The organism is Pseudomonas jinjuensis (assembly GCF_900103845.1).
GTDB lineage: Bacteria > Pseudomonadota > Gammaproteobacteria > Pseudomonadales > Pseudomonadaceae > Pseudomonas > Pseudomonas jinjuensis.
Genome location: NZ_FNIJ01000001.1, coordinates 175,327 through 230,403, shown reverse-complemented (window position 1 = coordinate 230,403; position 55,077 = coordinate 175,327). Strand labels below are relative to the sequence as shown.

Here is a 55,077-nt window from a genome sequence, read left to right as displayed (position 1 = left end):
ATGAGCCGGCAGCAGAAGCTCATCCAGGTTGCCGAGCAGGTCATCGCCATGCACGAAATGCTCGGAAACTGAAGACACCGTTCGTCGGCGTACGACGCCGATCAGGCAGCCCATTGACGCCATTTTCAGCGAAACCAGGAAACTTCCCGGCGAACTGGCTGAAACCGCCGTCCGGCAAGGTTTGCTTGGTTTTTCATGGACTTGGAGCTGCCCTGCCGGAGCTGCCGTCCGTCGGGCATTTTGCTCGATTTTTGAACAATCCAGCCAGCCGGCACTCAGATTGATGCCTGCGCTGATCTACCCACTACCCAGCCCTGATCAGCCACGCACATAACTATTCGAAATCTGGAGCTGCACATCCTGATGTGCACCGGGGGCCTCTTTTTCCCTGAAAAAAGAGGTTGGCGTTTGAACATATGAGGAACGATTCACATGAAGCAGCGTGAACCCAGTCTGAACTAGAAAAACTATCAAGCGAAAAAATTACATTAATTGGTGCCCACTGCATCGCACACCAACTTATTTGTAAAACAAGAGGTAACCCCCATGGAGCTGCATCACCTAATGACTTCGCTGCTCAAGCAGGAAGCAACCATGGAACTGATTCGCATGGGCATCGTTTATGCCCACCTGATCGCCTGCTGCGTGGCGATCGGCCTGGTCCTGACCAGCGACCTGGCAATGATCAAGCAACTTGTCCGTGGCGATAACAACTCCCATGACGACAAGAACCATCTCGATTCCCTGAAGAAAACGGTATTGCTCGCCCTTGCGGTGCTCTGGGCTACCGGCATCGGCATCATCTCGCTGGATTATCTGGTCAAGGGTTCCGAATATTTCCTCAACCCGAAGCTTCAGGCAAAGATCCTCATCGTGGTGTTGCTGACCATCAACGGCTTCCTGCTGCACAGCCTCGTCATGCCCGCCATGAGCAAGGCCGGCTCGCTGCTGAAGCTGGAGGTCAATACCCGGACCCTTACGGTATTCTCGGGCGTGGTTTCGGGAGTGTCCTGGTTCTACGCGGCCATGCTGGGCATCGCCCGCCCGCTGAACTGGAAGTATTCGCTCGGCGAGATCATGTTCGCCTATCCGCTCATCATCGCCCTTGGCTTCGTCACGATGACGCTGCTGGTGAAGTGGGCAAGCCAGAAAGCGGAAAACCAGATGGCAGGCGCGCAACTGGCCGCATGCTGAATAATGACCGGGCAGGGACGCCCGGCTACCCCACTCATATATAAGATCCGCATGCTGGTTATCCGATAGTTACATCGAACCGCAAGATCGAATATCTATCCTGCATCTAGATGCAATATAAGAACCCCACCGGAAATACTTCGGATAATCCTTAAAAAAGCATCCATCCGAAATACAGTCCATTCGGATGATCCTCTCCCCCGCCATTACCCACTAGAATCCAGGTCACACCCAGACACCCTCGCCGAGGAACATCGTGGCCCGCCTGACCCTGGAATTTCCCGAACATCTGTACTGCTATCACACCGTGCTGACCGTCCGCACCACCGACATCAACGGCGGCGGCCATCTCGGCAACGACGCCATGATCTCGATGATTTCCGAAGCCCGGGCGCGCTTCCTCTACGAGTGCCACATCACCGAAGGCGTCGACGCCAACGGCATCGGCTACGTAGCCACCGACCTGGCCACCACCTACCGCGCCGAAGCCTTCGCCCGCGACAAGCTGCGCTTCGACATGGGCATGATGGATCTCAACAAGTACGGCGGCGACATCGTCTTCCGCGTCACCCGCATCGAGGATGGCAAGCTCATCGCCATGGCCAAGACCGGTTTCGTGTTCTTCGACTACCGGGCAAGGAAAGTCGTGCCCATTCCCGAGGAAGTCCGCAAGGCCATTCCTGCGCAGGCCAACTGGCTGGCCTGAGCCATGCCCCACGCGGGCGCGCCGGAGCCACCCCGCGCCCCGTAATGGCCCAGGCCGCATCCCTCATCCCTAGCGAAACCCGCAGAATCACCGGCAACGGCGAAACTGGCCCGGCAATTGCTGGTCACCCTGCGTGGTAATCAACGGCGGTTACCCAAGCTCAACGACAAAGGCGTCGCTTCCATCCCCGTTCCGGCGGGAGTGGAGCGGCGCCTTTTCGTTTCGGCCCCGGTGCTGGGGCCCGGACGCGCCCTGGCAGCCGTCCAGCGGGAAATCAGGAGCCCGCAGCCCCGCTGCATGCAGCGAGGGCAGCGACGCGGGCATGCAACCGTTGCTGATGAGGTGTTCGATGAATACAAGCTTCTGGAAAGCCGGCCACACGCCGACTCTGTTCGCCGCCTTCCTCTATTTCGACCTGAGCTTCATGGTCTGGTACGTGCTCGGCCCGCTGGCCGTGCAGATAGCCGCCGACCTGCAACTGACCACCCAGGAACGCGCCCTGATGGTCGCCACTCCGATCCTTTCCGGAGCGGTGCTGCGCTTCCTGATGGGGCTGCTGGCGGACCGCTGGTCGCCGAAAAGCGCCGGATTGCTCGGCCAGGTGATCGTCATCGCCTCCCTGTTCGGCGCCTGGCAGCTGGGCATCCACAGCCTCGAACAGGCGCTCCTGCTCGGCGTGCTGCTGGGCGTGGCCGGCGCCTCCTTCGCCGTCGCCCTGCCATTGGCGTCGCAGTGGTATCCGCCGCAGCACCAGGGCAAGGCCATGGGCATCGCCGGCGCGGGGAATTCCGGCACCGTGCTCGCCGCGCTGTTCGCCCCGGCCATCGCAGCTGCATTCGGCTGGCAGAACGTGTTCGGCTTCGCCCTGGTTCCGCTGGTGCTCGCCCTGGCGGTCTTCGCCCTCTGCGCACGCAATGCCCCCGAACGCGCGCCGGCGAAGTCGCTGCGTGACTACCTGAAGGCGCTGGGCGATCTCGACAGCTGGTGGTTCATGTTCTTCTACAGCGTGACCTTCGGCGGCTTCCTCGGGCTGGCCAGTACCCTGCCCGGCTACTTCCACGACCAGTACGGCCTCGACCCGGTGAAGGCCGGCTACTACACCGCCGCCTGCGTCTTTGCCGGCAGCCTGATGCGCCCGCTCGGCGGCGCCCTGGCCGACCGCATCGGCGGCATCCGCAGCCTGCTGGCGATGTACACGGTCGCGTCGGTATGCATCGCCGCCGTCGGCTTCAACCTGCCCAGCTCCTTCGTCGCCCTCGCCCTGTTCGTGGTCGCCATGCTCAGCCTGGGGGCGGGCAACGGCGCGGTGTTCCAGCTCGTGCCGCAGCGTTTCCGCCAGACCATCGGAGTGATGACCGGGCTGATCGGCATGGCCGGCGGCATCGGCGGCTTCTGCCTCACCGCCGGACTCGGCGCGATCAAGCAGGCCACCGGCGACTATCAGCTCGGCCTCTGGCTGTTCGCCAGCCTCGGCGTGGTGGCCTGGTTCGGCCTGCAGGGCGTGAAGCAGCGCTGGCGCACCACCTGGGGCTCCGCCGCGGTCACCGCCGCGCGCGTATGAACCAGCCAGCCATGATCGACCAGGCGCAGGGCCCGAACGTCCTGCGCCTGGAGTTCGCCCAGGCGAGCGCCTGCGGGCCGCGCGCGGAGAACCAGGACGCCGTGCGCGTGGTCACCCCGCCTGCCGACCTGGCGGCGAGCAAGGGACACCTTTTCGCCATCGCCGACGGCGTCAGCCAGTGCGCCGACGGCGGCCTGGCCGCCCGCGTGACCCTGCAGGCACTGGCCCAGGACTACTACGCCACCCCGGAGACCTGGGCGGTCGCCCAGTCGCTGGATCGCCTGCTGCTATCGCACAACCGCTGGCTGCAGGCCAACGGCGGCGGCCAGCCGCTCCTCACTACGCTGACCGCGCTGATCCTGCGCGGCCGGCGTTTCACCCTCGCCCATGTCGGCGACTGCCGGCTCTATCGCTGGCAGGACGGGCAGCTGGAATGCCTGACCCGGGACCACGTATGGGAACAACCGGGCATGGAGCATGTGCTGAAACGGGCCCTGGGCCTCGACCAGCATCTGGTGGTGGACTATCGCGACGGCGAGCTGGAGTCCGGGCAGTCGTTCCTGCTGGTCAGCGACGGCGTCTGGGCGACTCTCGGCGACAACCGTATCCGCCAGATCGTCGGCGACGCCCAGGGCCTGCAGGGCTGCGTGGACGCGCTGGTCAATGCCGCCCATCTCGCCGGCAGCCAGGACAATGCCAGCGCGCTGCTGGTACGCATCGACGCCCTGCCCCAGGCGGCCCTCGGCGACACCCTGGCCCAGCTCGCCCACTGGCCCGCCCCGCCAGCGCTGCGCAACGGCCAGAGCTTCGAAGGCTGGGATGTGGACGGTCGTGCCGGACAATCGCGGCAGTCGCTGATCTACCGGGTTCGCGATCCGCAGGAACGCAGCTGGCTGCTGAAGACCCTTCCGGCGGAACTGCTCGACGATCCCGCCGCCGCCCAGGCGCTGCTGCTGGAGGAGTGGTTCCTGCGCCGCGTGCAGAGCCGCCATTTCCCGGAACTGCACAGCCTGCCGCAACGACAGCATCTCTATTACGTGATGCGCGACTACCCCGGCCGGACGCTGGCCAGGCAGTTGCTGCTGGACGGCCCGCTGCAGCTCAGCGACTGGCTGGACCTCGCCCCGCGCCTGCTGCGCGCGCTCGGCCAGCTGCATCGGCGCAATATCATCCACCGCGACATCAAGCCGGAGAACCTGCATCGCGGCGACGACGGCGAACTGCGCCTGCTCGACTTCGGCCTCGCCTATTGTCCCGGACTGTCCGAAGACGAAGCCCACAGCCTGCCCGGTACCCCGAGCTATCTCGCCCCGGAAGCCTTCGCCGGCGCCGCGCCGGATGCCCGGCAGGATCTCTACGCCAGCGGGGTGACGCTCTACCTGCTGCTGACCGGACAGTATCCCTACGGCGAGATCGAGGCGTTCCAGCATCCAAGATTCGGCGCCCCGACCCCGGCCAGCCGCTATCGCCCGGACCTGCCAGGCTGGCTCGATGACTGGCTGCTGAAGGCGGTGGCGAGCGAGCCGGCACAACGTTTCGAAACCGCCGAGGAAGCCCTGCTGGCCCTCGAACACGGCGAGCGTCAGCCTGCCCCGCGACCTCGCCCGCTGCTGGAGCGCGAGCCACTGAAAGTCTGGCGCTCGGTCGCGCTGGGCTCGCTGTTGCTCAACCTCGTCCTGCTGTTCTGGCTGCTCAAGGGCTGACGCCCCCGGCTGGAACGCTGGCGCACCATGGCAGTGCAGGCGTGCGTGGAGATTCGCGAAAACAGGCGATTTCGGGGCTGCACCGGTTGGCACGCTGCCTGCAATGAACAATTCGACAATTCACTAAAGCGCGTTCCTCAACGCAGAGGCCGCACTTCCCGAGCGATCGGGACACTGGACAAAGGCGTCCTTGCCGGGCAACCGGCGGGACGCCTTTTTTGTTTCTCACGATCGGAGAATGATATGAACGGCAAAGTCTGGCTCATCGGCGCCGGCCCCGGCGACCCGGAACTGCTGACCCTCAAGGCGGTGCGCGCGCTGCGCCAGGCCGAAGTGGTGCTGATCGACGACCTGGTGAATCCCGCAGTACTGGAACACTGCTCCGCCGCACGGGTGATCCGCGTCGGCAAGCGCGGCGGCTGCCGCTCCACTCCCCAGGCGTTCATCCACCGGTTGATGCTGCGCTACGCCCGCCAGGGGAAATGCGTGGCCCGGCTCAAGGGCGGTGACCCGTGCATCTTCGGACGAGGCGGCGAGGAAGCCGAATGGCTGTCCGCGCGGGGCGTCGACTGCGAACTGGTCAACGGCATCACCGCCGGACTGGCTGGCGCCACCCAATGCGGCATTCCCTTGACGCTGCGCGGAATCAGCCGCGGCGTGACTTTGGTCACTGCCCACACCCAGGACGACAGCGCGCCCAACTGGAGCGCCCTCGCCCAGGGCGGCACCACGCTGGTGGTGTACATGGGCGTGGCCCGGCTGCAGGAAATCCGCGATGGCCTGCTGAGCGGAGGAATGTCGCCAGGCATGCCGGTGGCGATGATCGAGAATGCCTCGCTTCCCTGGCAACGCGAGCAGCGCGGCCAACTGGGCACGCTGCTGGAGGACGCGGCGAGCTTCCAGCTGAAAAGCCCGGCGATCCTGGTGATCGGCGAGGTTGCGGCTGTCGCGGCGGAACAGGCCGTTGCCCGCAGCGCCTGAGCACGAATCCCGGACAAAGAAAAACCCGGCCTGGGCCGGGTTTTTCTCGGGAGCCAGGAGCAGGATTACTGCTTGGCCTGGGCTTCCACTTCGGCTTCTACGCGACGGTTGACCGCGCGGCCTTCAGCGGTGGCGTTGTCGGCAACCGGACGGCTCTCGCCGTAGCCGACTGCGTCCACGCGACCACCTTCCACACCGTACTCGTTGACCAGCACGTCACGAACGGCGTTGGCACGACGCTCGGACAGCTTCTGGTTGTAGGCGTCGGTGCCGACGGAGTCGGTGTGGCCTTCAACGGTGGTGTTGGTGGACGGGTACTGCTTCATGAAGTCAGCCAGGTTCTTGATGTCCGCGTAGCTGTTTTCCTTCACTTTCGACTTGTCGAAATCGAATTTCACGTCCAGCTGGACGCGAACGACTTCAGCCACGGCCGGGCAGCCGTTGGCATCGACGGTGACGTTGGCCGGGGTGTTCGGGCACTGGTCGACGTTGTCGCAGACGCCGTCGTTGTCGGAGTCGGCGCAGACTTCAGCGACCGGTTCCGGAGCCGGAGCCGGAGCGGCACCGCCACCGAAGTTCATGCCGACGCCCAGGCCGGCCATCCACTCGCCCTGGTGACCGTTGTCACGCTTCTCCAGGCCGTACTGACCATCGAGGCTGGCCTTGGCGAAGAAGTTCTCGGTGAAGTAGTACTTCAGACCGGTACCGACGTTGGCCATGGTCAGGTTCTGACGGCTGCCGTTGGCGTCGTGGATGTTGGTGATGCTCTGATGGCCCAGACCAGCCGAGACGTACGGACGCAGGGCGCCGGCGCCCGGGGTGCCGAAGTGGTAGATCGCATCCAGCGAGGTCAGGTTGCCGTGCACCTTCTTGTTGCCGGTTTCGTAGGTGCCACGCATGTCGTGGTATTCACCGTAGGAAAGCGCCAACTCGACGTCATCGGTCAGGAAGTAGCCAATCGAGCCACCGTACAGATTGCCGTTCTTCATGTCACGAACGCTGTCGGTGAAGTAGCGCTTGCCGAAGGCTTCCACCTCGACCGAGTTCTGGCCTTGGGCGAACGCGTTCACAGCGGAGGCGGCGATCAAGGAGCCAATAACGACGCCTAAGGTGTTCTTCAGTTTCATCCGTTAAATCCCCATCTTGGTGGTCAGTAAGTTGCCGAACTATAGGCCGCACAACTTGGGTTGCAAGTTTATCAGAACTCGCCAAATAGAGTGACAATATTTCCAGGGCTATGTTTCGGCTTCGCCGGAAAACTTTTCGCGCAGGCGATCGAGTGCCCGCTTGTAGCGCATCTTCGTCGCGCTCAGGCCCATGTGCATGATGTCCGCGATCTCCTGGAACTCCAGTTCCGCAACAAAACGCAGCACCAGAATTTCCCGATCGATGGGATTGACATGAACTAGCCAGCGGTCCAGCCCCCCCTTTTCCTCGACCTTGGGCGCCTTCTCTTCCGACGCTTCTTCCACTGGATCGAGGCTCAGGGCGTCAAGCAATCGACGTTTGCGTCGTTCCTTGCGGTACTGGGTAATGCACTCGTTGTAAGTGATGCTGTATAGCCAAGTTTTGAACTTCGATTTACCTTCGAAGTTCTTCAGACCATACAAAACCTTCAGCATCACTTCTTGACATACATCATCGGCGTCCCGGTCATTGCCCAGGTAACGCGCGCAGACGTTGAACAAAGTGCGCTGATAACGGCGCATCAGCTCTTCATAGGCCCGCGTCACATGGAAGAGTTCCTCGTGAGCGCGTTGAACCAGCTCCTCGTCGGTGAGCTGGCGCGGGTCGTAGCGCAAGGGCAATGAGTGCGGCTTGTTCAAGTCAGGTCTGGCCGGATCGTGTCGGAAACCGATGCGGCTCTCGGCGAGCGCATCGGCGCGGAATCATCTCAGCGACTGGTCACACGCTGATCGAGCAGGCTGCGGTTGGCGATGGAAACCAACTCCCCCTCCTCCGTCAGCAGGATAGTCTTGATGGTGCCAATTTCCTCGATGATGCCTTCGACATCAGCCACTTTCACTTCTTGCCCGACCTGATAGAGCTCCCGCACATAGATGCCGGCGATGATCTGGCCGGCGATTTCCCGGCTTCCCAACCCCAGCGCCAGGGCCGCCGCCAAACCGACGGATATCAGCACGATGGCGATGATGTTGTTCAGCAGGTCGGTCTTGACCTCCAGCTGGCCGATGGCCACCGAGATGCTGATGATGATCACCAGCCACTGGGCGACGCGCCCCAGGCCATTGGCATACTCCAGCCCCACCCCGTCGGCGGCGCCGCGGACCAGGCCGTTGGCGAGCTGCGCCAGCAGGACGCCGACGATCAGCACCAGCGCCGCGCCGAACACCTTCGGCAGGTAGAGCGCGAGCATGTCCAGGGTCGCCGACACGCGCTGCAGGCCAAGGGATTCGGCGGCCGAAACCAGGAAGATCAGCAGCACGAACCAGTAGATGATCTTGCCCACCAGCGTGGAGACGGGCACCTGGATGCCGGCGCGCAGCAGCAGCTTGGTGAGGCCGGTGCCGGCCATCAGCCGATCGAGGCCGAGCTTGGCGAGCAGCTTGGACAGCAGGGTATCGAGCAGCTTGGCGACGATGAAGCCCAGCAGCACGACGACCAGGGCGCCGAGCAGGTTGGGAATGAAGCCGGCCAGCTTGCCCCACAGGGTGTTCATGGCTGTGAGCAGGCTTTGCGTCCAGATGTCGAATTGCATGTTCAGTCGGCCTTGTCAGCGGAAGGTGCGGGATTCTGCGATTGACGCGATACGGGGGCAAGATGCGCAGCGCCCTTGCTGACGCCGATCACCAGCGCTTCCAGCCAGTGCCCCATGAGACTGAATAGATCTCCGGCGCCGACCTGCCGGTTGGCGGTCTTCAGCACGCGCCCCAGGCGCTTCTCGTCGTCGGGCCGCTCCGGCGGCATCCGCAACAGGTCGCGCAGGGATTCTTCGAATGGATCGTGCATGCACACCTCGCCTCTGTGTGGTGCTTGACGCAGCCCCGGTTTCACAAGTCACATCAGAGCCAGCGTAGCCGGCGGAACACCCACCACTCGAACGCCCCGATGCCGGCGACGATGACGCATGCCACGGCGAAGCCGTGTGGAGCGTCCGAGCCGGGAATACCGCCCAAATTGATACCCAGGAGCCCGGTCACGAAGCTCAGCGGCAGGAAGAAACCGGTAATGATACCAAGGAGATACATGGTGCGGTTCATTCGTTCGGTGATTCTGCGATGTTCCGCCTCCTGGATCAGGCTGATCCTCTCGCGGATGAGCTCCAGCTCCTCCAGATTTCGCGTCAGCCGGTTGCACAGCTCGTTCCAGTAATCGGCATCGTCCTCGACAGTCCACGACAGCTTGAGGCGAACCAGTTGCAGGTAGATGTCACGCTGCGGCGCCAGGTAGCGGCGCAGGCCGGCCGCGCGGCGGCGCAGGACGCGCAGCTGGTGCTGGTCGGGAATGTTGCGCTCGTCGTCCTCGATCGCTTCCTCCATGCCGTCGAGCTTGTCGGCGAGGCCGCCGACCAGGGTGTCCACGCGATCGGTCAGGTAATGCGCAAGGGCCAGCAGCAGCTCCGAGCTGGTCTTCGGACCCTTCCCCGCATCCAGGTCGGCGCACACCTCGGCGACCGCCTTGAGCGGGCGCATGCGCAGGGAAATCAGGCGCTGCGACTCGGCGAACACGCGCAGGGAGACCATGTCTTCCGGCGCTGCGCCAGGATTGAGGTTGACCCCGCGGAGAAACGCCAGCAGGCGCTCCGCCCCCAGGTCGAGGATGCGTGGGCGCGTCGCTTCCTCCAGAAGCAGATCGCAGGCGAACTCGTTCAGCCCGCTGGATTCGCGCAACCAGACCTGGGCCTCCGGAACCCCGCGGTCCCAGTGCAGCCAGAGGGTTTCCTCGGGCCTGAGGTCCAGCAGCGGCAGTTCGTTGCGCGCCACCTGCCGGCCGCCACCGCGCCCGTCGAGGACGTAGCCGTAGATCAACCCGCGCTCGGTGGCGCTTTCGTATTGCTGCATGCCTTCATCCCATGAATGGCAGGAAACCCGCCGGAACAGCCGCGGGCTTCCCCGAAACGGCAGCGGAAATCATTGCGAGACAATGACTTCCGGCCCAGCTCGGACAGCGCCGGGGGCGCCGGGTTCACTCAGGCATCTTCAGCGCCTGCGGCGAAACGATGATGCCGTTGTTGTCGGCGTAGACGAACTCGCCCGGGCGGAAGGTGATGCCGCCGAAGGTCACCGGCACATTGAGGTCGCCGATGCCGCGCTTGTCGGTCTTCATCGGATGGCTGGCCAGGGCCTGCACGCCGAGCTCGGTCTGGGCGATCACGTCGACGTCACGGATGCAGCCGTACACCACGATGCCTTCCCAGCCGTTCTTCGCCGCCTTCTCCGCCAGCATGTCGCCAAGCAGCGCGCGACGCAGCGAACCGCCGCCGTCGACCACCAGCACCTTGCCCTTGCCGTCCTTCTCCACCTGCTCCTTGACCAGCGAGTTGTCCTCGAAGCACTTGATGGTGACGATTTCGCCGCCGAAGGAATCGCGTCCGCCGAAATTGCTGAACATCGGCTCGACGACCTGCACCAGGTCAGGATAGGCATCGCACAGGTCGGGGGTTACGTAATGCATGAGAAGCTCCTCCAATGAACACCGCTATCGAATGAATACGCCCGCTCGCCAGGCACGAAGATCTTTCAGGCGTTCCAGTCTAGCGACTGCCACGCCCGCACGAAACGCTGGAAAATCGCAGCGATGCCGCCACGTTTCAGACCGATGCCGGCGCGTCCGCACGCTTCGGCAATGCGCCATGCTCCAGCCAGTGCCGCACCAGAGGCCAGACCTCGCCCCGGGCGTTCCTGCCGATCAGCATGTCGACGTGGCCGTAATCCTCGGCGAATCCCTGGCGACGCCCCAGGCGGAGGTACTCGCGGACGTCGGAACCGAACTGTTCCAGCAGGGTTCGACAGGCCCAGGGCGGGTCCTGATGGTCGCCATCGGCCGCGACCGCCAGGACCGGCACGCGCACGGCCTCCAGGCCCTGCCACCAGTCCCGCTCGCCATCGCCGAAGCGGCCGAACAGGCCGTACCAGCGCAGCGCCTCCAGCGCCAGGCCGATCGGCTCGTCCTCCGGGCCACGGCGAAGCCTGGGGCCTGATAGCCGGCCGAAACGCCTGAGCAGGAAACGCCCGCTCCACTCCACCGGCGGCAGCTTGAGCGGCCAGTAGGTTCGACTGACCTGGCTGCCGAACAGCGCCACGCTGGCCGCCTCCGGCTCGCCCAGATATCCCCCGCCGAACGCCGCGGCCAGCGTGATGCCGCCCAGCGAATGGCCGATCCAGTGCGGAATGCCGCCGTTCTGCTCGATGACGAAGCGGGCGATGGCCGGCAGGTCGTAGCGCGCATAGTCGGCCACCCGGTTGCGCGAGTAATCGAGATTGCGCTGCGACAGGCCGTGCCCGCGCATCTCCGGAATCCACACATCGAAACCGGCGCGCGCCAGGTACGGCCCCAGCCCTACGCACTTCGGCGAATACCAGAAGCGGCGATTGGAGAAACTGCCGTGCAGGAGGATGACCGGGACGCCCCGCGCCTCCTCTTTCCCCGGCATACCCAGGCGAGTCAGCGCCAGTTCGACGCTGGGATCCTGACTGTTGCCGGGCTTCAGGCGGTAGACGTCTTCGGTCAGGTCGCCGCGCAATTCGGCGCTCAACAGCGCGACGGGAAACAGCTCACTACTGCTTTGCATGATTTCGGCTGGCACAAAAAAGGGCGGTTATGCACCGCCCTTTTCAGTTGATCGAAGGGTCGTCAGACCTGCTCTTCCGCGAGGAAGAACCAGGTGTCGAGAACCGAGTCCGGGTTCAGCGAGACGCTTTCGATGCCCTGCTCCATCAGCCACTTGGCCAGGTCCGGGTGGTCCGACGGGCCCTGACCGCAGATGCCGATGTACTTGCCGGCCTTGTTGCAGGCGGCGATGGCATTGGCGAGCAGCTTCTTGACCGCCGGGTTACGCTCGTCGAACAGGTGGGCGACGATGCCGGAGTCGCGATCCAGGCCCAGGGTCAGCTGAGTCAGGTCGTTGGAGCCGATGGAGAAGCCGTCGAAGTACTCGAGGAACTCGTCAGCCAGCAGGGCGTTGGACGGCAGTTCGCACATCATGATGACGCGCAGGCCGTTCTCGCCACGCTTCAGGCCATTGCTCGCCAGCAGGTCGACGACCTGGGAGGCTTCGCCCAGGGTGCGGACGAACGGAACCATCAGCTCGACGTTGGTCAGGCCCATCTCGTTGCGGACCTTCTTCATCGCCCGGCATTCGAGCTCGAAGCAGTCGCGGAACGATTCGCTGATGTAGCGCGAGGCGCCGCGGAAGCCGAGCATCGGGTTCTCTTCTTCCGGCTCGTACAGCTTGCCGCCGATCAGGTTGGCGTATTCGTTGGACTTGAAGTCCGACAGGCGCACGATGACCTTCTTCGGCCAGAAGGCCGCGGCCAGGGTGCTGACGCCTTCCACCAGCTTCTCGACGTAGAAGCCGACCGGATCGTCGTAGCCGGCGATGCGCTTCTCGACGCTTTCCTTGACGTCGGCCGGCAGGCTGGCGAAGTTCAGCAGCGCCTTCGGGTGCACGCCGATCATGCGGTTGATGATGAATTCCAGACGGGCCAGGCCCACGCCTTCGTTCGGCAGCTGGGCGAAGTCGAAGGCGCGGTCCGGGTTGCCGACGTTCATCATGATCTTGAACGGCAGCTGCGGCATGGCGTCGACCGAGTTCTGACGCACGTCGAAGCCCAGTTCGCCTTCGTAGATCAGGCCGGTGTCGCCTTCGGCGCAGGAAACGGTCACGCGCTGGCCGTCTTCCAGCAGCGCAGTGGCGTTGCCGCAGCCGACCACGGCCGGAATGCCCAGCTCACGGGCGATGATCGCCGCGTGGCAGGTACGGCCGCCGCGGTTGGTGACGATGGCGCTGGCGCGCTTCATCACCGGTTCCCAGTCCGGGTCGGTCATGTCGGAGACCAGCACGTCGCCCGGCTGGACCTTGTCCATCTCGGAAACGTCGTGGATCACCTTGACCGGACCGGCGCCGATGCGCTGGCCGATGGCGCGGCCTTCGACCAGGACCTTGCCCTTCTCCTTCAGCAGGTAGCGCTCCATGACGTTGGCGCTGCTGCGGCTCTTCACGGTTTCCGGACGGGCCTGAACGATGTACAGCTTGCCGTCGTCACCGTCCTTCGCCCACTCGATGTCCATCGGACGCTCGTAGTGTTTCTCGATGATCAGCGCCTGCTTGGCCAGTTCGGTGACCTCGGCGTCGGTCAGGGCGAAGCGGGCACGATCGGCCTTCTCCACGTCGACCACCTTGACCGACTTGCCGGCCTTGGCTTCGTCGCCGTAGACCATCTTGATCGCCTTGCTGCCCAGGTTGCGACGCAGGATGGCCGGGCGGCCGGCTTCCAGGGTCGGCTTGTGCACGTAGAATTCGTCGGGGTTCACCGCGCCCTGCACCACGGTCTCGCCGAGGCCGTAGGCGCCGGTGATGAACACCACGTCACGGAAGCCGGATTCGGTATCCAGGGTGAACATCACGCCGGCGGTGCCGGTTTCCGAGCGGACCATGCGCTGCACGCCGGCGGACAGGGCGACCAGCTTGTGGTCGAAGCCCTGGTGCACGCGGTAGGCGATGGCGCGGTCGTTGAACAGGGAAGCGAATACTTCCTTGGCGGCGCGGATCACGTTGTCCACGCCACGGATGTTCAGGAAGGTTTCCTGCTGGCCGGCGAAGGAGGCGTCCGGCAGGTCTTCGGCGGTGGCGGAGGAGCGTACGGCCACGGCCATGTTGTCGTTGCCGCCGGCCATTTCGGCGAAGGCCTTGCGGATGTCGGCATCCAGCTGGGCGGGGAACTCGGCGTCCATCACCCACTGGCGGATCTGCGCGCCGGTCTTGGCCAGGGCATTCACGTCATCGACATCAAGGGCGTCCAGCGCCGCATGGATTTGATCATTCAGGCCGCTCTGCTCGAGGAAATCCCGGTAGGCCTGAGCGGTGGTGGCGAAACCACCCGGAACCGAAACGCCGGCGCCGGCGAGGTTGCTGATCATTTCGCCCAGGGATGCGTTCTTGCCCCCCACACGTTCGACATCGTGGACGCCGAGCTTATCGAGGGAAACTACGTACTCTACCAAGGTGATCTCTCCACTAAATGTTTGAAAAGCTCAAACAGGGCTGGGGCTGCGCCGCCGTTTCCTGGCCTGGGCCTGAAAAATAAGTGACAATGCCCGGCAATCGGCCTGGCAAAAAGCGCGGCCTATCATAACCAAGAATCGTTCCTACCTTAAGGCCCGCAGCGCAAATGAAACGTACGGCATTTTTTATCTCCGACGGCACCGGCATCACGGCCGAAACCCTCGGGCAAAGCCTCCTTGCGCAGTTCGAGAACATCAACTTCGTCAAACTGACGCGGCCCTACATCGATACCGAAGAAAAAGCGCGCGCAATGGTACAGCAAATCAACGCCGCTGCCGAGCAGGACGGGCTGCGTCCGATCATCTTCGACACCATCGTGAACCGCGAGATCCGTGCCGTGCTGGCTCAGTCGAACGGCTTCATGATTGACATCTTCTCGACCTTTTTGTCCCCTCTGGAGCAGGAATTATCTTCAGATTCATCCTACTCGGTCGGCAAGTCGCACAGCATCAGCCACAACACCAACTACATGGACCGCATCGATGCGGTGAACTTCGCCCTCGACAACGACGACGGCGCCCGCACCCATTACTACAACAAGGCCGACCTGATCCTGGTCGGCGTCTCGCGCTGCGGCAAGACGCCCACCTGCCTGTACATGGCCCTGCAGTACGGCATCCGCGCCGCCAACTACCCGCTCACCGAAGAAGACATGGAGCGCCTGCAACTGCCCAATGCGCTCAAGCAGCACAAGCACAAGCTGTTCGGCCTGACCATCGATCCCGATCGCCTCACCGCCATCCGCAACGAGCGCAAGCCCAACAGCCGCTACGCCAGCTTCGCCCAGTGCGAGTTCGAAGTGCGCGAGGTGGAGAACCTGTTCCGCCGCGAGAACATCAACTACATCAACTCCACGCATTTCTCGGTGGAGGAAATATCGGCGAAGATTCTTGTCGAAAAGGGCGTCGAACGGCGTCTCAAGTAAAGCTCAAGCTATTGAATGCAAAAGAAAAGCCGGCCAAGAGCCGGCTTTTCTCTGGGCCACAGGCACCACTCTCCGACCAACGGGCCGCGACATGGCACAAATGCCCCGCAGGATGGCCAATCGACTGTCGCCGGCGAAAAACCGCATGGTAGAATGCCGCCCGCTTTTGTCCGCCGCAGCGACCGCAAAGCCCCGCCGGACAAGGGCTTGACCACAACCCGAGGCATTTGCCGGACCAATTCATTCCCCAGGGCCTCGCGGCCGTCCCACGCACCAGGACCTATGAGACTCAAGCCCACCGCCCTGCTCTTCCTGCTTGCCTTCCTTGTCTCCGGCGCCGCCCATTCCGCCGGAAAGACGGTTTACGGCCTGAACGAATACGCCCGCATCGACGCCCTCGGCGTGGAACTCGCGGCCAAGCTCGACACCGGCGCCAAGACCGCATCGCTGAGCGCGCGGGATATCCAGCGCTTCAAGCGCGACGGCGAGACCTGGGTGCGCTTCCACCTGGCCACCGACGACGCCGACAGCCAGGCGATCGAGCGCCCGCTGGCACGTATCAGCAAGATCAAGCGCCGCCACGGCGACTTCGACCCCGATGAAGAAAAGACCTACACCGCCCGCCCGGTCATCGAACTGGATGTCTGCATGGGCAAGGTGCGCCGCGCCATCGAGGTGAACCTCACCGACCGCAGCGCCTTCCAGTACCCGCTGCTGATCGGCTCCGACGCGCTCAAGCGCTTCGGCGCGCTGGTCGACCCGAGTCTCAAGTACGCCGCCGGCAAGCCCGGCTGCGAACCCGTTGCCAAACCTGCCGAGTAATCCGCATGCGCTCTCTTACCCTGCATCTGAAGGTCCTGATCGCCGCCCTGGTGACATTGGGCATCGCGATCACCGCCTACCAGATCTTCGTCCTGGGCATCCCGATGACCGAGGCCGAGACCGATGACCTGTGGAACATCGACGCCAAGGTCGAGTTCGTCGCCACGCCGAAGACGCCGGTCAAGCTGCAGATGTTCGTGCCCCCGCTGACCCAGGACTACGTCAGCCTCAACGAGAGCTTCGTCTCCAACAACTACGGCGTGAGCATCAACCGCGCCGACGGCAACCGCAAGGTGACCTGGTCCTCGCGCCGCGCCAACGGCAAGCAGACCCTCTACTACCGCCTGGTGCTGACCAAGCGCTTCAGCGGCGAGAAGGTCAAGGAAAAGGGCCCGATCTTCCGCGACAGCCCGCCCCTGGAAGGCCCGGACAAGATCGCCGCCGAAGCCCTGCTCGCCCCCATCCGCCAGCACTCGGCGGACGTCGAGACCTTCGTCAGCGAAACCATCAAGCGCGCCAACAACCTGGGCGACGACAACGTCAAGCTGCTGCTCGCCGGCGACACCAGCCTGGAGAAGCGTTCGCACGTCGTCGAAACCCTGCTGGCCATCGCCCACGTGCCGATGGAGCGGGTGCACACCCTGCGCCTGCTGGCCAACCAGCAGCAATCGCCGGAACTCTGGCTGCGCAGCTACAACGGCAAGGACTGGCTGTACTTCAACCCGGAAACCGGCGAACAGGGCCTGCCCTCCGACCGCCTGATCTGGTGGCTGGGCGATGAGAGCCTGGTGACCGTCGAAGGCGGCAAGCGGCCGCAGGTCAGCTTCAGCCTGAACAGCAGCGAGATGAACGCCATCCGCCTGGCCAAGCTGTCCGACGAGACTTCCGACGCGGACTTCCTCGAGTACTCCCTGTACGGCCTGCCGCTGTCCACCCAGCAGACCTTCCAGATCATGATCATGATCCCGTTCGGCGTGCTGGTGATCCTGGTCCTGCGCAACCTGATCGGCATCCAGACCCTCGGCACCTTCACCCCGGTGCTGATCGCCCTGGCCTTCCGCGAAACCGGCCTGCAGTGGGGCATCGCCCTGTTCACCATCGTCACCGCGCTGGGCCTGTCGCTACGCTCCTACCTGGAACACCTGAAGCTGCAGATGCTGCCGCGCCTGTCGGTGGTGCTGACCTTCGTGGTGGTGATGATCGCGGTGATCAGCCTGTTCAGCCACAAGCTCGGCTTCGAAAGCGGCCTGTCGATCGCCCTCTTCCCGATGGTGATCCTGACCATGAGCATCGAACGCCTGTCGATCACCTGGGAAGAGCGCGGCGCCGCCCACGCCATGAAGGCCGCCATCGGCACGCTGTTCGCCGCCTCGCTGGCGCACATCCTGATGCGCGTTCCGGAGCTGGTGTACTTCGTGTTCACCTTCCCGGCGGTGCTGCTGATCCTGGTCGGATTCATGCTCGCCATGGGCCGTTACCGCGGCTACCGGCTGACCGAGCTGTTCCGCTTCAAAGCCTTCCTGAAGGACTGAGCCATGTTCGGCCTGATCAAACGCTGGAAAGCCCTTGAAGCCAAGGGGATCATGGGCATCAACCGACGCAATGCGGACTACGTGCTGAAGTACAACAAGCGGCACCTGTACCCCATCGTCGACGACAAGATCATCACCAAGCTGCGCGCCATCGAGGCCGGCATCCATGTCCCGGAGATGTACGGGATCATCGAGACCGAGAAGGAAATCGACAAGCTGCGCGGCATCATCGGCGAGCGCAGCGACTTCGTGATCAAGCCGGCGCAGGGCGCCGGCGGCGATGGCATCCTGGTCATCGCCGACCGCTTCGAGGACCGCTACAAGACGGTCTCCGGGCGGATCATCAGCCACGAGGAAATCGAGCACCAGATTTCCAGCATCCTCACCGGCCTCTACTCCCTCGGCGGCCACCGCGACCGCGCGCTGATCGAGTACCGCGTCACGCCCGACCAGATCTTCAAGAGCATCAGCTACGAGGGCGTGCCGGACATCCGCATCATCGTGCTGATGGGCTACCCGGTGATGGCCATGCTGCGCCTGCCGACCCGCCAGTCCAACGGCAAGGCCAACCTGCACCAGGGCGCCATCGGCGTCGGCGTGGACCTGGCCACCGGCGTGACGCTCAAGGGCACCTGGCTGAACAACAAGATCAGCAAGCACCCGGATACCGCCAACGCGGTGGATGGCGTGCAACTGCCGAACTGGGACGGCTTCATGAAGCTCGCCGCCGGCTGCTACGAACTGTGCGGCCTGGGCTACATCGGCGTGGACATGGTGCTGGACCAGGACAAGGGTCCGCTGATCCTGGAACTCAACGCCCGCCCCGGCCTGAACATCCAGATCGCCAACGACTGCGGCCTGACCCTGCGCACCCATGCCGTCGAGGCGCGCCTGGAAGAGCTGCGCGCCAAGGGCGTGAAGGAGCCCCCCGAGGAGCGCGTGCGCTTCTCCCAGGGGCTGTTCGGGCATGTGCGGCCGAAGGAAGTCTGAGCGAGCTTCGGTGCAGGCTGCATCGTTCCCGGACGCCCCCGCTCCCACACGGGATCGCGGGCAAGCTCGCTCCTACATGTCAACGCTGCACCCGTAGGAGCGAGCCTGCTCGCGAACAAAATGCGCTGAAATACCAGGACAGTCGCTCCTACAGGAGGCTCGGCGCTGGGCTCAATTGCCAAAAGGCGACCCGACCATGAGCCCGCGCGACCGTCTGCCGCACGGACTCTAGGATCGACGTCCGCGGCAGTCTAGAATCCGCCCTCACCTCCTGCTCGCCTCGCCTTCATGCCCCACTGCCCCGTACACCCGATTCCCTACCACGAATCGCCCGCCGCCCGTTTCGCCGCGATCAGCGAAGCGCCGGGCGCCGTGCTGCTCGACGCCGGCCGGCCGGGCGCCGAGCGCAGCCGCTTCGATCTGTTCAGCGCCTGGCCGGTGGAGGAACTGGCGCCTGGCGAAGGCGAATCGGCCGAAGACTTCTTCATCCGTCTTCGTGCCACATTGGCGGGCATCGGCGAGGCCGAAGCGCCGGACGGCCTGGAACTGCCCTTCACCGGCGGGCTGATCGGCTACCTGAGCTACGACTTCGGCCGCCGCATCGAGCGCCAGCCCAGCCGGAGTCGCGACGACCTCGCCCTGCCGGACGCGCGCCTCGGCCTGTACCTGTGGGCCCTGGTCAGCGACCATCAGCTGCGCACCAGCCAACTGGTGTTCCATCCGCGCCTGGAGACATCCGAGCGCCGGCGCCTGACCGAGCTGTTCGCCGGCGAGGCGACCACGCCCCAGTTACCACCGTTCAGCCTGCAGGCCGGCTTCCGCGCCGACCTGGAAAAGGCGCAGTACCAGGCAGCCCTGCAGCGCGTGCAGGACTACATCCTCGCCGGCGACTGCTACCAGGTGAACTACACCCAGCGCTTCCGCGCCCCCTGCAGCGGCTCGCCGTGGCTGGCCTACCAGGCGCTGCGCAGGGCCTGTCCGACGCCCTTCGCCGGTTACCTGAATCTTCCGCAGGGCGCCATTCTCAGCCTGTCGCCGGAGCGTTTCATCCAGTTGCACCGGCGCCAGGTGGAAACCCGCCCGATCAAGGGCACCCGCCCGCGCGGCCGCACGCCGGCGGAGGACGCCGCCAACGCCGCGGAACTGCTGGCCAGCGAAAAGGACCGTGCGGAAAACCTGATGATCGTCGACCTGCTGCGCAACGACCTCGGCCGCAGCTGCCGGCCGGGCTCGGTGCGGGTGCCGGAGCTGTTCGCGCTGGAGAGCTATCCCAACGTGCACCACATGGTCAGCAGCGTCACCGGCGAACTGGCGCCCGGCAAGGACGCCTTCGACCTGCTGCTCGGCAGTTTCCCCGGCGGCTCGATCACCGGCGCGCCGAAGATCCGCGCCATGCAGATCATCGAGGAACTGGAGCCGACCCGCCGCGGCATCTACTGCGGCAGCCTGCTCTACATCGACGTGCGCGGGGAGATGGACAGCTCCATCGCCATCCGCACGCTACTGGTGAAGGACGGCCAGGCGAGCTGCTGGGGCGGCGGCGGCATCGTCGCCGACTCGGACTGGCAGGCGGAGTACGACGAGTCGCTGACCAAGGTCGGCGTGCTGCTGCGCACCCTGGAAAGCATGTAGGCGCAACTGTCTTTCATGGTTCCCATGCTCCCGCGTGGGAACGATAAGGGCCGGCAACATTGCAGGCGGGCCATGCCCGCAATCGCGAGCATGGCGCGCTCCTGCAAACGAATCGCCAGACATGAAAAAGCCCCGAAATCTCGGGGCTTTTTCGTCACAGCCAGCCTTACAGGCTCAGCTGGCGGTTCGACGCCTTGAGGAATTCCTGCTTCAGGTCCTCGTAGGTGTGCACCGCCGGGAATTGCGGGAACTCGCGGATCACGTTCTCCGGCGCATGGAACAGGATGCCGGCGTGGGCTTCGGAGAGCATGGTGGTGTCGTTGTACGAGTCGCCGGCGGCGATCACGCGGTAGTACAGGCTCTTGAAGGCGATGACCGACTGGCGCTTGGGGTCCTTCTGGCGCAGCTGGTAGCCGACCACGCGGTCGGTCTCGTCGGTGATCAGCTTGTGGCACAGCAGGGTCGGGAAGCCGAGCTGGCGCATCAGCGGCTGGGAGAACTCGTAGAAGGTGTCGGAGAGGATCACCACCTGGAAGCGCTCGCGCAGCCAGTCGACGAATTCCACCGCGCCTTCCAGCGGCTTCAGGGTGGCGATCACTTCCTGGATGTCGGACAGCTTCAGGCCATGCTCGTCGAGGATACGCAGGCGCTGCTTCATCAGCACGTCGTAGTCCGGGATGTCGCGGGTGGTCGCCTTGAGCGCTTCGATTCCAGTTTTTTCAGCGAAGGCGATCCAGATTTCCGGAACCAGTACCCCTTCCAGGTCGAGACAGGCGATTTCCACGAACGATTCCCCGCATGGTTTTTGACAGAAGGCGGCACTCTATCCGCTCCCTGCAGCCGGCGCAACGCGGGGCTTATAGCCGAACACCACAGTCCTCCTTCCCGATGGTTATTTAGGGGCATAACCGCCTATTTGTTACCATTCCGGCCACATAGCGCCTCGCGTGCATACAACTAGGAAATTTCGCCTGATGAGCCATCCGTTCGACGTCGCGGAAACCGCCGCGACCTATGCCAAGAAATCCCCGCAGGACGTCCTCAAGTTCGCCTTCGAGCATTTCGGCGATGATCTCTGGATTTCCTTCAGCGGCGCCGAGGACGTGGTGCTGGTGGACATGGCCTGGAAGCTGAACAAGAACGTCAGGGTGTTCAGCCTGGATACCGGCCGCCTGCACCCGGAGACCTACCGCTTCATCGAGCAGGTGCGCACGCACTATTCGATCGATATCGAGGTGCTCTCCCCCGATCCGCGCCTGCTGGAACCCCTGGTCAGGGAAAAGGGCCTGTTCAGCTTCTACAAGGACGGCCATGGCGAATGCTGCGGCATCCGCAAGATCGAGCCGCTGAAGCGCAAGCTGTCGACCGTGCGCGCCTGGGCCACCGGCCAGCGCCGCGACCAGAGCCCGGGCACCCGCAGCCAGGTGGCGGTGGTCGAGGTGGACGGCGCCTTCTCCACGCCGGAGCGCCCCTTGTACAAGTTCAACCCGCTGGCGAACATGACCAGCGAGGAAGTCTGGGCTTACATCCGCATGCTCGAACTTCCTTACAACAGCCTGCATGAGCGTGGTTTCATCAGCATCGGCTGCGAGCCCTGCACCCGCCCGGTGCTGCCCAACCAGCACGAGCGCGAAGGCCGCTGGTGGTGGGAAGAAGCCACCCAGAAGGAATGCGGCCTGCATGCCGGCAACCTGATTACCAAGGCCTGATCCACGGGTTGGGCCACCGCAAGGAGAAGCCCGATGCGCATCACCATGGTGAAGAAGGTCCTGGCCGACGGCCAGGACTGCCGCAAATGCCGCGAAGTACAGGAGCGCCTGGAGAAAGGCGGCTATCTGGGGCGCATCGACCGCACCCTGGTGGCCGACGAACGCAATCCGGCCGGCACCGGCTGGATGATCGCCGCGCAGTACGGCGTGGACAGCGCGCCCTTCTTCGTGGTCCGTCACGATGACGGCCGCGAGGAGGTCTACACCGTGTTCCTGAAATTCCTCCACGAAGTGCTGGAGAGCCGCGAGGAAACTCCACTCGACTCGCCGGAAGCGCTGGCCGAACTGGCCCGCCGCGACGATCTCGACTTTCTCTGACCTTGCCAGGGCGGTGTCGGCGGGTTTCACCCGCCCTACGCGGAACACAGGGGGTCAGCGAAACGTGGATGGCGCTCTTCCATCCACCATTGCGGGACCGCATGCGCGGCCATGGTGGATCGATGGAGCATGATCCACCCTACGTACTGACGCAGCAGGGCGGGTGCAACCCGCCGGCGAAGCGCCCCAACGAAAAAGGCCCGGCAGCAAGCCGGGCCTTTTCGTTCGCGCCGCGCTCAGTAGACCGGCAGCTCAATCCCTTCGAACAGTTCGTCCAGCTCCGCCTTGTTGTGGCACTGCACGGCCTTGGCCAGCAGGTCGCGGGTCAGGTGCGGGGCGAACTTCTCGATGAAGTCGCACATGAAGCCGCGCAGGAAGGTGCCGCGGCGGAAGCCGATCTTGGTGATGCTGGATTCGAACAGATGGCTGGCGTCGAGCATCACCAGGTCGCTGTCCAGCTTCGGATCGACCGCCATGTGCGCCACGATGCCCACGCCCAGCCCGAGTCGCACGTAGGTCTTGATGACGTCGGCGTCGGCGGCGGTGAACACCACCTTGGGCACCAGGCCACGCTGGTTGAAGGCCTCGTCCAGCTTGGAACGGCCGGTGAAGCCGAAGACGTAGGTGACCAGCGGCTGCTCGGCGAGCACTTCCAGGGTCAGCTTCGGCAGCTTGGTCAGCGGATGGCCCTGGGGCACGATCACGCAGCGGTTCCAGCGGTAGCAGGGCATCATGATCAGGTCGCCGAACAGCTCCAGCGCCTCGGTGGCGATGGCGAAATCGACGGTGCCGTCGGCAGCCATCTCGGCGATCTGCATCGGCGTGCCCTGATGCATGTGCAGGGAGACGTCCGGGTACTGCTTGATGAAGTTGCTGATCACGCCCGGCAGCGCATAGCGGGCCTGGGTGTGGGTGGTGGCGATGGACAGCGTGCCCTTCTTCTCGTTGGAGAACTCCTGGGCGATCTGCTTGATGCTTTCCACCTTGCGCAGGATTTCGCCGGCGGTGTTGATGATGCGTTCGCCCGCCGGGGTCACGCGGGTCAGGTGCTTGCCGCTGCGGGCGAAGACTTCGACGCCCAGCTCGTCTTCGAGCAGGCGGATCTGTTTGCTGATGCCGGGCTGCGAGGTGTAGAGGCTTTGTGCGGTGGCAGAAACGTTCAGGTCATGGTGCGCGACTTCCCAGATATAGCGCAGTTGCTGAAGCTTCATGGAGATTCCTCGAAATGGATGTCGCGGCCCGCGATGAGGGGCTTATGTTTTATAACCATATTAATGGTTTAAGGAATAAAGTTAGACGCTTTTTTCGCCCCTGCATACCATTCGTCTAAAGCCGGCGCGCGACCCGCCGACCGGTTCCCGTCACATATCCCTGCCGCGATGCTGCAGCATCGGCACCAGGTACACCGGAACTTCCGCCAGTTGCACCAGGCGTCCCGCGGTACGCCCGAGCGGCGTGTTCATCCCCGCGCCGTAGCTGTGGCTGCCGGCCACGATCAGGTCGACCGACAGCCGGTTCGCCTCGTCGAGGATCACCAGCGGCGGATCGCCCTGGATCACGCGCACGGAACGGATCAGCTCGGCATCCTGGCGCGGCTCCCCCAGTTCATCGCGGAAGCCTTCCATCACGCGCTTCTCGATGCTGTCCATGACATTGCCCAGCCCGCTGGCGCGCAGCTCGGCCAGGGTCTTCTCGTCCAGATAGGTTTTCAGTACCGACTCGGCGAACAGCCCGAGCGGTTCAACGGCATGCACCACATACAACTCGGCGTTATAGGCGCGAGCCAGGGACAGAGCATGCTGGAGAACGTACGGGGCATAGAGGCCAAGGTCGGTGGCGTAAAGAATCGAATGGATCATGCGGCCTCCTGAACGGCCCACGCGACAGACCTTAGAGCAGAGTAGCAGGTGGGCTTGCGCAGCGACGCGGCTAGCCCGCGACCTCGCGCTCGTTGGTCACGCCGTGGGGAACGTGGCCGGTGGCGACCAGCTCGCGGGCCTTCTCGCAATGTCCCGGCTGATCGTCGAAGAACACGTCGGCGGCGAAGGCTTCGAGGAAGGCGCCCTTGTCCAGGCCGCCGAGGAACAGCGACTCGTCGAGGCGGATATCCCATTCGCGCAGGGTGCGGATGACCCGCTCGTGGGCCGGCGCCGAACGGGCGGTGACCAGCGCCGTGCGGATCGGGCAGCTTTCCTGGGGGAAGGCCTGCTGCACGCGGTTCAGCGCCGCCAGGAAGGGCTTGAACGGGCCGCCACGCAGCGGTTCGCGGGCGGCCTCGCGCTCGCTGGTCTGGAAGGCTTCCAGGCCGCCCTGCTGGTAGATCCGCTCGGCCTCGTCGGAAAACAGCACCGCATCGCCATCGAAGGCGATGCGCAACTCGCCGCTGGCTTCCCGCCGCGCGCCGCCGGAGAGGATGGTCGCCGCGGCGAATCCCGCATCCAGCGCATTGCGCACGTCGTCCGCGTGGGTCGAGAGGAACAGGTGGCAGCCGAACGCCGCGAGGTAGGGATAGGGACTGCGCCCGCCGACGAAGGCGGCGCGGGAAATGTCCAGGCTGTGATGCTGGATCGAGTTGAACACCCGCAGTCCGGTATCGGCGCTGTTGCGCGACACCAGGATCACCTCGACCTGGGCCCGCTCGCCGGCGGCGTTGAGGGCAAGCAGCTTCTGCACCAGGGCGAAGGCATCGCCAGGCTGCAGGACTTCGTCCTCGTGGGCGATCTGGTATTGGCGGTAGGCTTCGACGCCTTCGTTTTCGTAGACCTGATGGCTCTCCTGCAGGTCGAACAGCGCCCGCGAGGAAATCGCCACCACCAGCTTGTCGTCCAGTCCCCTGCTCATCTCATTCCCCCAATGTGAAAGCCGGTCCCGCCGCTCAGGGCAGTTCCTCGGGCGGACGCGAAAGCGCCGAGCCCACGGCATCGGCCAGCGGCCCGGCGCGCAACGGAGCGCTCAGTTCGCCATGGAAGTGCCCGTCGCGGATCAGGAACAGCGCCGGCAGGTGGAAGACTTCGTAGCGCTCGACCAGCCCGCCATTGCGCCCCGCGTCCACCCAGCACAGGCGGTCCACCGGCAGTTCGAAGCCGGGCAGCGTGGTCCGCGCCCAGCGGCAGGAGGCGCAGCCGTCGCTGGTGAACACCAGCAGGGAAACGCCGGGCATGGACAGCAAACGGCGATCGGCGTCGAGGTCGGTCAGTTCCAGGGCGGGCACTATACTCAAGCCTGAATAAAGATAACGAGGCAGTCGGAGCATTCCGTCATGCGTCAATTCCTGAGTCACCCGTGCGACCTGCCCGTGGAACTCCTGATTCGCCGGGAGACGGTCTTTCCCCGCCAGCGCTTGCACAATAGCAGCCTCGGCGGCGTCGCGTGCAACTCGCCGCGCGGCTTTCGCCGTGGCACCCAGGTGGAAGTCCACATACCGCTGCTCGGCGACGCCGCGCGCTACGAGGGTGTGATCGCCTGGAGCCGCAAACAGGCCAGCGACTATCTGGTCGGGATCGCCTTCCTCGACGAGGAATCCATGTTCCGCGCGCGGATGGTCGAGCAGATCTGCCATATCGAGCATTACCGGCGCAAACAGGAGCGCGAGCTCGGCGCCCCGTTGCCGGCCGAACGCACCGCGCTGGAGTGGATCGCCCAGCACGCCGCCAATTTCCCGTTGTACTGCGCGGTGTGAAACCGGCGAGCCGGCGGTTTTCGCCGGAACAAAGGCGCCTTCCCCATTGTCGAGGCGGCGCCTGACACGTTAAGGTTCAGCTTCCCCTTAGCGACATATCCGCCTGCGCCCCATCGCATGGGGGTTTCCGGTGGCCGGCACCCGTGACCTGACCTGAGTACCACGATGGCTGATTTACAGATCGACGACCTTAACGTTGCCTCCAACGAGACCCTGATCACACCGGAGCAGCTCAAGCGCGAAATTCCCCTCACCGAAGCCGCCCGCCAGACAGTGGCCCATGGCCGCCAGGTGATCCGCGACATTCTCGACGGCAAGGACCACCGCCTGTTCGTGGTGATCGGCCCCTGCTCGATCCATGACGTCAAGGCCGCCCACGAATACGCCGAGCGCCTGAAGGTGCTGGCCGCCGAGGTCTCCGACACCCTGTTCCTGGTGATGCGCGTGTACTTCGAGAAGCCGCGCACCACCGTCGGCTGGAAAGGCCTGATCAACGACCCCTACCTGGACGACTCCTTCAAGATCCAGGACGGCCTGCACATCGGCCGCCAGCTGCTGCTCGACCTGGCCGAGATGGGCCTGCCCACCGCCACCGAGGCGCTCGATCCTATTTCCCCGCAGTACCTGCAGGACCTGATCAGCTGGTCCGCCATCGGCGCGCGCACCACCGAATCCCAGACCCACCGCGAAATGGCCTCCGGCCTGTCCTCCGCGGTCGGCTTCAAGAACGGCACCGACGGCAGCCTGACCGTGGCGATCAACGCGCTGCAGTCGGTTTCCAGCCCGCACCGTTTCCTCGGCATCAACCAGGAAGGCGGCGTGTCCATCGTCACCACCAAGGGCAACCCTTACGGCCACGTGGTGCTGCGCGGCGGCAACGGCAAACCGAACTACGACTCGGTGAGCGTGGCGCTGTGCGAACAGGACCTGCGCAAGGCGGGCATCCCGCTGAACGTCATGGTCGACTGCAGCCACGCCAACTCCAACAAGGACCCGGCGCTGCAGCCGCTGGTGATGGACAACGTCAGCAACCAGATCGTCGAGGGCAACGACTCGATCGTCGGCCTGATGGTGGAAAGCCACCTGGGCTGGGGCAACCAGCCGATTCCGAAGGACCTCTGCCAGCTGCAGTACGGCGTCTCCATCACCGACGCCTGCATCGACTGGGACGCCACCGAGAAGAGCATCCGCAGCATGCACGCCAAGCTCAAGGACGTGCTGCCGAAGCGTCAGCGCGGCTGATCCGCAGCCTGAAACGCAAAACGCCGGGTCTCGACCCGGCGTTTTCGTGTGTGGCCCGTGAGCCTCAGCCCGCGCGTTCGGTCTGGCGCTGGCGCCTCTCCAGATAGCGCTCGACGTAGGAACAGGACGGGATGACGCTGTAGCCCCTGCGCTCGGCGTACTGCAGAGCATGCTCGGTCAGCGCCGCGGCGATTCCCCGGCCGCGCAGGTTGTCCGGCACGAATGTCCGATAGATATCCAGCGTCTGCTTGCCCAGATCCATGTAGGCCAGATAGGCGCGATGGCCGTCAACAGTCGTCACGAACTGGTGGCTGGACTCATCATGATGGATGGACAACGACTCACTCACTTGCTCTCTCCTTTCCGGGCCCCACGACACGACCCGCAGCTGAATTGATGTTCGGACGGAGCATGCCTCCGTCGACTCACTCCCGAGTTGGACAGCCATCTGAAACTGCCCGTTCTCCCTGATCCTCGTGCGGCGTGCCCGAAGGAAGGCACCCATCGAACGACAAGTCCCGAACGGCAGGCTGTCAACATTGATCGAGTCATATTGCTGCCTTCTTCCCGCCGACTCAACCGTTTATTCAGCCAAATCCGCTATTTCTCGACGCGATCGGCTTATCGCGACTATGAACGACCTTAGGCAAATGATGGCGATTTATCCAGTCCGGCGCCCGCCCGCGTGACCCGCCGGTCGGTCTGCGTCCTTCACGGTCGGGATGGTCGCCAGTATGTTCAGGTCTCTTTCCTGTCAGGACCTTCTCACCATGAGTGCGCCGATCTCCTATCAACTCGAAGACGGAATTGCCCTTCTCACCCTCGACAACGGCAAGGTGAACGCCATTTCCCCTGCCGTCATCGAAGCCCTCAACCATGCGCTGGACCAGGCCGAGAAGGATCGCGCCGTGGTGATCCTCACCGGCCAGCCGGGCATCCTCTCCGGCGGCTACGACCTCAAGGTGATGACCTCCGGACCGCAGAACGCGATCGACCTGGTCACCGCCGGCTCGACCCTGGCCCGCCGCATGCTCGCCCACCCCTACCCCGTCATCGTCGCCTGCCCGGGCCATGCGGTGGCCAAGGGCGCCTTCCTGCTGCTCTCCGCTGACTACCGGATCGGCATCGAGGGACCGTTCAACATCGGTCTGAACGAAGTGCAGATCGGCATGACCATGCACCACGTCGGCATCGAACTGGCGCGCGACCGCCTGCGCAAGTCGGCGTTCCACCGCTCGGTGATCAATGGCGAGATGTTCGACCCGCAGGCCGCCGTGGATGCCGGTTTCCTCGACAAGGTGGTGCCCGCCGAACAGCTGATGGCGACCGCCATGGAGGCCGCCCGGCAACTGAAGAAGATCAATATGACCGCCCACCGCAACACCAAGCTGAAGGTGCGCAAGGCGCTGCTGGAAACCCTGGACCAGGCCATCGAGCTGGACCGGCAGCATCAGGGCTGACTGATCCCGTAGTTCCCTCTCCCCGTGCGGGGGAGGGAACAGTTACCAAAAACACAACACTGATTAATATAAACCCATCTTTTTCTAAAATTATTACGCGTTAACCTGATGATGTACCCAACGAAACGAAGAGGTAATCATCATGAAACGCACACTTCTCGCCACCAGCCTGCTCGCCACCGTCGCCCTGTTCTCCAGCCAGGCCAGCTTCGCCGAGGAATCCCCGCTGATGCAGGACCGCATGCTCCAGCTGACCCACGGCGCCCTGCAACAGCAGCAGACCCGGCAGGCCGCCAGCAGCGCCGACGTCGAAGCCTCGGCACAGCGCGGCTGACTCCGGACGCACACGAAAAGCCCGGCGCGATGGCCGGGCTATGCGGTGACAAGGGAAAGGGTCAGTCCAGACCTTCGTCCGCGATCATGCCCTTGCGGTAGACCTCATAGAGAATCACCGGGATGCCGAGACCGCCGAGGTGCTTCTCCACCAGCGGCCTGACGTCCTTCCAGTCCAGCCCGCCGACACCGGTCGCCAGGCACGGCAGCGCCACGCTGTTCACCTTCTCGCTCTGCACGAACTTCGCCAGCTCGCGCAGGCAGTGGCCGACGTTCTCCAGCGTCGCCTTGGCCGGCTTCGCGCTGCGGCCGGAACCCTGCATGTCCTGGGTCAGCAGATTGACGATGCAGCGGGTGGCGCCCTGGCCATCCACGCCGGACCAGACCCAGATGGCGCCCGGCTCCAGCGCCTTGGAGTGCGTGGCGTGGCGATAGTCGCGCACCATCGCCGGCCAGCACTCTCGCAGGGCCAGCGCCAGGCCGCTGTCGAAGTGATCCTGCGGGGCGATGCCGTGCGCGATGACCTGGGCATTGCTGAGCAGGATGTCGCCTGTAACTACTCGAATCATGGGGTGAATTCCTTTCTGGTTGGGGAAACGGCAGCGGTGCCGCTCATCTCCACCGTACCCCTGCGCCCCGGCATGCCCTTGATACGCATCAAGCGCCGGATGCCCCTGCGGAAATGCCCTGGCTGGCGCATAGCGCCGGCATGCCCAACACTTGTTGGCGAACCGTGCAGCCACGCGCCGCACGCAACGCCAGCCAGCAGGTGGACGAGACTATGGGCCGTGTCATCGCATCAGCCGTGTACAGCAAGGGCCGGAAGGTCGCCGACATTCCCCTGGAAGACGGCTATCGCTGGTCCTGCCAGCCAGACCACTTCGTCTGGACCGGCCTGCAGGAACCCACGCGCGAGGAGCTGCTGAACCTGCAACGGCAGTTCAACCTGCACGAACTGGCGATTTCCGACGCGCTGGAGAAGCACAGCCGGCCGAAGCTGGAGACCTTCGGCGACGCGCTGTTCATGGTGATCTATTCGCCGATCCGCGCCGACGACCGCCTGCTGTTCGTGGAAACCCATCTGTTCGCCGGCGTCGGCTACATCATCAGCGCCCGCTACGGCTTCTCCGCCTCCTATTCGCAGGTGCGCCAGCGCTGCGAGGCGCGGCCGCTGCTGCTGGCCCACGGCACCGACTTCGTGCTCTATGCCCTGCTCGACTTCGTGGTCGGCAACTACCTGCCGGTGGTCGAGTCGATTCGCAGCGAGATCGAGGAAATGGAGCAGTACGTGCTGCGCAGTCCGCTGACCCAGGAGCAGATCGAGAAGATCTACGGCCTGCGCCGCGAAGTGCTCAGGCTGAAGCGCTACGTGGCGCCGATGGTGGAAATCTGCCAGGAGCTGCAGAAGCTCGACTTCCCCTTCATCGACAAGCAGATGCGCCCGTACTTCCGCGACGTCGCGATCCACGTCAACCGCCTGCTGGAAGACCTCAACACCCTGCGCGACGTGGCCAGCCAGACCATCGAGGTCGGCCTGCTGCTGGAGTCATCGCGGCAGAGCATCGTGCAGCGCAAGTTCGCCGCCTGGGCAGCGATCCTCGCCTTCCCCACCGCGGTGGCCGGCATCTACGGGATGAACTTCGAATACATCCCCGAGCTGCGCTGGCACTACGGCTATTTCCTGATCATGGGGCTGCTGGTGCTGGGCTGCATCGGCCTGTACATCAGCTTCAAGCAGGCCGACTGGCTGTAGACCTGCAAAAACCCGGTCAGGCCGCGTTCCGCCCCATCTCGACGAAACGCATCATCCACTCCGCCACCGTGGTGCCCTGGTGCGACGCGCCCAGGCTCTCGACGCCCTGGTTGTAGACAGGCTCGCCGAGGAAGTCCCTGCGCAGGTCGAGCAGCGCGCGGGAATAGTCGCTGATGAATTCCGGGTGCCCCTGGAAACACAGCACCTGGTCGCCGATGGCGTAGGCCGCCACCGGGCAGAAGTCGCTGGACGCCAGCACCCGGGCGTTTTCCGGCAGGCGCGTGACCTGGTCCTGGTGGCTGATCAGCAGCGTCAGGTCCTCCAGCGCCGGAGTCATCCACGCCGGCTGCTCTTCGATGCGGTAGTTGTGCGTGCCGACGCCCCAGCCCTGGCTGGCGCGTTCGGCCTTGCCGCCCAGCAGCAGGGCCAGCAACTGGTGACCGAAGCAGATGCCGAGCAGCTTGTCGCCACGCTGGTAGCGATCCAGCAGGAAGGTCTTCAGGGTCTGGATCCACGGGTCGTCGCCGAACGAGTCCGCCTTGCTGCCGGTCACCAGGTAGGCGTCGTACTGCTCGTCCTCCGGCGGGTAGTGGCCTTCCACCACGTTGTAGACCTTGAACTCGGCGGGAATCGGTTGTTTGGCGAACAGCTGCTGGAACATCCGGCCATAGCCCGTGTAGTCGTCGATCAGTTCGGGGCGAAGGATGTCGGTTTCCAGAATGCAGATTTGCAGCGGCATGAACGGTGGGTCCTGAAATGGGGCTGGCAACACGGTCAAATTTCTTAACACATCGTATGAAACATGGAAACAGGAAATGAAAAAACAGGCAATTTTTTTCACGACTCCGTAGAACGATCCGTTTCCACACCGACGGACGGCAGCAGTGCCCCGCCGTCGGACAAACGGTCAAGGCGCGAGCCAGAGCAATCGGATGCTTTCCATATAGGTGGAACATGCCAAGATCCGGCGAAATCCTTACCAGATCGTCTAAGCAGCCGCAGTCCGGCGGTTAGACTCTGGCTTGCAAGCGCTTGATGCCGCCGCCGGGTTTTGCCGGGGCGGCCATGAACCCCAGAGCCAAGGCATGCGATTCCCCCTCCGCCGGGCCGTAATCACGGACGGGGCCGCAGCCAACAACAAGAAAGGCGGGAAGGCCATGACCACTCAACAATCGAGAAAAGTTCGGCAGGCAAGTGTCATCGTCATCGTGACCGCGGTACTCCTCATCATCCCCAATCTCTCTCGTCTGATTTCCTGACATCTCCGCCAATGCGCTGCGTCGGCCATGCTCGACGCAGCGTGAGCGCGCGTCCGCTATTCGCAGAGCGGCCGTAGGAGCGGGCCATGCCCGCGAAATCGCGACAGGTCGCGGGCATGGCCCGCTCCTACAAAAAGAGTACGTCCCATCGCAAGGCAGGCCGCCGTGGCGGCTTTTCCGGCGGCGAACTACGCTGCAAAAGCGTGCCGAAGCGGTAACGGCGCGCCATGCAGCCCGCCTTACGGCGCGGTTCGGCCGCAGAGGCTCCGATACTTCCAATGACAGGAGTCCGTCCATGTTTCCCCTGAAACCCCTATCCCTGGCCTTCGCCACCGCGCTCCTGGTGTCCGGCGGTTCCCTGCAGGCCGCCGAGGCCCTCAAGCAGCTCGGCGAAGGCGAAGGCGCCCTCGACATCATCGCCTGGCCCGGCTACATCGAGCGCGGCGACAGCGACAAGAACTACGACTGGGTGACCCGGTTCGAGAAGGACACCGGCTGCAAGGTCAACGTGAAGACCGCCGCCACCTCGGACGAAATGGTCAGCCTGATGGCCAAGGGCGGCTACGACCTGGTCACCGCCTCCGGCGACGCGTCGCTGCGGCTGGTCTACGGCAAGCGCGTGCAGCCGGTCAACATCGAGCTGATCCCGAACTGGAAGAACGTCGATCCACGCCTGCAAAACGCGCCCTGGCACACCGTCGACGGCGTGCACTACGGCACCCCGTACCAGTGGGGACCGAACGTGCTGATGTACAACACCAAGGTCTTCCCCAAGGCGCCGACCAGCTGGGGCGTGGTGTTCAACGAGCAGACCCTGCCGGACGGCAAGAGCAACAAGGGCCGCGTGCAGGCCTACGACGGGCCTATCTACATCGCCGACGCCGCGCTGTACCTGAAGAGCGCGCAGCCCGACCTCGGCATTGACGACCCCTACGAGCTCAACGACAAGCAGTACGCCGCGGTGATCGAGCTGCTGCGCAAGCAGCACGCGCTGATCCACCGCTACTGGCACGACACCACGGTGCAGATGAGCGACTTCAAGAACGAGGGCGTCGCCGCCTCCAGTTCCTGGCCGTACCAGGTGAACGCGCTGGAAGCCGAGAAACAGCCGATCGCCTCGACCATCCCGGTCGAAGGCTCCACCGGCTGGGCCGACACCACCATGATGCACGTGGACTCCAAGCACCCGAACTGCGCCTACAAGTGGATGAACTGGTCGCTGGAGCCCAAGGTCCAGGGCGACCTGGCCGCCTGGTTCGGCTCGGTGCCGGCGGTGCCGGAAGGCTGCAAGGCCAGCGAACTGCTCGGCGCCGAAGGCTGCGCCACCAACGGCTACGACCAGTTCGAGCGCATCGCCTTCTGGAAGACCCCGCAGGCCAAGTGCACGCAGGGCACCTGCGTGCCGTACAGCCGCTGGACGCAGGACTACATCGGGATCATGGGCGGGCGTTGAACCGTAGCGCTCTTGTAGGGCGAATAACGCCCCAGCGTTATCCGCCACACCCCCGGTACAACTCCACCGGCGGATGAAGCGTTCCGCTTCATTCGCCCTACGGGTCAGAGGCCTCCCGGCCCGCGCACGAAACCGCCATGGACTACCTTTTCTGTAGCCAACCAGCAAGGCGGGTGCAGCGAGCATGACCACAGCCGTCCAGTTCACCGACGTGAGCCGTCACTACGGCGATGTGCGCGCCGTCGACCGGGTTTCCATCGAGATCCGCGATGGCGAGTTCTTCTCCATGCTCGGCCCGTCCGGTTCGGGCAAGACCACCTGCCTGCGGCTGATCGCCGGCTTCGAGCAGCCGACTTCCGGCTCGATCCGCATCCACGGCCAGGAGGCCGCCGGCCTGCCGCCCTACGAGCGCGACGTCAACACGGTGTTCCAGGACTACGCGCTGTTCCCGCACATGTCGGTGCTGGACAACGTCGCCTACGGCCTGAAGGTCAAGGGCGTGGCCAGGGCCGAGCGGCTGCGCCGCGCCGAGGAGGCCCTGGGCATGGTCGCCCTCGCCGGCTACGGTTCGCGCAAGCCGGCGCAGCTGTCCGGCGGCCAGCGCCAGCGCGTGGCCCTGGCGCGGGCGCTGGTGAATCGCCCGCGGGTGCTGCTGCTCGACGAACCCCTCGGCGCGCTGGACCTCAAGCTGCGCGAACAGATGCAGGTCGAGCTGAAGAAACTGCAGCGCCAGCTCGGCATCACCTTCATCTTCGTCACCCACGACCAGGGTGAGGCGCTGTCGATGTCCGACCGGGTGGCGGTGTTCAACAAGGGCCGCATCGAGCAGGTCGACACCCCGCGCAACCTCTACATGCGCCCGGCGACGCGCTTCGTCGCCGAGTTCGTCGGTACCGCCAACGTGCTGCGCGGCGACCTCGCCCGGCGCCTGCTCGGCGAGCAGAGGGAATTCTCCCTGCGCCCGGAACACGTGCGCTTCGGCCGCGCCGGCGAAGGCGAGCTGGAAGTCTCCGGCACGCTGTTCGACGTGCAGTACATGGGCTCCAACAGCCGCTACGAGATCGAACTGGAAGACGGCGGCAAGCTGGTGGCGGCGCTGCCCAACAGCGAACGCGAGGAACCGCGCCCGCAGCCCGGCGACCCGGTCACCGCCTGCTGGGCGCGCAGCGCGCTGGTGCCGCTGCGCGAGGAGCCCGCTTCATGAGCGCGATGCGCGGCCTCTCCAGCTTCCTCTACCGGCGCAGCACGCTGTACCTGCTGATGCTGCTGATCCCGCCGCTGCTGTGGTTCGGGGTGATCTACATCGGCTCGCTGTTCGCCCTGCTCTGGCAGAGCTTCTACACCTTCGACGACTTCACCATGGTGGTGACGCCGGAGCTGACCTGGGCCAACTACGTCGCGCTGTTCAACCCGGCCAACTACGACATCGTCCTGCGCACCCTTTCCATGGCCGTGGCGGTGTCGATCGCCAGCGCCATCCTCGCCTTCCCCATCGCCTACTACATGGCGCACTTCGCCGGACCAAAGGAAAAGGCCTTCTTCTATATCGCGGTGATGCTGCCGATGTGGGCCAGCTACATCGTCAAGGCCTACGCCTGGACGGTGATCCTGGCCAAGGGCGGCATCCTCTACTGGGTGATCCAGAAGCTGCACCTGCTCGCTCCGCTGGAATACCTGCTGCAGGTGCCGGGCGTCGGCGGCAATACCCTGTCCACCTCCCATCTCGGGCGCTTCTGGGTGTTCACCTACATCTGGCTGCCGTTCATGATCCTGCCGATCCAGGCCGCCCTGGAGCGCCTGCCGCCGTCGCTGCTGCAGGCCTCCGCCGACCTCGGCGCGCACCCGCGGCAGACCTTCGTCCAGGTGATCCTGCCGCTGGCCTTCCCCGGCGTGGTGGCCGGCTCGATCTTCACCTTCTCGCTGACCCTCGGCGACTTCATCATCCCGCAGCTGGTCGGCCCCAGCGGGCTGTTCATCGGCACCATGGTCTACGTGCAGCAGGGCGCGATCGGCAACATGCCGCTGGCCGCCTCCTTCACCCTGGTGCCCATCGTGCTGATCGCCGTCTACCTGTCCATCGCCAAGCGGCTGGGAGCATTCGATGCGCTCTGAGAAGGCTTCATGGGGATTGCGGCTGGCGGCCTGGGGCGGGCTGGTGTTCCTGCACTTCCCGATCCTGGTGATCTTCCTTTATGCGTTCAACACCGAGGAATCGGCCTACAGCTTCCCGCTGCAGGGCTTCACCCTGAAGTGGTTCGCCATCGTCGCCCAGCGCAGCGACGTGCTCGACGCCATCTGGCTGTCGGTGAGAATCGCCTGCGTCGCCACGCTGATCGCCATGATCCTCGGCACCCTGGCCGCCGGCGCGCTGTACCGCAGGGACTTCTTCGGCAAGGAAAGCATCTCGCTGATGCTGATCCTGCCCATCGCCCTGCCCGGCATCATCACCGGCATCGCCCTGCTGTCGGCGTTCAAGACCCTGGGCATCGACCCCGGCTTCATCACCATCGTCATCGGCCATGCGACCTTCTGCGTGGTGATCGTCTACAACAACGTCATCGCCCGCTTCCGCCGCACCTCGTTCAGCCTGATCGAGGCGTCCATGGACCTCGGCGCCGACGGCTGGCAGACCTTCCGCTACGTGATCCTGCCGAACATCGCCACCGCCCTGCTGGCCGGCGGCATGCTGGCCTTCGCCCTGTCGTTCGACGAGATCATCGTCACCACCTTCACCGCCGGCCACGAGCGCACCCTGCCGCTGTGGCTGCTCAACCAGCTGACCCGCCCGCGCGACGTGCCGGTGACCAACGTGGTCGCCATGCTGGTGATGCTCGCCACCATGGTGCCGATCCTCGGCGCCTACTACCTGACCCGGGGGACCGAGAACGTCGCGGGAGGCGGCAAGTGATTCCTTCTCCCGGAATGACTGGAGGATCGAACTCATGCAAACCAAGCTGCTGATCAATGGCCAGTTCGTCGCCGGCGAAGGCGAAGGGCTGGACGTCCTCAACCCCGCCACCGGCGAAGTCATCGGCAAGATCGCCGAGGCCAGCGAGGCCCAGGTCGATGGCGCGGTGCGCGCCGCCCACACGGCGTTCGACGGCTGGTCGCAGACCGCGCCGAAGGACCGCGCCCTGCTCCTGCTGCGCCTGGCGGACAGGATCGAGGAACATGCCGAGGAACTGGCCCGGCTGGAATCGGACAACTGCGGCAAGCCCTATGCCGCCGCTCTGAACGACGAGATCCCGGCCATCGCCGATGTGTTCCGCTTCTTCGCCGGCGCCTCGCGCTGCCTGACCGGCTCCGCCGCCGGCGAATACCTGCCCGGCTTCACCTCGATGATCCGCCGCGATCCGATCGGCGTGGTCGCCTCCATCGCACCCTGGAACTACCCGCTGATGATGGCCGCGTGGAAGCTCGGCCCGGCGCTGGCGGCCGGCAACACCGTGGTGCTCAAGCCATCGGAACAGACGCCGCTGACCGCCCTGCGCCTGGCCGAACTGATCACCGAACTGTTCCCCGACGGCGTGGTCAACCTGGTCTTCGGCCGCGGCCCGACGGTGGGTAGCCCGCTGGTCAGCCACGACCTGGTGCGCATGGTCTCGCTGACCGGCTCGGTGGGCACCGGCAAGGCGATCATCCGCAGCGCCGCCGAGACGGTGAAGCGCACCCACATGGAACTGGGCGGCAAGGCGCCGGTGATCGTCTTCGACGACGCCGACCTGCAGGACGTGGTGGACGGCATCCGCACCTTCGGCTTCTACAACGCGGGCCAGGACTGCACCGCCGCCTGCCGCATCTACGCCGGCAGGAAGATCTACGACAACTTCGTCGCCGACCTCGCCAGCGCCGTGTCCAGCCTGAAGACCGGCCTGCAGAACGACCCGTCCACCGAACTCGGCCCGCTGATCACCGCCGACCAGCGCGAGCGGGTGTCCGGCTTCGTCGAGCGGGCCAAGGCCAGCCCGCACATCAAAATAGCCACCGGCGGCAACCTGGTGGCCGGCAATGGCTTCTTCTACGAACCGACGGTGGTGGCCAACGCCCAGCAGGACGACGAGATCGTCCGCCGCGAGGTGTTCGGCCCGGTGGTCTCGGTGACGCCGTTCAGCGACGCCGACGAGGCCATCGCCTGGGCCAACGATTCCGACTACGGCCTGGCGTCGTCCGTATGGACCCGCGACATCGGTCGCGCCTCACGGGTGGCCGCGCGCCTGCAGTACGGCTGCACCTGGGTGAACACCCACTTCATGCTGGTCAGCGAGATGCCCCATGGCGGGTTCAAGCAGTCGGGGTACGGGAAGGATCTGTCGATGTACGGGCTGGAGGACTACACGGTGGCGCGGCACATCATGTTCAAGCATTGAACGGAGATGCCGTCGTTCCTGTAGGAGCGGGCCATGCCCGCGACCCGTCGCGATTTCGCGGGCATGGCCCGCTCCTACAAGGTCACGCATCCGGCCCTGAAATGGTGGATGGAAAAACGCCATCCACCCTACGTTCTGCCTTGCCCGAAGAGTGAGGTTCGATCAGGCCAGTCCGGCCAACCCCAGCCAATGCCGGTACATCCCCTCGGCCACATGGTTCATCGCCGCCACCCGGCCCGGCAGGTCGGCGAGCATCGTCTCCGCCGTCTCCTGGCTCGGCTGGCTCGGGTCTAGGTATTCGGGGAAGCCGGTGACCCAGCCGTGGACCAGTTCCTCGGTCATTTCCGGATGCCCCTGCAGGCCGAGGATGAAGCCGCCCCAGCTGAACCCCTGGTTGTCGCACCAGGGGCTGGACAGCAGGTGCTCGGCGCCCTCCGGCAACTCGAAGGTGTCGCCGTGCCACTGGTAGATCGGGAATTCGTCCGGCAGGTGCACCAGCCAGGGGCTCCGCGCTTCGCGGCGGCGCATCGGCTGCCAGCCCAGTTCGGTATAGGGCTGGCGGCGAATCCCGGCGCCCAGCGCCCTGGCCAGCAGTTGGCCGCCCAGGCAGTGGCCGATCATCGGCACGCGGCGTTCGATGAAGCGGCGCAGCGCGGCGACCTCGTCGCGCAGCCAGGGCAGGTCGTCGTTGACGCTCATCGGCCCGCCCATGATGGCGACCGCCCGCGGGCGTTCCAGGTCGTAGCCGTCGAATTCGCCGAGATCGGCGCGGCGCACGTCGAAGTCCAGGCCGGCGCGGTCGAGCACCGTCGCCAGGTGGCCCGGCGGGCAGAAGTCGGCGTGGGTAAGGATCAGGATATCGGTCATGTTGGCCTCCGCGGCGCAGTCTGCCGCAAAGGCGCTGGGGGAGAAAGTCCGGGGCGGGAAAACCGCGCGGATCAGCGCGCCGCCGGAAACCGGTGACGGCGCCTGTCCGCAGGGTCTGGGAGTGGGATACTGCCTGCCCGCCGCACGGCGGCACAGGCGTTACGAATCACCGTAGCGTGGTCACTTCCTGGGTGACGCCCCAGCCATCGAGAACGCCGCCGAGTGGCACCACGATTTCCTCGAGATCGTGTTCGAACGCGCCGATTGCAGCGTGGGTGGCGAACATCACCTTGCTTATCTGCAGGTTCCAGTTGCCGTCCTGGCGAGCCTCGACCTGGGCTCTCAGCGACTCTCCGCGGAATTGCCGGGCAGCCTGCCGGGCATTCTGTTCATCGGGAAAGATGGCGAAGAAGTCGATGGGATGAATGCGCGCGAAGTCGAATCCACCTTCCTTCATGCGGCGCAAAACGTTGACGCTGATATCTTCCGAGAGGGGCTTTTCCATGGTACGCACCTCCTTTCGTGACATTCAGAGTTATTAACCCTAGCTACCCGGCACGGAGCGCGCCCGGCTTCGGGCCGAATCCGCTCCCGTCGCCCTGACGTGTCCGGGAAGCTCCAGACTGGATCAACGTTCACTGCACGGCTGCCAACGGACGTGCCACACGGGCAACGCACCGGAAAGTATCGGCAACCATCAGGTTCAGGGTAGCGTCATTAGCGGCGGAATGCCGTCACTTCGGCGGATCGGCCCCTCGGCGGCGACGGGCGGCAGCCGGTACGCGGCGGGAACCGTGGCCGCCAGCCCTCTCCGGGCGGAGAAGGCCGGCGGCCGTCAGCGATCCGTCAGTCGACGTCCGGCTTGCCGTGCACCACGCCGGCGGTGTTGTCCAGCAGGCTCCTGGTGGCGGTCTGGATGAAGGACTCCAGGCGCTCGCGCAGCTGCGCCTGGTCAGGCACGTCCTGCACACGCTCGGCGCGCGGGTTTCCACCCAGCTGGTAGTCGTAGATGCGGATGTCGCCTTCCTTCGGCTTGACCAGGATGCGGCTGCCGGCAAGGATCGCCACCACCTGTTCGCCGCCGGACGGCTTGATCACGCCGAAGCCCTGGTCGCCGGCCGGCAGGTTCAGCAGGTCGCGGCCCCAGCACTGGTGGCGCACTTCGCCGCCCAGGCGACCCATGATGGTCGGCACGATGTCGACCTGGGTGCCCACGGTGTCGCGGCTGGTGCCGAACTTCTCCTGGATGCCCGGGGCGATGAACAGCAGCGGCACGTTGAAGCGGTGCAGGTCCATCTCGGTGAGCTGGTCCGGCACGCCGAAGCCATGGTCGCCGACCACCACGAACAGGGTGTCCTTGTAGTACGGCGACTTTTTCGCCTTCTCGAAGAACTGGCCGAGCGCCCAGTCGGAATAGCGCATCGCGGTCAGGTGCTCGTCCAGCGAACCGTAGCCGGTCACCCGCTCCACCGGCAGGTCCTTCGGCAGCGCGTAGGGCACGTGGTTGGAGAGGGTCTGCAGCAGCGCGTAGAACGGCTTGCCGGTGGCCTCCAGCTTGTCCAGTTCCTCGTTGCCGCGGGCGAACATGTCCTGGTCGGACACGCCCCAGGTCGGGTCGGAGAACACCGGGTTCACGAAGTCGTTGCGGCCGACGAAGGTGGTCATGCCCTGGTTGGCGAAGAAGCCGGACTGGTTGTCCCAGGCGAAATCGCCGTTGTAGACGTAGACGTCCTCGAAGTGCCGCGCGCTGAGCAGCTGCGGCAGGCCGGAGAACTTGTGGCCACCTTCCGGCGTCTGCATCAGGTATTCGAAGCCCGGCAGGTTGGGGAAGCAGGCCATGGTGGCGAACATGCCCTGGTGGGTATGGGTGCCGTTGGAGAAGTAGCGGGTGAACAGCAGGCCTTCCTTCGACAGCTTGTCGAAGTACGGGGTGATCTCGCCCTTCGCGCCGAGCGCGCCGACGTAGTGGCCGGCGAAGCTCTCCATCAGGATCACCACCACGTTCTTCACCGGCAGGGTGCCGTCGGCCGGCGGCGTGTAGTCGCGGCGAACCGCGGCCTCGTCGGCATCCACCAGCTTCTCGTCCGGCAGCAGCAGCATGCTGCGCACGATGTCGCGCGCCTGCTCGACCGGCAGGGTGGCCTTCCAGATGTTCTCGCGGTGCTCGGAGAAGCGCGCTTCGGCCGCCTTGATCAGGGTCAGGGTGCCGTTCAGGCCGAGCTGGTTGGCGAACATCGACTCGGTGGTGAAGGCGTCGCCCCAGCGCAGCGGCGGGCCCTGGCGCAGGGTGCCGCGGGCGGCGGCCACGCAGACCAGGACCACCAGCAGCAGCACCGGCACGCGCAGGTACCAGGCGGCGAGCTGCGGGCCCGTGGCGCTCGGCCGGGTGGCGAGGTCGATGCGCTTGAACACGCTGTACAGCACCCAGGTGGCGAAGGCCCAGGCCAGCATGTAGCGGACCACCGGGAAGCCGTACCAGAGCATGCTCATCACGGTCTTCGGGTCTTCCGACATGTACTGGAACACCAGGCTGTTCAGGCGCTGGTGGAACTCTCGGTAGAAGTCCAGTTCGAGCACGCCGAGGAACAGGGTGATGCTGGCGAAGATGGTCAGCCAGATGCGCCACAGGCCGCGCGCGGCCATCGCCGGGCCGGCGGCCAGGGCGAATACCAGCGGCGCGATGCCGTAGACCACCGCGCGGATGTCGAAGCGCATGCCGGTGATGAAGGCTTCGAAGAAGGTGGCCGCCGGGGTGTTGCCGATCAGCTCGCGGTTGTAGAGGAACAGCGCCAGGCGCAGCAGGGAGAACATCGTCATCAGCGCCAGGGTGCTGAACAGGATGAATCTCAGGTGGCTGGCGACGGTCGGCCGCACGAGGCGCGAGGCGGTTTGGCGATCGATCATGACTTCCGGTTGACCCATGTGGAGCTTCCGTTGTTGGAGGTACGGACAGGCGAAGGTCCCGCCATGCGGGCCGGGCGACGGGTGGTCGGGGCGGCTGGAGAGGATGCGGCGACGGGACGGCGGCCGATTGTATTCATCCGTGGAACAGCTGAAACGCGAATGAGAAACACAATCGTATCCGCATGATACAGGCGGGGCAGGATGATGCCTGCGGAGATGTGAAAAAAATGTCACGTCTCCGCAGGCGGGATGGCTCAGTTGGCCGGCTTGCCGATGGCTTGCAGCACGTACTGCGGCAGCGCGAAGGCGCCCTGGTGGATTTCCGGGTTGTAGTAGCGGGTGACGATGCTGCTGCCGGCGAAGCGCTGGCGCAGGGTTTCCAGCGGTACGCGGCGCAGGCCGGCGTCGGTGGCGCCCCAGGCGAAGGTCATGGCGCCGCCGATGTAGGTGGGCACCGCCGCCTGGTAGAAGTGCCAGTCGGCGAACAGGCCGTCCATCCGACCGGCGGTATTGCGCACGCCGTCCAGCTGCATGAACGGCGTGCCGTTCTGGGTCACCAGCACGCCGCCGTCGTTCAGGCAGCGGCGGCAGGCCTGGTAGAAGTTCTCCGAGAACAGCACCTCGCCCGGGCCGATCGGGTCGGTGGAGTCGGAGATGATCACATCGAACTTCTCCTGGGTGGTGGCGACGAAACGCATGCCGTCGTCGATCACCAGGTTCAGGCGCGGGTCCTCGAAGGCACCGCAGGAGTGGTTGGGCAGGAATTCCTTGCACATTTCCACCACGGTGCCGTCGATCTCGACCATGGTGATGTGCTCGACGCTGGCGTGCCTGGCCACTTCACGCAGCATGCCGCCGTCGCCGCCGCCGACGATCAGCACGCGTTTGGCGGCGCCGTGGGCGAGGATCGGCACGTGAGTGAGCATCTCGTGGTAGATGAACTCGTCGGCCTCGGTGGTCTGGATCACGCCGTCCAGCGCCATCACACGGCCCATGCGGGCATTCTCGAAGATCACCAGATGCTGGTGCTCGGTACGCACTTCATGAAGCATCTTGTCGACGCTGAAACGCTGGCCATAGCCTTCGTAGAGGGTTTCCAGATATTCACGCATGAGCGGGCTCCCGGGCAGGACAGTGGCAGAAACGCAGCGGAACGGGTCCGTGCGCCGAAAAAACGAAGGCGCGCATTCTACGCTGCGGGGGATGACAGGTCGAACCTTCACGACCAGTTTGAAAGTCGGATGCGGGAGGACAGGCGCCCGCGCAGCGGTTATCGTCCGCCCATGAACGACATGATCCCCGACACCGCGCAGACCCTGCGCCTGCCCTACCTCGCGCCCTGGGACTGGCGGCAGTTCCACGCCCACTTCGCCCTGCGCGCCCTGTCCGGCGTCGAGCGCCTGGAGCCGCGCCGCTACAGCCGCAGCGTGCGCCTGGGCGGGCATGGCGGCTGGTTCAGCGTCCGCCCGCTGGACGACGAACCCGCGCTGGAGCTGCGCCTGCACCTCGGCCCGCAGGCCGCCGCCCATGCACAGCCTCTGGTGCAGCGGGTGCGGCGGATGTTCGACCTGGACTCGGACCCGCAGCTGATCGCCCGCCACCTGGGCGCCGATCCGCTGCTGCGGCCGCTGCTGGAAAACCATCCCGGCCTGCGCCTGCCCACCGCCTTCGATCCCTTCGAACAAGCGGTGCGCGCCATCGTCGGCCAGCAGGTGACGGTGAAGGCGGCGGTGACCATCACCGGCCGGCTGGTCGAACGCCTCGGCGAACCGCTTGCGGACGCCCATGTCGATGGCCCGCAGCGGCTGTTCCCTACTCCGGAAGCCATCGCCGGGGCGAACCTCGACGGCATCGGCATGCCCGGCAAGCGCGTGGCGACCCTGCAGCGCTTCGCCGAAGCCTGCGCCAGCGGCGCCCTCGCCCTGCATGTGGAGGATGGCGCCGAAGCGCTGGTGCAGCGGCTCTGCGCCCTCCCCGGCATCGGCCCGTGGACGGCGGAGTACGTGGCGCTGCGCGCATTCGGCGAGCCCGACGCCTTCCCCGCCGCCGACCTCGGCCTGCTCAAGGCCGCGGTGTGGGGCGCCGACGGCATCAGCGCCCGCGAACTGGCCCGCCGCGCCGAAGCCTGGCGGCCGTGGCGCGCCTATGCGGCCGTCTATCTATGGCAAAGCTATGCGAATGGAGGTTGAGCGCCATGCATTACCGCTATCACGACAGCCCCACCGGCCGCCTGCTGCTGGCCGGCGATGAAGGGGGCCTGAGAATGCTCTACATGGACCTGGAGCAGAAGCATTACCCCGAGCCGGACTGGCACGAGGGCAGCCCACTGCTGGACGAGGTGGCGCGCCAGCTGGATGAGTACTTCGCCGGCAAGCGCCAGCGCTTCGATGTCCGCCTGAATGCCCGCGGCACCGAGTTCCAGCGCCAGGTCTGGCAGGCGCTGGTCGAGATCCCCTATGGCTACACCACCTGTTACGCCGAACTGGCGCGGCGCATCGGCCGGCCCAAGGCGGTCCGCGCGGTCGGCGCGGCCAACGGCGCCAACCCGATCAGCATCATCGTGCCCTGCCACCGGGTGATCGGCCGCGACGGCAGCCTCACCGGCTACGCCGGCGGGCTGGCTCGCAAGGAACAGCTGCTGCGTCTGGAGGGCGCTATCGGCTAGAAGTCGAAGGCGGTCTGCGCCGCCTGCGGATCGGCATCGACACCTTCCAGCGCCAGCATGCGCAGCTTGGCGTCACGGCCGCCCGGCGCGGAGAAGCCACCGGTCCTGCCGCCGCTGGCCAGCACGCGGTGGCAGGGAATGATCAGCGGAATCGGATTGCTGCCCATCGCCTGCCCCACGGCGCGGGACAGCCCGACATCGCCCAGGCGGCGCGCGATGTCGCCGTAGGTGGTGGTTTCGCCCCAGGCGAAGCGGAGGATGTCGGCGTAGACGCGGCGGTTGAAATCGCCGACCGCCGACAGGTCCAGCGGCAGGCTGGCGAAGGACACCGTCTCGCCGCGCGCATAGGCCAGGACCAGCGCCCGCGCCTCGGCGACGAACGCCGGCCATTGCGCAGTTTCAGAACCCAGCTTGTCGAGCCGCGCGCGCAGGGTCTGCGGCGATTCCCCCGGCAGACAGGTACGCACAAGCCCCTGCGGACTCCAGGCGAGCCCGAACCAGCCGAGTTCTGTTTCGATCAGGCAGTAGTGCATCGGCCGAGTGTCCGCCGCCGGGGTTCATCCCGCAAGGGTCACTGCACCATCGCTTCGGGTAACCCTGTAGGAGCGAGCTTGCTCGCGAACAGGCCCTGTACCCGAATGGTTCGCGAGCAAGAACTGGGCGTCCCCCTCGCTCCTACGAAAAGAGCCCTCAGCAGCGTTCAGAACCGCGCCAGGTCGATCACCGCGAAACTGGCGACCGTATCGTGCCCTTCCAACACGCCGCCTTCGCGGGCCAGGCCGATGGTCTGCATTCCGGCCTGCTGGGCGGCGTCGAGTTCCTGAACCACGTCGGAGAGGAAGAGGATTTCGTCTCCCGGCAGACCAATCTCGCCGGCGATTCGGCTGTAGGAGTCGGCCTCGCGCTTGCCGCCGGAGGTGGTGTCGAAATAGCCGGAGAACAGCGGCGTCAGGTCACCCGCCTCGGAGCAGCCGAAGATCAGCTTCTGCGCCTGGATCGAGCCGGAGGAATAGACGTACAGCGCGTAGCCTTCCTCGTGCCAGCGGCGCAGCGCATCCACCGCGTCCGGATAGACGTGGCCCTTGAGCTGGCCGGCCCTGTAGCCCTGCTCCCAGACCATGCCCTGCAACGCCTTCAGCGGCGTGGCCTTGCGGTCCTCGGCGATCCAGCCCAGCAGGATCTCGATGCAGCGCTCCACATCCGCCTGCGCCTCGCCGCTCTCGGCACGCACTGCCGCCAGTTGCTCGGCCACCGCCGCCTCGCCGGCATGCTCGCGGACATAGTCCGGCAGATGCGCGGCGGCATAGGGGAAGAGCACGTCGAAGACGAAGCTGACGGCGCTGGTGGTGCCTTCGATGTCGGTGAGGATGGCTTTGATGGGCATGCAGAAACTCCAGAGGGTCGGTTGCGCACTCGCCGGGGGACTCTTTGTAGGAGCGGGCCGTGCCCGCGACCGGGGCATGCTCGCGGGCATGGCCCGCTCCTACAGGGATGGGACGGCTATTCAGTCTTCCAGCAGCGGAAAACGCCTGGCGATGTCCTCGCCGGTGAACTTCGCCACCCAGCCTTCCGGGTTGTTGAACAGGCGGATGGCGACGAAATACGGACGCTCGCCCATGTCGAACCAGTGGCGGGTGCCGGCCGGGACCGAGATCAGGTCGTTCTTCTCGCACAGCACGGCGTAGACGTGGTCGTCGATGTGCAGGGTGAACAGCCCGCGACCGGCGACGAAGAAGCGCACTTCGTCCTCGCCGTGGCGGTGTTCGTCGAGGAACTTGGCGCGCAGCTCGTCCTTCTGCGGGTTGTCGGCGTCCAGGCTGATCACGTCGACGGTGACGTAGCCCTGCTCGTCCTTCAGACGCTGGATTTCGTGCTGGTAGGCGGCGATCACCTCGTCCTGGCTGGCGCCGGGGGCGATCGGGGCGTTGGCCGCCCAGCGCTCGAAGCGCACGCCGACCTCGGCCAGGGTGGCAGCGATGTCCTCGACGTGGGTCAGCAGCTTCAGCGGCTGTTCCGGCTGGGATTCGTGATAAACGGTCAAACTGCTCATCGGCGCAGACTCATCTCTTTCAATTCACATTCGAACAGGAACTCGAAGGCTTCCACCTGGCGCAGGGCGTCGCTCATGCGCGCTCCCCAAGTGTACAGGCCGTGGCCGCGGATCAGGTAACCCGGGCAGTCCGGATGGGCGTCCAGCCAGGGCTGCACTTTCGCCGCCAGCCGGGCGATGTCCTGGTCGTTGTCGAAGATCGGCACCATCACCCGGCCTTCGTGGGTGGTCACCCCGGCGAAGGCCTTCTGCAGTTCGTAGTCCTCCAGTTCCAGGCGGTCGCCGGGAACCAGCCGCGAGAGCACGGTGGCGTTCACCGAGTGGGTGTGCAGCACCGCGCCGATCTCCGCGCGCCAGGCGTAGAGCTGGGTGTGCAGCAGGGTTTCGGCGGACGGTTTCTTGCCCGGCTCCAGGCTGTTGCCGGCGAGGTCGGTTTCCAGCACGTCGTCGATGCCGAGCTGGCCCTTGTGCTTGCCGGATACGGTGAGCAGGGCGCGGTCGGCGGCCAGGCGCGTGGAATAGTTGCTGCTGGTGGCCGGCGACCAGCCACGGGAATAGAGGAAGCGCCCGGCTTCGATGATCTGCCGGGTCAGCTGTTCACGGTTGTCGCTCATGCCCTCTCCTCTTTCAGGCGGGTGCAGATGATGAAAGCCGCGCCAAGCGCCACGAGGCTGGCGATGGCGAAGGTCCAGGCGGCGCCGAGGCTGCTCCAGCTGTAGCCGGAGTACAGCGCCCCCAGCGCGCCGCCGGTGCCGGCCAGCGCTGCGTAGAGCGCCTGGCCCTGGCCCTGCTGGCGCGCCTGGAAGCTGCGCTGGACGAAGTGTATGCAGGCGGCGTGGAAACTGCCGAAGGTCGCCGCGTGCAGCAGCTGGGCGAACAGCAGGACGAGCAGGTGCTCGGCCAGGCTGCCCAGCAGCAGCCAGCGCAGCGACGCCAGCAGGAAGCTGGCGGCCAGCACCTGACGCAGGCTGAAGCTGCCCAGCAGGCGCGGCATGAACAGGAACAGCAGCACCTCGGCCACCACCCCCAGCGCCCACAGCTGGCCGATGACGCCACGGCTGTAGCCGAGCGCTTCCAGGTGCAGGGTCAGGAAGGTGTAGTACGGGCCGTGGGACAGCTGCATCAGGCAGACGCAGACATAGAAGGCCAGCACGCCGGGACGCAGCAGCTGCTGCAGGAAGCCGCCGGCGCTCGCCTCGTCGTGGCGCACCGCCGGCTGGGCGTTGGGCACCCACCAGCTGGCGCCGACGATGCCGAGCATGATCGCCAGCAATGCCACGGGATAGGCGTCCAGGCTGGCCCGTTCGAACAGCCAGCCGAGGCCGACCACGGTGCAGATGAAGCCGATCGAACCCCACAGGCGGATGCGGCTGTAGCTGGCGGTTTTCTCGCCCAGATGGGCCAGGGTGATGACCTCGAACTGCGGCAGCACCGCGTGCCAGAAGAACGCGTGCAGCGCCATCACCAGTGCCAGCCAGGCGTAGCTGTGGCTGATGAAGATGGTGGCGAAGCTCGCCGCCGTCGCCAGCGCGCCGAAGCGCACGATGACCAGACGCCGGCCGCTGCGGTCGCCAAGCCAGCCCCAGATGTTCGGCGCGACGCAGCGCATCAGCATGGGAATCGCCACCAGCTCGCCGATCCGCGCGCTGGAAAAGCCCAGGTGATCGAAATACAGGGCGAGAAACGGCGCCGTCCCGCCGAGCAGGCAGAAATAGAAGAAGTAGAAGCTGGACAGGCGCCAGTAGGGAACAGCTGCGGACATGGGCGGGGAATCGGTACTGACGTAGGGTGGGTTAGCGGCGCGACGCCAGGCTCTCCGTATTGCGCCGAACCTGCTGCGCCGCGTAACCCACCAGCAACGCCGGGAACGACCTGGCCGGTGGGCTACGGCGCGCCTGTTCAATGCGCCAGACGTTGGCCATGGCAGCGCGCGCCTAACCCACCCTACGACTCAAAGCTGCGGAAGCACCGGGGTGGCGACGCGCACATCGGCGTTCTGAGCCCTCTGGCGGAGCAGATGATCCATCAGCACGATGGCCATCATCGCCTCGGCGATGGGGGTGGCGCGGATGCCGACGCAGGGGTCGTGGCGGCCCTTGGTGACCACGTCCACCGGATTGCCATTGACGTCGATGGAGCGGCCCGGGGTGGTGATGCTGGAAGTCGGCTTCAGCGCCAGGTTGGCGACGATCGGCTGGCCGGAGGAAATGCCGCCGAGGATGCCGCCGGCGTTGTTCGACAGGAAGCCTTCCGGGGTCAGCTCGTCGCGATGCTCGGTGCCGCGCTGGGCGACGCTGGCGAAGCCGGCGCCGATTTCCACGCCCTTCACCGCGTTGATGCTCATCAGCGCATGGGCCAGCTCGGCATCCAGGCGGTCGAAGATCGGCTCGCCGAGGCCCGGCGGCACGCCTTCGGCGACCACGGTGATCTTCGCGCCGACCGAATCCTGGTCGCGGCGCAACTGGTCCATGTAGGCCTCCAGCTCCGCCACCTTGTCCGGATCGGGGCTGAAGAAGGCGTTCTGCTCGACGCTGTCCCAGGTCTTGAACGGAATCTCGATCGGGCCGAGCTGGCTCATGTAGCCCCGCACGCTGATGCCCAGGGTCGCCAGGTACTTCTTGGCGATGGAGCCGGCGGCCACGCGCATGGCGGTCTCGCGCGCCGAGGAACGGCCGCCGCCACGGTAGTCGCGGATGCCGTACTTGTGGTGGTAGCTGTAGTCGGCATGGGCCGGGCGGAACAGGTCCTTGATCGCCGAGTAGTCCTTGGACTTCTGGTCGGTGTTGCGGATCAGCAGGCCAATCGGCGTGCCGGTGGTCCGGCCTTCGAACACGCCGGAGAGGATTTCCACCTCGTCGTCTTCCTGGCGCTGGGTGGTGTGCCGGCTGGTGCCGGGCTTGCGCCGGTCGAGGTCGCGCTGCAGGTCTTCCAGGGAAAGCTCCAGCCCCGGCGGGCAGCCGTCGACGATGGCGACCAGCGCCGGGCCATGGCTTTCGCCGGCGGTGGTGACGGTGAACAGCTTGCCGTAGGTATTGCCGGACATGCGAGGCTCCCTGGAAATACAGAAATCTGCAAATGCAGATTTCTGCAAAAACGTAAATGCGGAAAAGGCCGCGCAGTATACCCGCCCCGCCCCGCCCTGCGAACCATCGCCGGACGGGCTCAAGAATCCCTGCCGACGGTCGATAACCCACGGGATGCCCCCTCGCCAGCCCCGAGGATTCCTCATGACCGACAGCGAACCGAGCCTCGCCGAACAGGCCGTCAAGCCGCATCCGTGGGCGGACCTGCCGGCGGAACAGTTCCGCCTGCTGCGCCTGGCGCCGCTTCCTCCCGATCCGAAGACCGGCCAGAGGCCGCTGCGCTTCGTCCAGCTCGGCCGGGTGGAACGGCACAACGCCGAGCAGAGCCTGCTGCGCCTGACCATCCAGTTGCCCGGCCAGCAGGTGCGCCGCGACCAGAACCTGCTGGAAGTCTGGGCGGACCACCGCAACCGCGAGGTCCGCTTCGGCGCCGACGGCGGCTTCTCCACCGAACCGCTCAACCACGGGCTGGGGCGCTTCCTGCTGGCCCAGGGCATCGCCTGGGCACAGCAGAAATGGGCGCACTACCGGGTGGAAGGCGCGGTGCTGGGCATCAGGGACGTGCCGAACGACGACGCCCGCCTGCGCCGCGACCACGTGCTGCGCGCCCAGGGCTTCGACGTTGCCTACGAGGACGCGCGGATGCTGCGGGCGCGCTGCTCAGCCGGCCGAGTCAGCGAGCTGTACGACGACTGGCACAAGGAAAAGGTGCAGTTCATTCCGCTGCTGGACGCCGCGGCGATGCTGGAACAGGCCGACCGCAACCTGCTCGCCCGCGACAACGAGATCCGCCAGCTGCAGCAGCGCCTGGAGACCTTCCGCCGCGACGACGCCAGCCTGCGCTTCCTGGTCGCCTGCCTGACGCTGTTCGCGGTGTTCCAGGCCGGGCTGCTGATCTGGATGGCGACGCGCTGACTGCGCTGTCCCGCCCTTCGTAGGGTGGATCACGCTTCATCGATCCACCATGGCCGCGCATGCGGCCCCGCGATGGTGGATGAAAAAAGCCTCATCCACGTTTCCGGTCGTCACGCTCGCTAGCGGCGGATAACGCTGGCGCGTTATTCGCCCTACGGGGAGGCGCGGGTGCAACCCGCCAACGCCAATCGGCGGGTTTCATCCGCCCTACCCAGGCGCCATGCGCGTGATGGTGAGCATGGTGCGCCCCTCCGCGACTTACTTCACCCGCGAACGGAACAGCTCCTGATGCTGCCGGCACTGCGCCGCCGAGAGCAGGAACACCCCGTGCCCGCCGTGCTCGAACTCCAGCCAGGTGAAGTCGACTTCCGGATACAGCGCCTCGACGTGCACCTGGCTGTTGCCCACCTCCACCACCAGGGTGCCCTGGGCGGTGAGATGGTCGGCGGCCTCGGCGAGCATGCGCCGCACCAGGTCCAGTCCGTCGTCGCCGCAGGCCAGGCCGAGTTCCGGTTCGTGCTGGTATTCGGCGGGCATGTCGGCGAAGTCTTCCGCGTCCACGTAGGGCGGGTTCGACACGATCAGGTCGAAACGCTGCCCCGGCAGGCCGGAGAAGCCATCGCCCTGCACGGTGTAGACGCGCTCGCCCAGTTCGTGCCGCTCGATGTTGACGTTGGCCACTTCCAGCGCGTCGAAGGACAGGTCGCCCAGCACCACCTCGGCTTGCGGGAAGGCGTGGGCGCAGGCGATGCCGATGCAGCCGGAGCCGGTGCAGAGGTCGAGGATGCGCGCCGGTTCGGCGGCCAGCCAGGGCGCGAAGCGGCGTTCGATCAGTTCGCCGATCGGCGAGCGCGGCACCAGCACGCGCTCGTCGACGACGAACGGCATGCCGCAGAACCAGGCCTCGCCGAGCAGGTAGGCCACCGGCACGCGCTCCTCGATGCGCCGGCGCAGCAGTTCCATCAGGTGCTCGCGCTCGTCGTCCTCGAGGCGGCAGTCGAGGTAGGCGTCGGCGATTTCCCAGGGCAGGTGCAGCGCGCCCAGCACCAGCTGGCGCGCCTCGTCCCAGGCGTTGTCGGTGCCATGGCCGAAGAACAGCCCCTCCGCATGGAAACGGCTGACGGCCCAGCGAATGTGGTCGCGCAGGGTCAACAAACGGGATTCGCTCACGAAGCAGGTCCTCGCAGGTGGCAAAAAGGGACGCATTCTAGGCGTTGCGGAAAAACTGTCCATGGCCGGCAGATGACCAGCGCAGGCAAACGGTCAATACCACTTTGTGCACATCTGGCAAAGGTTCACAGGAGGCGCGTTACAGACCACAATGATTGGATCGTAATATCAGGAGTCCAGCCATGTCCCTCCCGCTCAGCCTGCTGCAGATCACCGGTCGCGGCTACCCGCCGGCGACCCTGCGTCAGAGCACCCTGGTAATCATCGATGCCCAGGAGGAATACCGTAGCGGTGTGCTGGCCCTGCCCGGCGTCGAAGCCGCCGTGGCGCAGATCCGCCTGCTGCTGGACAGCGCGCGCAACCACGGCACGCCGGTCGTCCACGTGCACCATCTGGGCATCCACGGCGGCATGCTCGACCCGCAGGGCGAGCGCGGCCAGTTCCTCCCCGAACTCGCCCCGCTGCCCGGCGAGGTGGTGGTGGACAAGCGCATGCCCAACGCCTTCGCCGGCACCGACCTGCATGACCAGTTGCAGGCCATCGGCCGCCTGGACCTGATCGTCTGCGGCTTCATGACCCATTCCAGCATCAGCACCACGGTGCGCGCCGCCAAGGACTACGGCTACCGCTGCACCCTGGTGGACGCCGCCTGCGCCACCCGCGACATCCCCACTCCGGAAGGCGGAGTGCTCGCCGCCCAGGACCTGCACCGGGCGGAAATCGCCGCGCTGGGCGACAACTTCGCGGCCGTGGTGTCCCAGGCACAGGCCCTGGTCTGACCGCCGTCCGTCCCGACAGGCGGCGGCCACGGGCATCAGCGATTAGGCTGTAACAGCGTGCGCGCTCAGTGGAACCGCGCGAAAGCGCGGTGTCCGAGCTTCCCGAGCCGGGGTTGGAACCCGTCCAACCCGCACCGGTCATAGCCTCGATCATCAGATGAGGAAGTCGGGATGAAGTTGTCCGATAGTTTCGATCCACGCCGCCTTCGCCCCCGGCGACCGGCCCGCTGGCGCTGGCGCTTCGCCGCCGCCCTCGCCGCCATCATCGCCACGCTGGGCGTCCTTTCCTCGCTGGCCGGCGTAGCCGCCCTGCTGCGCCGGCAACCCGCCCTGGGCGAACTGCACATCGAGCCGGGCGCCGGCGCCGTACTGCTGGTGATCGGCCTGCTCGCCCTCTGGCTGGGCGTGAAGCTCTGGCGCGTCGCCCGTCGCCGCACCCGCAGTTCCGGCGACCTCAGCCTGTCGCCGCACCTGTTCAAGCGACGCAACTGAAGGCAACGTCCTAACGCAAGGCGCGATTGATCCGGTAAACTTGCCGGTTCTTCGCGGAGGCTCCATGCAAGACGACGATTTTTCCCTGTTCGAACGTGAGATGCGCGGCGTCAAGCGCATCACCGTGGACCAGGCCGACACCGGCAAGCCCAAGGCCGATCGCCAGCAGCTGACCCAGCGCCGGCAGAACGCCAGCACCCGGGTGGAAGCGGTCAAGGTCGATGGGCTGTCGGACCTGTTCGTCATCGACGTCGGCGCGGAAGACGAACTCTACTGGGCCCGCGACGGCGTTCAGGAAGGCCAGATGCGCAAGCTCAAGCTTGGCCAGATCGCCTTCGAGGGCAGCCTCGACCTGCATGGCATGAGCGTGGAGAAGGCCCGGGAAACCCTCTGGGACTTCCTCGCCGAGGCCGCGAAATTCGAGATCCGCTGCGTGCGCGTCACCCACGGCAAGGCGGCGCGCATCGACGGCAAGCGGCCGCTGGTGAAGAGCCACGTCAACACCTGGCTGCGCCAGCATCCGCAGGTGCTCGGCTTCACCTCCTGCCAGCCGCGCCACGGCGGCACCGGCGCGGTCTACGTCATGCTGCGCCGGACCATGCTCGAGGGCCGCGACGAATAGCTCGTCCGGTCCTTGCCAGCACGCCGCCCGCGCCCTACCCTCCGCCCACTCCAAACGCCTACAGGTAGCTACATGTCCCTGGAACAAAACTACTCGGCGATCCTCACCCAGCTCGGCGAGGACGTCACCCGCGAAGGTCTCGTCGATACGCCCAAGCGCGCGGCGAAGGCCATGCAGTACCTCTGCCGCGGCTACCAGCAGACGCTGGAGGAAATCGTCAACGGCGCGCTGTTCAGCTCCGACAACAGCGAGATGGTGCTGGTCAAGGACATCGAGCTGTACTCGCTGTGCGAACACCACCTGCTGCCCTTCATCGGCAAGGCGCATGTCGCCTACATCCCGAACGGCAAGGTGCTCGGCCTGTCGAAGGTGGCGCGCATCGTCGACATGTTCGCCCGCCGCCTGCAGATCCAGGAAAACATGTCGCGGCAGATCGCCGAGGCGGTCCAGCAGGTCACCGGCGCGCTCGGCGTGGCCGTGGTGATCGAGGCCAAGCACATGTGCATGATGATGCGCGGTGTGGAGAAGCAGAATTCGTCGATGGTCACCTCGGTGATGCTCGGCGAGTTCCGCGACAACGCCGCGACCCGCAGCGAGTTCCTCAGCCTGATTCGCTGAGTCCCGCGCAGGGCACAGACGGTGTGGCGGATAGCGCTGGCGCGTTATGCCCTACGCGGAGCCGCCAAACGGCAGCCAATGAAAAACCGGCCCATCAGGCCGGTTTTTTCGTTCCCGTATGCCTCAGCGGGTGTAGTACCCCACCGCCACCAGGTAGTTGTCCACCTTGTGCAGGAAGGCGTGCTTGTTCTCGATCTTGTCGGTTACCGGGTTGCGCCACTGGTAGTCGAAGGTGCCTTCGCCCTTGTCCTTCACCAGTTGCAGCATGGCGTGGCCGATGGGGTTGCCGGCCGGGTCCTTGACGCTGCTGAAGTCGGTGCCGATCATCCGCGCGTTGAAGCCGTGGGCGACGTAGCGGGAGGTATTCAGGTCGACCACGAAGGCGTACAGGTCATCCTCGATGAACTCCTCGTCCAGGTCGTTGATGCGCTTGAAGGTCGCCTCCGGCTCCGTCTCGACGGCCTTGACCACCTTGTCCAGCATCGCCTGGGCCTGCGCCGGCTCCGCCCGCGGGATGTAGTAGCCGACGGCGAAGATGCGGTCGTCGACGCGCTGGTAGTAGGCGTGCTTGCGCTCGATGCGGCCGTCCGCCCAGTTCTTCCAGCGGTACTCGGCCTCTTCTATCCTGCCGCTTTCGGATGTTTTCAGCGCCTTCTGGAAATCGTCGCGCAGGGTGCGGTCGAGGGACGGGGTGATGTCGCGGCCGATCAGCACCACCGAGGGGCCGCCGCTGGCGAGCATCACGCCCTTGCTGTTGACCACGTAGACGTACAGTTCGCCGTCGATGAATTCCCCCTGGCGGCTGAAGGCGGCGAACGCCTTGTCGCCTTCCTTCTGGTAGTAGGCCACGGCCTTCTCCAGCAACTGCCTGGCGCGCTGCGCCTGTTCCGCATCACCACCGCTGCCTTCGGCCGCCAGCGCGGCGCCCGTCGATACCATCGCTGCAATCAGGATCAGACTACGAACCAGCCATTTCATGCTCGACTCC

At 65.4% G+C, this 55,077-nt stretch carries 58 protein-coding genes (1 of these 58 only partly in view); 30 read left to right on the top strand and 28 right to left on the bottom strand.

Going from position 1 to position 55,077, the window contains the following annotated elements; translation table 11 throughout:
• The 6 genes from BLR75_RS01095 to cobA all read left to right on the top strand — a co-directional run.
• Positions 1–72: the 3' end of an ANTAR domain-containing response regulator gene (locus BLR75_RS01095; protein ID WP_084310422.1), read on the top strand. It extends 507 nt beyond the left edge of the window; only the last 72 of its 579 coding nucleotides appear in the window; the start codon falls outside the window, past its left edge; it ends in the stop codon at positions 70–72.
• Between the two features lie 522 nt (positions 73–594).
• Positions 595–1,194 (top strand): hypothetical protein, encoded by a 600-nt coding sequence (locus BLR75_RS01090; protein ID WP_371858106.1) that lies wholly within the window; start codon positions 595–597, stop codon positions 1,192–1,194.
• A gap of 256 nt (positions 1,195–1,450) precedes the next feature.
• Complete coding sequence (locus tag BLR75_RS01085; protein WP_084310424.1) at positions 1,451–1,900, top strand: thioesterase family protein; 450 nt, start codon at positions 1,451–1,453, stop codon at positions 1,898–1,900.
• 349 nt (positions 1,901–2,249) lie between these two features.
• Positions 2,250–3,461: a nitrate/nitrite transporter gene (locus BLR75_RS01080; protein WP_084310425.1), complete on the top strand. Its 1,212-nt coding sequence runs from the start codon at positions 2,250–2,252 to the stop codon at positions 3,459–3,461.
• Between the two features lie 11 nt (positions 3,462–3,472).
• Positions 3,473–5,164, top strand: coding sequence for a bifunctional protein-serine/threonine kinase/phosphatase (locus BLR75_RS01075; RefSeq protein WP_084310426.1), 1,692 nt, complete (start codon positions 3,473–3,475; stop codon positions 5,162–5,164).
• Positions 5,165–5,407: 243 nt separating this feature from the next.
• Positions 5,408–6,145 carry a uroporphyrinogen-III C-methyltransferase gene (gene cobA, locus BLR75_RS01070; protein ID WP_084310427.1) on the top strand — a complete coding sequence of 246 codons (738 nt, stop codon included), beginning with the start codon at positions 5,408–5,410 and terminating at the stop codon, positions 6,143–6,145.
• 65 nt (positions 6,146–6,210) lie between these two features.
• Here cobA and BLR75_RS01065 read toward each other — a convergent pair whose 3' ends face one another.
• The 8 genes from BLR75_RS01065 to ppsA all read right to left on the bottom strand — a co-directional run bounded on the left by BLR75_RS01065 (position 6,211) and on the right by ppsA (position 14,329).
• Positions 6,211–7,272 (bottom strand): OmpA family protein, encoded by a 1,062-nt coding sequence (locus BLR75_RS01065; protein ID WP_084310428.1) that lies wholly within the window; start codon positions 7,270–7,272, stop codon positions 6,211–6,213.
• Positions 7,273–7,380: 108 nt separating this feature from the next.
• A complete protein-coding gene (sigX, locus tag BLR75_RS01060; protein ID WP_084310429.1) occupies positions 7,381–7,971 on the bottom strand; it encodes an RNA polymerase sigma factor SigX in 591 nt (196 codons plus the stop codon).
• Positions 7,972–8,039: 68 nt separating this feature from the next.
• Positions 8,040–8,864: a mechanosensitive ion channel family protein gene (locus BLR75_RS01055; RefSeq protein ID WP_084310430.1), complete on the bottom strand. Its 825-nt coding sequence runs from the start codon at positions 8,862–8,864 to the stop codon at positions 8,040–8,042.
• Between the two features lie 2 nt (positions 8,865–8,866).
• On the bottom strand, positions 8,867–9,115 hold the full coding sequence (locus BLR75_RS01050; protein ID WP_084310431.1) for a CrfX protein: 249 nt from the start codon (positions 9,113–9,115) through the stop codon (positions 8,867–8,869).
• 53 nt (positions 9,116–9,168) lie between these two features.
• On the bottom strand, positions 9,169–10,167 hold the full coding sequence (locus BLR75_RS01045) for a zinc transporter ZntB (protein WP_084310432.1): 999 nt from the start codon (positions 10,165–10,167) through the stop codon (positions 9,169–9,171).
• Positions 10,168–10,291: 124 nt separating this feature from the next.
• Positions 10,292–10,780, bottom strand: coding sequence for a ribonuclease E activity regulator RraA (gene rraA, locus BLR75_RS01040; RefSeq protein ID WP_084310433.1), 489 nt, complete (start codon positions 10,778–10,780; stop codon positions 10,292–10,294).
• A 136-nt stretch (positions 10,781–10,916) separates the two neighbouring features.
• Positions 10,917–11,897 carry an alpha/beta fold hydrolase gene (locus tag BLR75_RS01035; RefSeq protein WP_084310434.1) on the bottom strand — a complete coding sequence of 327 codons (981 nt, stop codon included), beginning with the start codon at positions 11,895–11,897 and terminating at the stop codon, positions 10,917–10,919.
• A gap of 62 nt (positions 11,898–11,959) precedes the next feature.
• Positions 11,960–14,329 carry a phosphoenolpyruvate synthase gene (gene ppsA / locus BLR75_RS01030; protein ID WP_084310435.1) on the bottom strand — a complete coding sequence of 790 codons (2,370 nt, stop codon included), beginning with the start codon at positions 14,327–14,329 and terminating at the stop codon, positions 11,960–11,962.
• A gap of 167 nt (positions 14,330–14,496) precedes the next feature.
• On the opposite strand from ppsA, the gene ppsR reads away from it, so the two are divergent.
• The 5 genes from ppsR (at position 14,497) to pabB (ending at position 20,291) form a co-directional block, all read left to right on the top strand.
• On the top strand, positions 14,497–15,315 hold the full coding sequence (gene ppsR / locus BLR75_RS01025; RefSeq protein ID WP_084310436.1) for a posphoenolpyruvate synthetase regulatory kinase/phosphorylase PpsR: 819 nt from the start codon (positions 14,497–14,499) through the stop codon (positions 15,313–15,315).
• A 282-nt stretch (positions 15,316–15,597) separates the two neighbouring features.
• Positions 15,598–16,137, top strand: coding sequence for a retropepsin-like aspartic peptidase RloA (gene rloA / locus BLR75_RS01020; RefSeq protein ID WP_084310437.1), 540 nt, complete (start codon positions 15,598–15,600; stop codon positions 16,135–16,137).
• 5 nt (positions 16,138–16,142) lie between these two features.
• Positions 16,143–17,669, top strand: coding sequence for an osmotic stress tolerance membrane protein RloB (gene rloB / locus BLR75_RS01015; RefSeq protein ID WP_084310438.1), 1,527 nt, complete (start codon positions 16,143–16,145; stop codon positions 17,667–17,669).
• A 3-nt stretch (positions 17,670–17,672) separates the two neighbouring features.
• On the top strand, positions 17,673–18,659 hold the full coding sequence (locus BLR75_RS01010; RefSeq protein WP_084310439.1) for an alpha-L-glutamate ligase-like protein: 987 nt from the start codon (positions 17,673–17,675) through the stop codon (positions 18,657–18,659).
• Positions 18,660–18,947: 288 nt separating this feature from the next.
• Positions 18,948–20,291: an aminodeoxychorismate synthase component I gene (pabB, locus tag BLR75_RS01005; RefSeq protein ID WP_084310440.1), complete on the top strand. Its 1,344-nt coding sequence runs from the start codon at positions 18,948–18,950 to the stop codon at positions 20,289–20,291.
• A 166-nt stretch (positions 20,292–20,457) separates the two neighbouring features.
• On the opposite strand, the gene thrH is transcribed toward pabB, so the two are convergent.
• A complete protein-coding gene (thrH, locus tag BLR75_RS01000) occupies positions 20,458–21,075 on the bottom strand; it encodes a bifunctional phosphoserine phosphatase/homoserine phosphotransferase ThrH (protein WP_084310441.1) in 618 nt (205 codons plus the stop codon).
• 190 nt (positions 21,076–21,265) lie between these two features.
• On the opposite strand from thrH, the gene BLR75_RS00995 reads away from it, so the two are divergent.
• Both BLR75_RS00995 and BLR75_RS00990 read left to right on the top strand, forming a co-directional pair.
• Entirely contained in the window at positions 21,266–22,000 is a 735-nt protein-coding gene (locus BLR75_RS00995) for a phosphoadenylyl-sulfate reductase (protein WP_084310442.1), read from the top strand.
• A gap of 33 nt (positions 22,001–22,033) precedes the next feature.
• The gene (locus BLR75_RS00990; protein WP_084310443.1) at positions 22,034–22,378 is read left to right on the top strand and encodes a hypothetical protein; all 345 of its coding nucleotides are present in this window, start codon (positions 22,034–22,036) and stop codon (positions 22,376–22,378) included.
• Positions 22,379–22,614: 236 nt separating this feature from the next.
• On the opposite strand, the gene cysB is transcribed toward BLR75_RS00990, so the two are convergent.
• The 4 genes from cysB to BLR75_RS00970 form a co-directional block, all read right to left on the bottom strand.
• Positions 22,615–23,589: an HTH-type transcriptional regulator CysB gene (gene cysB / locus BLR75_RS00985; RefSeq protein WP_084310444.1), complete on the bottom strand. Its 975-nt coding sequence runs from the start codon at positions 23,587–23,589 to the stop codon at positions 22,615–22,617.
• A 150-nt stretch (positions 23,590–23,739) separates the two neighbouring features.
• Entirely contained in the window at positions 23,740–24,237 is a 498-nt protein-coding gene (locus BLR75_RS00980; protein WP_084310445.1) for a universal stress protein, read from the bottom strand.
• Between the two features lie 70 nt (positions 24,238–24,307).
• Positions 24,308–25,219 (bottom strand): 5'-nucleotidase, encoded by a 912-nt coding sequence (locus BLR75_RS00975; RefSeq protein WP_084310446.1) that lies wholly within the window; start codon positions 25,217–25,219, stop codon positions 24,308–24,310.
• Between the two features lie 34 nt (positions 25,220–25,253).
• Entirely contained in the window at positions 25,254–25,631 is a 378-nt protein-coding gene (locus BLR75_RS00970; protein ID WP_084310447.1) for a YbbN family protein, read from the bottom strand.
• Between the two features lie 6 nt (positions 25,632–25,637).
• On the opposite strand from BLR75_RS00970, the gene BLR75_RS00965 reads away from it, so the two are divergent.
• A complete protein-coding gene (locus BLR75_RS00965; RefSeq protein ID WP_084310448.1) occupies positions 25,638–26,057 on the top strand; it encodes a PilZ domain-containing protein in 420 nt (139 codons plus the stop codon).
• Between the two features lie 165 nt (positions 26,058–26,222).
• On the top strand, positions 26,223–27,299 hold the full coding sequence (locus BLR75_RS00960; RefSeq protein WP_084310449.1) for a 3-deoxy-7-phosphoheptulonate synthase: 1,077 nt from the start codon (positions 26,223–26,225) through the stop codon (positions 27,297–27,299).
• 64 nt (positions 27,300–27,363) lie between these two features.
• Here the strand turns inward: BLR75_RS00960 and BLR75_RS00955 are convergent, their stop codons facing one another.
• Positions 27,364–27,648: a GNAT family N-acetyltransferase gene (locus BLR75_RS00955; protein ID WP_084310500.1), complete on the bottom strand. Its 285-nt coding sequence runs from the start codon at positions 27,646–27,648 to the stop codon at positions 27,364–27,366.
• Between the two features lie 421 nt (positions 27,649–28,069).
• Between BLR75_RS00955 and BLR75_RS00950 the strand changes: the two genes are divergently transcribed.
• Entirely contained in the window at positions 28,070–28,759 is a 690-nt protein-coding gene (locus BLR75_RS00950) for a crotonase/enoyl-CoA hydratase family protein (protein ID WP_084310450.1), read from the top strand.
• 142 nt (positions 28,760–28,901) lie between these two features.
• Positions 28,902–29,093, top strand: coding sequence for a hypothetical protein (locus tag BLR75_RS00945; RefSeq protein ID WP_084310451.1), 192 nt, complete (start codon positions 28,902–28,904; stop codon positions 29,091–29,093).
• Positions 29,094–29,154: 61 nt separating this feature from the next.
• Here the strand turns inward: BLR75_RS00945 and BLR75_RS00940 are convergent, their stop codons facing one another.
• On the bottom strand, positions 29,155–29,661 hold the full coding sequence (locus BLR75_RS00940) for a macro domain-containing protein (protein WP_084310452.1): 507 nt from the start codon (positions 29,659–29,661) through the stop codon (positions 29,155–29,157).
• A 212-nt stretch (positions 29,662–29,873) separates the two neighbouring features.
• Here BLR75_RS00940 and BLR75_RS00935 point away from each other — a divergent pair, with 212 nt between their 5' ends.
• The gene (locus tag BLR75_RS00935) at positions 29,874–30,845 is read left to right on the top strand and encodes a magnesium and cobalt transport protein CorA (protein ID WP_084310453.1); all 972 of its coding nucleotides are present in this window, start codon (positions 29,874–29,876) and stop codon (positions 30,843–30,845) included.
• A gap of 16 nt (positions 30,846–30,861) precedes the next feature.
• Here BLR75_RS00935 and BLR75_RS00930 read toward each other — a convergent pair whose 3' ends face one another.
• Positions 30,862–31,584 (bottom strand): amidotransferase, encoded by a 723-nt coding sequence (locus BLR75_RS00930; protein ID WP_084310454.1) that lies wholly within the window; start codon positions 31,582–31,584, stop codon positions 30,862–30,864.
• Positions 31,585–32,399: 815 nt separating this feature from the next.
• Between BLR75_RS00930 and ydcS the strand changes: the two genes are divergently transcribed.
• From ydcS to BLR75_RS00905, 5 genes are all read left to right on the top strand, one after another.
• Complete coding sequence (gene ydcS / locus BLR75_RS00925) at positions 32,400–33,557, top strand: putative ABC transporter substrate-binding protein YdcS (RefSeq protein WP_084310455.1); 1,158 nt, start codon at positions 32,400–32,402, stop codon at positions 33,555–33,557.
• 184 nt (positions 33,558–33,741) lie between these two features.
• The gene (locus BLR75_RS00920; protein WP_084310456.1) at positions 33,742–34,761 is read left to right on the top strand and encodes an ABC transporter ATP-binding protein; all 1,020 of its coding nucleotides are present in this window, start codon (positions 33,742–33,744) and stop codon (positions 34,759–34,761) included.
• Positions 34,758–35,669, top strand: coding sequence for an ABC transporter permease (locus BLR75_RS00915; protein ID WP_084310457.1), 912 nt, complete (start codon positions 34,758–34,760; stop codon positions 35,667–35,669). The genes BLR75_RS00920 and BLR75_RS00915 overlap by 4 nt, the downstream gene beginning before the upstream one ends.
• Positions 35,659–36,465, top strand: a complete 807-nt coding sequence (locus BLR75_RS00910; RefSeq protein ID WP_084310458.1) for an ABC transporter permease — start codon at positions 35,659–35,661, stop codon at positions 36,463–36,465. The genes BLR75_RS00915 and BLR75_RS00910 overlap by 11 nt, the downstream gene beginning before the upstream one ends.
• 34 nt (positions 36,466–36,499) lie before the next feature.
• Entirely contained in the window at positions 36,500–37,924 is a 1,425-nt protein-coding gene (locus tag BLR75_RS00905) for a gamma-aminobutyraldehyde dehydrogenase (RefSeq protein ID WP_084310459.1), read from the top strand.
• Positions 37,925–38,086: 162 nt separating this feature from the next.
• Here BLR75_RS00905 and BLR75_RS00900 read toward each other — a convergent pair whose 3' ends face one another.
• From BLR75_RS00900 to speE, 4 genes are all read right to left on the bottom strand, one after another.
• Positions 38,087–38,791, bottom strand: a complete 705-nt coding sequence (locus BLR75_RS00900; protein WP_084310460.1) for a type 1 glutamine amidotransferase — start codon at positions 38,789–38,791, stop codon at positions 38,087–38,089.
• A 166-nt stretch (positions 38,792–38,957) separates the two neighbouring features.
• Positions 38,958–39,296, bottom strand: coding sequence for a ribonuclease E inhibitor RraB (locus BLR75_RS00895; RefSeq protein ID WP_084310461.1), 339 nt, complete (start codon positions 39,294–39,296; stop codon positions 38,958–38,960).
• A 341-nt stretch (positions 39,297–39,637) separates the two neighbouring features.
• Positions 39,638–41,713 carry an LTA synthase family protein gene (locus BLR75_RS00890; RefSeq protein ID WP_084310462.1) on the bottom strand — a complete coding sequence of 692 codons (2,076 nt, stop codon included), beginning with the start codon at positions 41,711–41,713 and terminating at the stop codon, positions 39,638–39,640.
• Between the two features lie 236 nt (positions 41,714–41,949).
• Positions 41,950–42,807: a polyamine aminopropyltransferase gene (speE, locus tag BLR75_RS00885; protein WP_084310463.1), complete on the bottom strand. Its 858-nt coding sequence runs from the start codon at positions 42,805–42,807 to the stop codon at positions 41,950–41,952.
• A 180-nt stretch (positions 42,808–42,987) separates the two neighbouring features.
• On the opposite strand from speE, the gene BLR75_RS00880 reads away from it, so the two are divergent.
• Both BLR75_RS00880 and BLR75_RS00875 read left to right on the top strand, forming a co-directional pair.
• Positions 42,988–43,884 carry a DNA-3-methyladenine glycosylase family protein gene (locus BLR75_RS00880; protein ID WP_371858108.1) on the top strand — a complete coding sequence of 299 codons (897 nt, stop codon included), beginning with the start codon at positions 42,988–42,990 and terminating at the stop codon, positions 43,882–43,884.
• Positions 43,885–43,889: 5 nt separating this feature from the next.
• Entirely contained in the window at positions 43,890–44,360 is a 471-nt protein-coding gene (locus tag BLR75_RS00875) for a methylated-DNA--[protein]-cysteine S-methyltransferase (protein ID WP_084310465.1), read from the top strand.
• Here BLR75_RS00875 and BLR75_RS00870 read toward each other — a convergent pair.
• The 6 genes from BLR75_RS00870 to aroC form a co-directional block, all read right to left on the bottom strand.
• Positions 44,357–44,893 carry a methylated-DNA--[protein]-cysteine S-methyltransferase gene (locus BLR75_RS00870; protein ID WP_084310466.1) on the bottom strand — a complete coding sequence of 179 codons (537 nt, stop codon included), beginning with the start codon at positions 44,891–44,893 and terminating at the stop codon, positions 44,357–44,359. The two genes, BLR75_RS00875 and BLR75_RS00870, sit on opposite strands and share 4 nt — an antisense overlap.
• A 167-nt stretch (positions 44,894–45,060) precedes the next feature.
• The gene (gene mtnC / locus BLR75_RS00865; RefSeq protein ID WP_084310467.1) at positions 45,061–45,744 is read right to left on the bottom strand and encodes an acireductone synthase; all 684 of its coding nucleotides are present in this window, start codon (positions 45,742–45,744) and stop codon (positions 45,061–45,063) included.
• 120 nt (positions 45,745–45,864) lie between these two features.
• A complete protein-coding gene (locus BLR75_RS00860) occupies positions 45,865–46,410 on the bottom strand; it encodes a 1,2-dihydroxy-3-keto-5-methylthiopentene dioxygenase (protein WP_084310468.1) in 546 nt (181 codons plus the stop codon).
• Positions 46,407–47,024: a methylthioribulose 1-phosphate dehydratase gene (locus tag BLR75_RS00855; protein WP_084310469.1), complete on the bottom strand. Its 618-nt coding sequence runs from the start codon at positions 47,022–47,024 to the stop codon at positions 46,407–46,409. Before BLR75_RS00855 ends, BLR75_RS00860 begins: the two co-directional genes overlap by 4 nt.
• On the bottom strand, positions 47,021–48,172 hold the full coding sequence (locus tag BLR75_RS00850) for an MFS transporter (RefSeq protein ID WP_084310470.1): 1,152 nt from the start codon (positions 48,170–48,172) through the stop codon (positions 47,021–47,023). Before BLR75_RS00850 ends, BLR75_RS00855 begins: the two co-directional genes overlap by 4 nt.
• Before the next feature lie 189 nt (positions 48,173–48,361).
• Positions 48,362–49,453 (bottom strand): chorismate synthase, encoded by a 1,092-nt coding sequence (gene aroC, locus BLR75_RS00845; protein ID WP_084310471.1) that lies wholly within the window; start codon positions 49,451–49,453, stop codon positions 48,362–48,364.
• A 184-nt stretch (positions 49,454–49,637) separates the two neighbouring features.
• Here aroC and BLR75_RS00840 point away from each other — a divergent pair, with 184 nt between their 5' ends.
• Positions 49,638–50,408 carry a hypothetical protein gene (locus BLR75_RS00840; RefSeq protein WP_084310472.1) on the top strand — a complete coding sequence of 257 codons (771 nt, stop codon included), beginning with the start codon at positions 49,638–49,640 and terminating at the stop codon, positions 50,406–50,408.
• Positions 50,409–50,666: 258 nt separating this feature from the next.
• On the opposite strand, the gene prmB is transcribed toward BLR75_RS00840, so the two are convergent.
• The gene (prmB, locus tag BLR75_RS00835) at positions 50,667–51,578 is read right to left on the bottom strand and encodes a 50S ribosomal protein L3 N(5)-glutamine methyltransferase (protein WP_084310473.1); all 912 of its coding nucleotides are present in this window, start codon (positions 51,576–51,578) and stop codon (positions 50,667–50,669) included.
• Between the two features lie 182 nt (positions 51,579–51,760).
• Here prmB and BLR75_RS00830 point away from each other — a divergent pair, with 182 nt between their 5' ends.
• From BLR75_RS00830 to folE, 4 genes are all read left to right on the top strand, one after another.
• The gene (locus BLR75_RS00830; RefSeq protein ID WP_084310474.1) at positions 51,761–52,357 is read left to right on the top strand and encodes a cysteine hydrolase family protein; all 597 of its coding nucleotides are present in this window, start codon (positions 51,761–51,763) and stop codon (positions 52,355–52,357) included.
• A gap of 171 nt (positions 52,358–52,528) precedes the next feature.
• Positions 52,529–52,849, top strand: coding sequence for a hypothetical protein (locus tag BLR75_RS00825; RefSeq protein ID WP_084310475.1), 321 nt, complete (start codon positions 52,529–52,531; stop codon positions 52,847–52,849).
• 64 nt (positions 52,850–52,913) lie between these two features.
• The gene (locus BLR75_RS00820) at positions 52,914–53,471 is read left to right on the top strand and encodes a Smr/MutS family protein (RefSeq protein ID WP_084310476.1); all 558 of its coding nucleotides are present in this window, start codon (positions 52,914–52,916) and stop codon (positions 53,469–53,471) included.
• Between the two features lie 72 nt (positions 53,472–53,543).
• Complete coding sequence (gene folE, locus BLR75_RS00815; protein WP_084310477.1) at positions 53,544–54,089, top strand: GTP cyclohydrolase I FolE; 546 nt, start codon at positions 53,544–53,546, stop codon at positions 54,087–54,089.
• A 123-nt stretch (positions 54,090–54,212) separates the two neighbouring features.
• Here folE and BLR75_RS00810 read toward each other — a convergent pair whose 3' ends face one another.
• On the bottom strand, positions 54,213–55,067 hold the full coding sequence (locus BLR75_RS00810; RefSeq protein ID WP_084310478.1) for a cache domain-containing protein: 855 nt from the start codon (positions 55,065–55,067) through the stop codon (positions 54,213–54,215).
• Between the last annotated feature and the right edge of the window lie 10 nt (positions 55,068–55,077).

Excerpts from the sequence above, each read along its gene's own strand:
- BLR75_RS00910 (WP_084310458.1), top strand. The coding sequence starts at position 35,659 with ATGCGCTCTGAGAAGGCTTCATGGGGATTGCGGCTGGCGGCCTGGGGC.
- BLR75_RS00870 (WP_084310466.1), bottom strand. The coding sequence starts at position 44,893 with ATGCACTACTGCCTGATCGAAACAGAACTCGGCTGGTTCGGGCTCGCC.
- BLR75_RS00840 (WP_084310472.1), top strand. The coding sequence starts at position 49,638 with ATGACCGACAGCGAACCGAGCCTCGCCGAACAGGCCGTCAAGCCGCAT.
- BLR75_RS00940 (WP_084310452.1), bottom strand. The coding sequence starts at position 29,661 with ATGATTCGAGTAGTTACAGGCGACATCCTGCTCAGCAATGCCCAGGTC.
- rloA (WP_084310437.1), top strand. The coding sequence starts at position 15,598 with ATGAGACTCAAGCCCACCGCCCTGCTCTTCCTGCTTGCCTTCCTTGTC.
- mtnC (WP_084310467.1), bottom strand. The coding sequence starts at position 45,744 with ATGCCCATCAAAGCCATCCTCACCGACATCGAAGGCACCACCAGCGCC.
- BLR75_RS01080 (WP_084310425.1), top strand. The coding sequence starts at position 2,250 with ATGAATACAAGCTTCTGGAAAGCCGGCCACACGCCGACTCTGTTCGCC.
- BLR75_RS00825 (WP_084310475.1), top strand. The coding sequence starts at position 52,529 with ATGAAGTTGTCCGATAGTTTCGATCCACGCCGCCTTCGCCCCCGGCGA.
- ydcS (WP_084310455.1), top strand. The coding sequence starts at position 32,400 with ATGTTTCCCCTGAAACCCCTATCCCTGGCCTTCGCCACCGCGCTCCTG.
- BLR75_RS00875 (WP_084310465.1), top strand. The coding sequence starts at position 43,890 with ATGCATTACCGCTATCACGACAGCCCCACCGGCCGCCTGCTGCTGGCC.
- cobA (WP_084310427.1), top strand. The coding sequence starts at position 5,408 with ATGAACGGCAAAGTCTGGCTCATCGGCGCCGGCCCCGGCGACCCGGAA.
- BLR75_RS00900 (WP_084310460.1), bottom strand. The coding sequence starts at position 38,791 with ATGACCGATATCCTGATCCTTACCCACGCCGACTTCTGCCCGCCGGGC.
- BLR75_RS01055 (WP_084310430.1), bottom strand. The coding sequence starts at position 8,864 with ATGCAATTCGACATCTGGACGCAAAGCCTGCTCACAGCCATGAACACC.
- pabB (WP_084310440.1), top strand. The coding sequence starts at position 18,948 with ATGCCCCACTGCCCCGTACACCCGATTCCCTACCACGAATCGCCCGCC.
- BLR75_RS00895 (WP_084310461.1), bottom strand. The coding sequence starts at position 39,296 with ATGGAAAAGCCCCTCTCGGAAGATATCAGCGTCAACGTTTTGCGCCGC.
- BLR75_RS00960 (WP_084310449.1), top strand. The coding sequence starts at position 26,223 with ATGGCTGATTTACAGATCGACGACCTTAACGTTGCCTCCAACGAGACC.
- BLR75_RS00995 (WP_084310442.1), top strand. The coding sequence starts at position 21,266 with ATGAGCCATCCGTTCGACGTCGCGGAAACCGCCGCGACCTATGCCAAG.
- BLR75_RS00905 (WP_084310459.1), top strand. The coding sequence starts at position 36,500 with ATGCAAACCAAGCTGCTGATCAATGGCCAGTTCGTCGCCGGCGAAGGC.
- BLR75_RS01010 (WP_084310439.1), top strand. The coding sequence starts at position 17,673 with ATGTTCGGCCTGATCAAACGCTGGAAAGCCCTTGAAGCCAAGGGGATC.
- BLR75_RS00935 (WP_084310453.1), top strand. The coding sequence starts at position 29,874 with ATGGGCCGTGTCATCGCATCAGCCGTGTACAGCAAGGGCCGGAAGGTC.
- BLR75_RS00855 (WP_084310469.1), bottom strand. The coding sequence starts at position 47,024 with ATGAGCGACAACCGTGAACAGCTGACCCGGCAGATCATCGAAGCCGGG.
- BLR75_RS00920 (WP_084310456.1), top strand. The coding sequence starts at position 33,742 with ATGACCACAGCCGTCCAGTTCACCGACGTGAGCCGTCACTACGGCGAT.
- rloB (WP_084310438.1), top strand. The coding sequence starts at position 16,143 with ATGCGCTCTCTTACCCTGCATCTGAAGGTCCTGATCGCCGCCCTGGTG.
- BLR75_RS01065 (WP_084310428.1), bottom strand. The coding sequence starts at position 7,272 with ATGAAACTGAAGAACACCTTAGGCGTCGTTATTGGCTCCTTGATCGCC.
- BLR75_RS01075 (WP_084310426.1), top strand. The coding sequence starts at position 3,473 with ATGATCGACCAGGCGCAGGGCCCGAACGTCCTGCGCCTGGAGTTCGCC.
- folE (WP_084310477.1), top strand. The coding sequence starts at position 53,544 with ATGTCCCTGGAACAAAACTACTCGGCGATCCTCACCCAGCTCGGCGAG.
- BLR75_RS00975 (WP_084310446.1), bottom strand. The coding sequence starts at position 25,219 with ATGAGCAGGGGACTGGACGACAAGCTGGTGGTGGCGATTTCCTCGCGG.
- BLR75_RS00950 (WP_084310450.1), top strand. The coding sequence starts at position 28,070 with ATGAGTGCGCCGATCTCCTATCAACTCGAAGACGGAATTGCCCTTCTC.
- BLR75_RS00860 (WP_084310468.1), bottom strand. The coding sequence starts at position 46,410 with ATGAGCAGTTTGACCGTTTATCACGAATCCCAGCCGGAACAGCCGCTG.
- BLR75_RS01090 (WP_371858106.1), top strand. The coding sequence starts at position 595 with ATGGAACTGATTCGCATGGGCATCGTTTATGCCCACCTGATCGCCTGC.
- BLR75_RS01050 (WP_084310431.1), bottom strand. The coding sequence starts at position 9,115 with ATGCACGATCCATTCGAAGAATCCCTGCGCGACCTGTTGCGGATGCCG.
- ppsR (WP_084310436.1), top strand. The coding sequence starts at position 14,497 with ATGAAACGTACGGCATTTTTTATCTCCGACGGCACCGGCATCACGGCC.
- BLR75_RS00990 (WP_084310443.1), top strand. The coding sequence starts at position 22,034 with ATGCGCATCACCATGGTGAAGAAGGTCCTGGCCGACGGCCAGGACTGC.
- BLR75_RS00820 (WP_084310476.1), top strand. The coding sequence starts at position 52,914 with ATGCAAGACGACGATTTTTCCCTGTTCGAACGTGAGATGCGCGGCGTC.
- speE (WP_084310463.1), bottom strand. The coding sequence starts at position 42,807 with ATGCGTGAATATCTGGAAACCCTCTACGAAGGCTATGGCCAGCGTTTC.
- cysB (WP_084310444.1), bottom strand. The coding sequence starts at position 23,589 with ATGAAGCTTCAGCAACTGCGCTATATCTGGGAAGTCGCGCACCATGAC.
- BLR75_RS00965 (WP_084310448.1), top strand. The coding sequence starts at position 25,638 with ATGCGTCAATTCCTGAGTCACCCGTGCGACCTGCCCGTGGAACTCCTG.
- BLR75_RS00810 (WP_084310478.1), bottom strand. The coding sequence starts at position 55,067 with ATGAAATGGCTGGTTCGTAGTCTGATCCTGATTGCAGCGATGGTATCG.
- BLR75_RS01045 (WP_084310432.1), bottom strand. The coding sequence starts at position 10,167 with ATGCAGCAATACGAAAGCGCCACCGAGCGCGGGTTGATCTACGGCTAC.
- BLR75_RS01035 (WP_084310434.1), bottom strand. The coding sequence starts at position 11,897 with ATGCAAAGCAGTAGTGAGCTGTTTCCCGTCGCGCTGTTGAGCGCCGAA.
- BLR75_RS00830 (WP_084310474.1), top strand. The coding sequence starts at position 51,761 with ATGTCCCTCCCGCTCAGCCTGCTGCAGATCACCGGTCGCGGCTACCCG.
- BLR75_RS00890 (WP_084310462.1), bottom strand. The coding sequence starts at position 41,713 with ATGGGTCAACCGGAAGTCATGATCGATCGCCAAACCGCCTCGCGCCTC.
- BLR75_RS00945 (WP_084310451.1), top strand. The coding sequence starts at position 28,902 with ATGAAACGCACACTTCTCGCCACCAGCCTGCTCGCCACCGTCGCCCTG.
- rraA (WP_084310433.1), bottom strand. The coding sequence starts at position 10,780 with ATGCATTACGTAACCCCCGACCTGTGCGATGCCTATCCTGACCTGGTG.
- BLR75_RS00930 (WP_084310454.1), bottom strand. The coding sequence starts at position 31,584 with ATGCCGCTGCAAATCTGCATTCTGGAAACCGACATCCTTCGCCCCGAA.
- BLR75_RS00850 (WP_084310470.1), bottom strand. The coding sequence starts at position 48,172 with ATGTCCGCAGCTGTTCCCTACTGGCGCCTGTCCAGCTTCTACTTCTTC.
- BLR75_RS00880 (WP_371858108.1), top strand. The coding sequence starts at position 42,988 with ATGATCCCCGACACCGCGCAGACCCTGCGCCTGCCCTACCTCGCGCCC.
- BLR75_RS00970 (WP_084310447.1), bottom strand. The coding sequence starts at position 25,631 with ATGCTCCGACTGCCTCGTTATCTTTATTCAGGCTTGAGTATAGTGCCC.
- aroC (WP_084310471.1), bottom strand. The coding sequence starts at position 49,453 with ATGTCCGGCAATACCTACGGCAAGCTGTTCACCGTCACCACCGCCGGC.
- BLR75_RS00980 (WP_084310445.1), bottom strand. The coding sequence starts at position 24,237 with ATGATCCATTCGATTCTTTACGCCACCGACCTTGGCCTCTATGCCCCG.
- BLR75_RS00915 (WP_084310457.1), top strand. The coding sequence starts at position 34,758 with ATGAGCGCGATGCGCGGCCTCTCCAGCTTCCTCTACCGGCGCAGCACG.